Source organism: Clostridium sp. 29_15, assembly GCF_001916075.1.
Lineage (GTDB): Bacteria > Bacillota > Clostridia > Clostridiales > Clostridiaceae > Clostridium > Clostridium lentum.
The window spans coordinates 1-57,671 of the sequence record NZ_MNRT01000040.1; the positions used below are offsets into that span (position 1 = coordinate 1).

General features: G+C 28.5%; 43 protein-coding genes and 1 pseudogene (1 of these 44 running past the window's edge). 4 read left to right on the plus strand and 40 right to left on the minus strand.

Annotated elements, in window-relative coordinates:
• Positions 1-217: 217 nt before the first annotated feature.
• Positions 218-2,119 carry a glutamine synthetase gene (locus tag BHW04_RS09655; RefSeq protein ID WP_302699453.1) on the minus strand — a complete coding sequence of 634 codons (1,902 nt, stop codon included), beginning with the start codon at positions 2,117-2,119 and terminating at the stop codon, positions 218-220.
• A 306-nt stretch (positions 2,120-2,425) separates the two neighbouring features.
• Here BHW04_RS09655 and alr point away from each other — a divergent pair, with 306 nt between their 5' ends.
• The gene (gene alr, locus BHW04_RS09660; protein ID WP_186835430.1) at positions 2,426-3,586 is read left to right on the plus strand and encodes an alanine racemase; all 1,161 of its coding nucleotides are present in this window, start codon (positions 2,426-2,428) and stop codon (positions 3,584-3,586) included.
• Positions 3,587-3,676: 90 nt separating this feature from the next.
• Here alr and BHW04_RS09665 read toward each other — a convergent pair whose 3' ends face one another.
• The 11 genes from BHW04_RS09665 to BHW04_RS09715 form a co-directional block, all read right to left on the minus strand.
• On the minus strand, positions 3,677-4,240 hold the full coding sequence (locus BHW04_RS09665) for an AAA family ATPase (RefSeq protein WP_022212654.1): 564 nt from the start codon (positions 4,238-4,240) through the stop codon (positions 3,677-3,679).
• A 197-nt stretch (positions 4,241-4,437) separates the two neighbouring features.
• Positions 4,438-5,673 carry a peptidase U32 family protein gene (locus BHW04_RS09670; protein ID WP_302630990.1) on the minus strand — a complete coding sequence of 412 codons (1,236 nt, stop codon included), beginning with the start codon at positions 5,671-5,673 and terminating at the stop codon, positions 4,438-4,440.
• A gap of 181 nt (positions 5,674-5,854) precedes the next feature.
• Positions 5,855-6,292 (minus strand): globin domain-containing protein, encoded by a 438-nt coding sequence (locus BHW04_RS09675; protein WP_022212656.1) that lies wholly within the window; start codon positions 6,290-6,292, stop codon positions 5,855-5,857.
• Positions 6,293-6,446: 154 nt separating this feature from the next.
• Positions 6,447-7,634 (minus strand): ABC transporter permease, encoded by a 1,188-nt coding sequence (locus tag BHW04_RS09680; protein WP_022212657.1) that lies wholly within the window; start codon positions 7,632-7,634, stop codon positions 6,447-6,449.
• Positions 7,635-8,930, minus strand: coding sequence for an efflux RND transporter periplasmic adaptor subunit (locus BHW04_RS09685; protein WP_022212658.1), 1,296 nt, complete (start codon positions 8,928-8,930; stop codon positions 7,635-7,637).
• Between the two features lie 4 nt (positions 8,931-8,934).
• Entirely contained in the window at positions 8,935-9,774 is an 840-nt protein-coding gene (locus BHW04_RS09690) for a carbohydrate ABC transporter permease (RefSeq protein ID WP_022212659.1), read from the minus strand.
• A 15-nt stretch (positions 9,775-9,789) separates the two neighbouring features.
• Positions 9,790-10,653 carry a carbohydrate ABC transporter permease gene (locus BHW04_RS09695; protein ID WP_022212660.1) on the minus strand — a complete coding sequence of 288 codons (864 nt, stop codon included), beginning with the start codon at positions 10,651-10,653 and terminating at the stop codon, positions 9,790-9,792.
• A gap of 1 nt (position 10,654) precedes the next feature.
• Positions 10,655-13,084 (minus strand): ABC transporter substrate-binding protein, encoded by a 2,430-nt coding sequence (locus BHW04_RS09700; RefSeq protein WP_302699454.1) that lies wholly within the window; start codon positions 13,082-13,084, stop codon positions 10,655-10,657.
• A gap of 192 nt (positions 13,085-13,276) precedes the next feature.
• Positions 13,277-14,440: a class I SAM-dependent methyltransferase gene (locus tag BHW04_RS09705; protein WP_302699455.1), complete on the minus strand. Its 1,164-nt coding sequence runs from the start codon at positions 14,438-14,440 to the stop codon at positions 13,277-13,279.
• A 261-nt stretch (positions 14,441-14,701) separates the two neighbouring features.
• Positions 14,702-15,754, minus strand: a complete 1,053-nt coding sequence (locus BHW04_RS09710; RefSeq protein ID WP_022212663.1) for a glycosyltransferase — start codon at positions 15,752-15,754, stop codon at positions 14,702-14,704.
• Between the two features lie 19 nt (positions 15,755-15,773).
• Positions 15,774-16,859, minus strand: coding sequence for a glycosyltransferase (locus BHW04_RS09715; protein WP_022212664.1), 1,086 nt, complete (start codon positions 16,857-16,859; stop codon positions 15,774-15,776).
• Between the two features lie 246 nt (positions 16,860-17,105).
• Between BHW04_RS09715 and BHW04_RS09720 the strand changes: the two genes are divergently transcribed.
• Positions 17,106-19,148: a J domain-containing protein gene (locus tag BHW04_RS09720; RefSeq protein ID WP_186835437.1), complete on the plus strand. Its 2,043-nt coding sequence runs from the start codon at positions 17,106-17,108 to the stop codon at positions 19,146-19,148.
• Positions 19,149-19,169: 21 nt separating this feature from the next.
• Here the strand turns inward: BHW04_RS09720 and BHW04_RS09725 are convergent, their stop codons facing one another.
• The 5 genes from BHW04_RS09725 to nrdG form a co-directional block, all read right to left on the minus strand.
• Positions 19,170-19,634, minus strand: coding sequence for a hypothetical protein (locus BHW04_RS09725; protein ID WP_302699456.1), 465 nt, complete (start codon positions 19,632-19,634; stop codon positions 19,170-19,172).
• 199 nt (positions 19,635-19,833) lie between these two features.
• Entirely contained in the window at positions 19,834-21,606 is a 1,773-nt protein-coding gene (locus tag BHW04_RS09730) for an ABC transporter ATP-binding protein (RefSeq protein ID WP_022212667.1), read from the minus strand.
• Positions 21,606-23,333 carry an ABC transporter ATP-binding protein gene (locus BHW04_RS09735; protein ID WP_022212668.1) on the minus strand — a complete coding sequence of 576 codons (1,728 nt, stop codon included), beginning with the start codon at positions 23,331-23,333 and terminating at the stop codon, positions 21,606-21,608. The genes BHW04_RS09730 and BHW04_RS09735 overlap by 1 nt, the downstream gene beginning before the upstream one ends.
• Positions 23,334-23,547: 214 nt before the next feature.
• Positions 23,548-24,357, minus strand: coding sequence for a hypothetical protein (locus BHW04_RS09740; RefSeq protein ID WP_186835440.1), 810 nt, complete (start codon positions 24,355-24,357; stop codon positions 23,548-23,550).
• Between the two features lie 247 nt (positions 24,358-24,604).
• A complete protein-coding gene (gene nrdG, locus BHW04_RS09745) occupies positions 24,605-25,108 on the minus strand; it encodes an anaerobic ribonucleoside-triphosphate reductase activating protein (protein WP_186835441.1) in 504 nt (167 codons plus the stop codon).
• Positions 25,109-25,286: 178 nt separating this feature from the next.
• On the opposite strand from nrdG, the gene BHW04_RS09750 reads away from it, so the two are divergent.
• Entirely contained in the window at positions 25,287-26,801 is a 1,515-nt protein-coding gene (locus BHW04_RS09750) for a bifunctional metallophosphatase/5'-nucleotidase (RefSeq protein WP_302699457.1), read from the plus strand.
• Between the two features lie 409 nt (positions 26,802-27,210).
• Here the strand turns inward: BHW04_RS09750 and phnE (BHW04_RS09755) are convergent, their stop codons facing one another.
• From phnE (BHW04_RS09755) to BHW04_RS09790, 8 genes and pseudogenes are all read right to left on the minus strand, one after another.
• Positions 27,211-28,008, minus strand: coding sequence for a phosphonate ABC transporter, permease protein PhnE (phnE, locus tag BHW04_RS09755; RefSeq protein ID WP_186835481.1), 798 nt, complete (start codon positions 28,006-28,008; stop codon positions 27,211-27,213).
• A gap of 1 nt (position 28,009) precedes the next feature.
• Positions 28,010-28,834 (minus strand): phosphonate ABC transporter, permease protein PhnE, encoded by an 825-nt coding sequence (gene phnE / locus BHW04_RS09760; RefSeq protein ID WP_022212673.1) that lies wholly within the window; start codon positions 28,832-28,834, stop codon positions 28,010-28,012.
• A 2-nt stretch (positions 28,835-28,836) separates the two neighbouring features.
• On the minus strand, positions 28,837-29,601 hold the full coding sequence (phnC, locus tag BHW04_RS09765; RefSeq protein ID WP_022212674.1) for a phosphonate ABC transporter ATP-binding protein: 765 nt from the start codon (positions 29,599-29,601) through the stop codon (positions 28,837-28,839).
• 133 nt (positions 29,602-29,734) lie between these two features.
• Positions 29,735-30,745 carry a phosphate/phosphite/phosphonate ABC transporter substrate-binding protein gene (locus tag BHW04_RS09770; RefSeq protein ID WP_022212675.1) on the minus strand — a complete coding sequence of 337 codons (1,011 nt, stop codon included), beginning with the start codon at positions 30,743-30,745 and terminating at the stop codon, positions 29,735-29,737.
• A gap of 268 nt (positions 30,746-31,013) precedes the next feature.
• Positions 31,014-31,229 (minus strand): annotated as a pseudogene (locus tag BHW04_RS09775) (Fic family protein); the annotation flags it as partial.
• 98 nt (positions 31,230-31,327) lie between these two features.
• Positions 31,328-33,451 carry an anaerobic ribonucleoside-triphosphate reductase gene (gene nrdD / locus BHW04_RS09780; protein ID WP_302631253.1) on the minus strand — a complete coding sequence of 708 codons (2,124 nt, stop codon included), beginning with the start codon at positions 33,449-33,451 and terminating at the stop codon, positions 31,328-31,330.
• Between the two features lie 337 nt (positions 33,452-33,788).
• Positions 33,789-34,217 carry an Hsp20/alpha crystallin family protein gene (locus BHW04_RS09785; RefSeq protein ID WP_022169167.1) on the minus strand — a complete coding sequence of 143 codons (429 nt, stop codon included), beginning with the start codon at positions 34,215-34,217 and terminating at the stop codon, positions 33,789-33,791.
• 74 nt (positions 34,218-34,291) lie between these two features.
• Positions 34,292-34,732, minus strand: a complete 441-nt coding sequence (locus BHW04_RS09790) for an Hsp20/alpha crystallin family protein (protein WP_302699458.1) — start codon at positions 34,730-34,732, stop codon at positions 34,292-34,294.
• Positions 34,733-35,038: 306 nt separating this feature from the next.
• Here BHW04_RS09790 and BHW04_RS09795 point away from each other — a divergent pair, with 306 nt between their 5' ends.
• Entirely contained in the window at positions 35,039-35,671 is a 633-nt protein-coding gene (locus BHW04_RS09795) for a flavodoxin family protein (protein WP_302699459.1), read from the plus strand.
• Positions 35,672-35,721: 50 nt separating this feature from the next.
• Here the strand turns inward: BHW04_RS09795 and BHW04_RS09800 are convergent, their stop codons facing one another.
• The 15 genes from BHW04_RS09800 to BHW04_RS09870 all read right to left on the minus strand — a co-directional run.
• Positions 35,722-36,486, minus strand: coding sequence for an ABC transporter ATP-binding protein (locus BHW04_RS09800; protein WP_302699460.1), 765 nt, complete (start codon positions 36,484-36,486; stop codon positions 35,722-35,724).
• Entirely contained in the window at positions 36,479-37,444 is a 966-nt protein-coding gene (locus tag BHW04_RS09805) for an ABC transporter ATP-binding protein (protein ID WP_302699461.1), read from the minus strand. The genes BHW04_RS09800 and BHW04_RS09805 overlap by 8 nt, the downstream gene beginning before the upstream one ends.
• An 8-nt stretch (positions 37,445-37,452) precedes the next feature.
• The gene (locus BHW04_RS09810; RefSeq protein ID WP_302699462.1) at positions 37,453-38,994 is read right to left on the minus strand and encodes an ABC transporter substrate-binding protein; all 1,542 of its coding nucleotides are present in this window, start codon (positions 38,992-38,994) and stop codon (positions 37,453-37,455) included.
• 14 nt (positions 38,995-39,008) lie between these two features.
• Positions 39,009-39,833, minus strand: coding sequence for a nickel transporter permease (gene nikC / locus BHW04_RS09815; RefSeq protein WP_302699463.1), 825 nt, complete (start codon positions 39,831-39,833; stop codon positions 39,009-39,011).
• Between the two features lie 13 nt (positions 39,834-39,846).
• On the minus strand, positions 39,847-40,779 hold the full coding sequence (nikB, locus tag BHW04_RS09820; protein WP_302699464.1) for a nickel ABC transporter permease: 933 nt from the start codon (positions 40,777-40,779) through the stop codon (positions 39,847-39,849).
• Between the two features lie 133 nt (positions 40,780-40,912).
• Positions 40,913-41,869, minus strand: a complete 957-nt coding sequence (locus BHW04_RS09825; protein WP_302699465.1) for a M14 family metallopeptidase — start codon at positions 41,867-41,869, stop codon at positions 40,913-40,915.
• A 294-nt stretch (positions 41,870-42,163) separates the two neighbouring features.
• Complete coding sequence (locus tag BHW04_RS09830) at positions 42,164-43,828, minus strand: immunoglobulin-like domain-containing protein (protein ID WP_302699466.1); 1,665 nt, start codon at positions 43,826-43,828, stop codon at positions 42,164-42,166.
• Between the two features lie 17 nt (positions 43,829-43,845).
• Positions 43,846-49,725 (minus strand): fibronectin type III domain-containing protein, encoded by a 5,880-nt coding sequence (locus BHW04_RS09835; RefSeq protein WP_302699467.1) that lies wholly within the window; start codon positions 49,723-49,725, stop codon positions 43,846-43,848.
• A 186-nt stretch (positions 49,726-49,911) separates the two neighbouring features.
• Positions 49,912-51,066 carry a tRNA uracil 4-sulfurtransferase ThiI gene (thiI, locus tag BHW04_RS09840; protein ID WP_302699468.1) on the minus strand — a complete coding sequence of 385 codons (1,155 nt, stop codon included), beginning with the start codon at positions 51,064-51,066 and terminating at the stop codon, positions 49,912-49,914.
• The gene (locus tag BHW04_RS09845; RefSeq protein WP_302699469.1) at positions 51,066-52,211 is read right to left on the minus strand and encodes a cysteine desulfurase family protein; all 1,146 of its coding nucleotides are present in this window, start codon (positions 52,209-52,211) and stop codon (positions 51,066-51,068) included. Before BHW04_RS09845 ends, thiI begins: the two co-directional genes overlap by 1 nt.
• A gap of 140 nt (positions 52,212-52,351) precedes the next feature.
• Positions 52,352-52,789 (minus strand): ACT domain-containing protein, encoded by a 438-nt coding sequence (locus BHW04_RS09850; RefSeq protein WP_186835470.1) that lies wholly within the window; start codon positions 52,787-52,789, stop codon positions 52,352-52,354.
• On the minus strand, positions 52,764-53,696 hold the full coding sequence (thrB, locus tag BHW04_RS09855) for a homoserine kinase (RefSeq protein WP_302699470.1): 933 nt from the start codon (positions 53,694-53,696) through the stop codon (positions 52,764-52,766). Before thrB ends, BHW04_RS09850 begins: the two co-directional genes overlap by 26 nt.
• Positions 53,689-55,146: a threonine synthase gene (gene thrC / locus BHW04_RS09860; protein WP_302699471.1), complete on the minus strand. Its 1,458-nt coding sequence runs from the start codon at positions 55,144-55,146 to the stop codon at positions 53,689-53,691. Before thrC ends, thrB begins: the two co-directional genes overlap by 8 nt.
• 382 nt (positions 55,147-55,528) lie before the next feature.
• The gene (locus tag BHW04_RS09865; RefSeq protein ID WP_302699472.1) at positions 55,529-56,761 is read right to left on the minus strand and encodes a CapA family protein; all 1,233 of its coding nucleotides are present in this window, start codon (positions 56,759-56,761) and stop codon (positions 55,529-55,531) included.
• 229 nt (positions 56,762-56,990) lie between these two features.
• Positions 56,991-57,671, minus strand: the end of a protein-coding gene (locus tag BHW04_RS09870; protein ID WP_302699473.1) for a calcium-translocating P-type ATPase, PMCA-type. It continues 1,884 nt past the right edge of the window; 681 of the gene's 2,565 nt are visible here — the last part of the coding sequence; the start codon falls outside the window, past its right edge — the gene reads right to left on this strand; it ends in the stop codon at positions 56,991-56,993.

Here is a 57,671-nt window from a genome sequence, read left to right on the forward strand (position 1 = left end):
CAATGGTAGTAAATAAGTAGTAAATTGATGTATTTGTTCCCTTGAAAATGCTGATAGATACTGTGTTTTAGCGGATAATCAGATTTTTATTGTGTTTTTAGGATAATAAATATTTATAGGAAATTATTGTATATTTTTAAGGAGTGATTCTATGAGTATCTCCAATAATAATGATGAATTATGAATGATGAATTTAAGTTCATCATTCATAATTATATTAAATATCTAATAGGTTTCTCTTATATGAAGAGTATAACTTTCTTAGCTCTTCCATTTTTTCTTCTAACTCTATATACAGATTAGAAGCAAGTTCTAAATCTTTCTTATCAAAAGCTTCTTTTATCCTAGTGAATAAACTCTTATTTGTATATGTGTCTTTCATTATATAAACTCTTAAATTATTTATATTAGTCCAATTAGTTATATCTAAATCTAAGGCCTTGTCAACTGAATGTAGAGCCTTATATCCTCTTATCTTATCTCCATAGCTATTTATTACTCTATGGCTTATTTCTAAAATCCATCTATTAGTTACTGCCATTTTTACACTATCTATCAGTTGTTCAGTTAATACATCATTTCTCTTTAATACTTGCACCTTTTCTGGATATTTAGCAAGGGCACTGATATTTTCATAAATTGTTGCTGGTGCTTTACCAAAGTATTTATCTCTTTCTTCATCACTAAATGCTTCGAAGACATCCTCTTCACTTCTATACTCTCTATCTTTTTCTAAATAATCTGCAGCTTCCCCTGATTTTTTAGATATTTCAGCTAATAAATCATCTTGAGATTTATTATTATTTACTGCATATAGTATACCATCAAGCATTGCCATATACGATGTGGCCATTGTTAAATAAACATTGGAATGAGGATTTGGTGATCTAAGTTCAAACCTTGTAGCTAATGGACTTGCTAAATCTCTTATCAAGCCAACTAATATACTTCTATTTCTTGAAGGATTGCTTGGTGAAATTCCTAGTGATGTTACAATACATACTGGTGCTTCAAATCCTGGTTTTAATCTCTTTAATGAATTATTAGTTGAAGAAATAAATGAATTCATAACTTCATAGTTCTTTAATATTCCCATTAAGGCACCATAGCCAATAATTGATAAAAAGTGTTCTTTATCAGTATGGAATAAATTGATTCTCTTGCCATCCTTAAGCTTTAAGCTCACTCCTAAATGCACGTGCATTCCTGAACCTGCTACTCCATCAATTGGTTTGGCCATGAACGTAACTTCCAATCCTCTTCTTCTAAATGTTTCCTGTACAAGTATCTTTACAAATAATTCATTATCTGCTGCTTGAACAGCATCTGCATATTTCCAATCAACTTCTATTTGTTCCATTACATGATTAAAATCACCACTTGAGCTTAGCTTAGCCTTAACTCCACCTACTTCCTTATGGCCCATTTCCGGCTCAAATCCATAAAGTTCCATCAGTATAAGTGTTTCTTCTAAAGCTGTACGAACACTTCCTTTTGTTCTAGTCCAATAATGTTCATGTAATTCTTGCGATGTTGATAACTGTTCTATTTCAGCTACATCATTAGGAGTTTTAACCCAAAATTCTAATTCAGTGGCTGAAGTAACTATAATTTCTTCTACATCATCCCTAGATATATTATATCCTGCTAGAACTTCAGGATGATTATCAAATATATTCCATAGATTGCCCTTAAATGTTTCTATGGAAGAGCTAAGTATATTTCTTGAATCTACTGCCTTATTATCGTGGTATAAGAAACAAGGAATTCTTAATGTACCAATTGGTTTTTGGGTTTCTGGATCCATAAAATCATAATTATAATCAACAAACCATTTTGCATTTAAATCCGCTATCATATCAACTTTAGCATTATTAAGAGTTGCTATTCCTGGAAGCACAACAGAAGATCCATCTGTCTGTACAGCAACTCCATTGATAAATGATTCTAAATCATCTAAAAAAAGACTTACTGGTATTTTTTCATCTGTATCATTTCCTGATAAGTCAACACCTACAAATGAAACAAATTTAATTTCTGAATGACTTTTTAATATGGCTTTGATATTTTCCTTAGTATGTTTTTCTTTAGGTATAGTATAAATTAAATCCTTCATCATAAAACAATTTCCTCTTTCTTGTCAAATATTTTTTGATTTTTTAGAATATTAAATTCTACTCTATATTGCTTTACATCTTCCTCATTGTTTAATATCTGGAAAACTTTTGTTGAGCGTTGAAAAATATTATAAATCATTATCAATTTTAGTATAATACATAAATTATACCATATACTTCTTATAATTTATATCTTATATATAAAGGAACCACTATAAGCTTAATTAATATCCCTAGTGGTTCTTATCTTTATTATATATTTGTAATATAATACTTTTAGAGTTAAAAATTTATACGAGGTGTTATTAATGAAAAAGATTTTAAGACCTGCATGGGCTGAAATAGATTTAGATGCAATAGCTTATAATACAAGAAATATAAAAAAATTAATTGGCGATAAAGACTTAATTGCAGTGGTAAAAGCAAACTGTTATGGTCATGGAGTCATAGATATAATTCCAACCTTGCTGGAAAATGGGGTTTCTCGCTTTGCTGTTGCCATGATTTCAGAAGCTCTTGAAATAAGAGATAATAAGATAACTGCACCTGTAATGATTTTAGGTTTTACACCTTTATACTTAGGTGAAGAGCTTATTAATAATAATATTGAACAAACTGTTTATGATTTAGATTATGCAAAAGAGTTATCAAAAATAGCCTTAACCCTTAATAAAAAGGCTAAAATTCACATTGCCATTGATACTGGAATGGGGAGAATTGGCTTCTTGCCTAATGAAAAATCAATTGATAACATAACTGAAATTTGTTCCTTAGAAGGAATTGAGGTAATAGGAATTTTCACTCATTTCTCTACTTCAGATGAAAAAGATAAAGAATATAGTCATGAGCAATTTACTAAAATGCTATCAGTGATGGATACACTAAAAAAAAGAGGTATAGATATTCCTCTTAAGCATGTAGCTAATAGTGGTGCTATTATTGATTTACCTGATACTTATTTAGATGCTGTCAGGGCCGGAATAATCCTTTACGGTTATTATCCTTCCGATGAAATAGATAAAAATAACCTTGCTTTAAAGCCTGCTTTAACCTTAAAAGCAACAATAACTAATGTAAAAACTCTAGAAAAAGATATGTATGTAAGTTATGGCAGAACATTCAAAACTAGTAATGAAACAATTGTGGCTACTATACCTGTTGGCTATGCCGATGGTTATTTAAGAAAACTTGCTGAAAATGGTAAAGTAATAATTAAAGGTGAATTTGCTCCTATCATAGGCCGCATATGCATGGATCAATTTATGATCGATGTAACAAATATTCCAGATGTAAAAATTGGTGATGAAGTAATTCTTCTTGGCGAAAAAAATGGTCTTAAATATAATGCAGATGATATGGCCAAAAAACTTGACACTATCAATTACGAAGTTACATGTATGCTTAAATCTAGACTTCCTAGAGTATATATCAAAGATACGCATATTATAAATGTTAAAAATCATATATAAATTATAGCTAATAAAAAATAGTAGATAAGTTTAATTTTATCTACTTTTTTTATTAGATTGATGATTATTTTCTAACACAAAAGAATAAAATTATCCTCTAAAATGTTTTACCATTGATTCTATTGATTCATTGAATTCTTCTGTTGATGAATTTTTAAATACCATTAGTCCTGGAATATCTGGTTTTTCAAAATTACACCTGCTTATATACTTGTCCCAATTTTCTAGTTTCCAAGTATCACGATCAGAATTACGTTCAATCATTCTTTGGTGACATACTTCTGGATCTGTTTCTACCCATATTACTACTAACTCAACATCTCTTTCTGCAAGTTTTTCACGTAAGTTATCCATATATTCTTTATCTCTTACTTCTCTAGTAAATGGAGCATTTACTAGTGCTGTATCACAGTAGTTTAAAGCTTCTAAAGCTAAATCTAACGCTACATCATACTCATAATTTCTTATATGCTCTTCAAAGAAATCGGAACTTCTGTTATACTCTTCTCCAGCAACAACAAAGATTTGCTTAGATAATCCAATTAAAGTATCTTTATCTAAGTATACTATTGGATTTAACGCTTTCGCTAATTCTTTTGAAACAAATGTCTTTCCACAAGCTGGTGGCGACGTAACTAAAAGTAAACTTTTCATATGTATTCCCCCTATTGTTTATTATTTAGAATAATAAACTAAATTCTTAAATTTATTTTTTTCACAGTAATATTATAATTTCATATATACAATTAGTAAAGGATATGAACCGTTAAAGAAAGCTATATTTTTAATAATAAAACAATTTTTTAACAAAATTCGCCTTTTTTATCAATAAAATTGTTCCTTAATGTATATTAAACAAGCTCTTTTCTAATAAAGCTGTTTTTTTCTACTTTGTATGGAATCTTAACTTTGCACATCATTCCAGGGTGTGGGCATGATTCTAATTTATTTCCTTCTAAATCATAAATTTCTTCTACTACAAATTCTCCACCATCAGAGTTTGAAGAAAGTATTTCTACCTTTTCTCCCATTGAGAACTTATTTCTTTGCTTACATGTAGCTATTTGAGTTTCTTCATCATATTCATGAACAATTGCCACTACATCATATTCTCTTACATGGTTATTTGTTTTATAAATTATTCCTTCATGCTTTGGCTCATTAAAGAAGAAACCAGTATGGTATTCTCTATGGCTTACTTTATACATTTCATCTAATAATACTTTAGGTAACTTATAGTTTTCTGGATCTTCACAGTATAAATCTATTGCCTGTCTATACGCCTTAACAACTAGTGCTAAATAATATTCACTTTTATTTCTTCCTTCTATTTTTAATGATTGTGCTCCTGCTTGCATAAGCTCTGGTATATGCTCAATCATACATAAATCCTTTGAATTCATTATATAAGTTCCATGCTGATCTTCTTCTATTGGAAAGTATTCATTAGGTCTTTTTTCTTCTACTAAATAATATTTCCATCTACAACTTTGTGCACATGCACCTCTATTGGAATCTCTTCCTGTCATATAGCTTGATAAAAGACATCTTCCTGAATAAGAAATACACATTGCTCCATGAACAAATATTTCAAGTTCTAACTCTGGAGAAATATTTTTACGTATATCTTTAATATCTTGCAGTGTGCTTTCTCTTGCTAGTACTACCCTTTCAGCGCCTAGCTCTTCCCACATATTACAAGCTGCATAATTAGTTGTGTTTGCTTGTGTACTTATATGTATTGCTAAATTAGTATACTTCTTAACCAACGCTAGTACACCTAAATCTGAAACTAAAACAGCATCTACTCCAACTTCATCTAGCTTTTTTAAGTGCTCAATTAAAGCATCTATTTCGCTATTCTTAGGCATTATATTAACTGTACAGTAGATTTTTTTTCCTAAACTATGTGCATATTCTACTCCTTCCTTCATTTCTTCATATGTAAACTTTTGTGCCGTAGCTCTTAGTGAAAAGGCTCCTCCTCCAAAATATACTGCATCTGCTCCATATTGAAATGCTATTTTTAATTTCTCCAAACTACCTGCTGGAGCTAATAATTCAGGTTTCTTTATCATTTCTGTCATATAGTATCTTCCTTTACAATTATTTTTTAATAATATCTATTATATATCAAATAAATAAATCTTAAAATTATATAAATGGAATATTTCATAATAATATTACATTAAAAAAAGGGATTTTTAATGCAAATCCCCTTTTTTATCTACGAAATATCAAATATTATTTTAATACAATCTCTTTAGATTATTTTCTTGTTTCATAAATTTCTTTTTCAACTGAAATGAATATATCAGCAATTACTTGGTAAGCTTTTTCCCATGCTTCCATAACTTCATCAGTAGCTGCATCTCCTAATACTTCTTTTATAGTTAATAAAAGATTTTTTCCTACTATTGGATAATGTTCAGCTTGAATTTCTTTATTACAGTGAACTTCTCCAATTTTCTTAACTACTGGTAAAATAGCTGGAAGATTATCTATGTTTTGAGCTGCAGCTAATATTGTCATTGCTAAAGCTTTTGGTTGTTCACCAGAATCTTGCTTGTCCATATTAAATAAAGGTTTTACTTCTGGGTTATTAGCAAACATATTCTTGTAGAAAGTAGTTGTTATTTCTAATCCGTGAGTTTTTAATGCTGGTACAGTACTTTTTATTATATCTCTTGTCTTTTGATCTAACATAATTATTTCTCCTCTATATTGATTATTAATTAATAATTATTATTTATCTATAAATTTAATATATCATAAAGATTTTAAATGTGCAAATAAAATATACATTTATTTATTATTTTCTATAAACTTTTCAATAGATTAAAACTTTCTAATACATAATTCATCTTAGTATTCTTTTTAAAAACTGCTCTTTAATCAAATATACATATCTATATAATAAATAATATGGATATATAAGCCATATTACCGCTGAAGATTTGTTAATAAATATACTTTCTTTTAATATATAAATAGCCATAAAAGTAATAATAAATAACGCAATAATACTTATAAATAATTCTTTCATAGAGTTAATCTCAATATTTCTCTTATTTACGAAAAATAGTATTATGGCTATTATAGTGCATAAAAATATTTTATTTAAATATGAAATTACATAAATATCAAGCATATATTTCTTCATATAAATAACATATTTTATCTTATCCATACATTCTTGAAAAAATTTACTCCAATAATCAAAATCAGACCATTTGTTTGGAAGAATATCCACTGGAATAGATATTTTGTATCTTGTTATACAAAAGAATGCAGTTATCCATACTATTATCATCATAATACTAAATATGAACAATACTGGTCTATCTTTAATTTCAATAGCTTTTTTTAAAGCACTCCATACTATAATCAACAATATTATCAATGGAAACATACTTGTACACATTTTTCCTAAGTTATAATAAACTGTAGAATTAACGCCATATTCTTTTACACCATATCTCTCACTTATAAGCTTTATATTTTTTATACCATCATTGCTTATATCCATAAGTAATCCTTGAATTTTATCTTTTGAATCACTTTCTGCCTTCATTATTATAGTATCTTCCATTGCTCTATGGATGCCTCTAATAATAAATTCTCCACTATCATAAATAATTGTATTACCTATGACGTCATTGCTACCAAAAAGCTTGTATGCTGTTTCTTCATCAATTAAGCACCCTTTTATATCATCTTCAAATAATATAGGTCCTTCTGCCACAAGAGAAGACTGCCCACAAATAAATATTATGTTACTTTCTACCCTTCTATTAAAATTACTATTTAATACTGTTTGCTTTTCTTTTTCATGCCATCCTGTAAATACTAGAGAGTTTCCCTTATCTTTTTCTTCTTTCTGCATTTTATAAATATCAGCAGGAAGATATTCTTCTTCATCAAAATATATGTTAAAAGTATTTTTTACTGAAGCTAATCTATTGGTGTATCCTATAGATAAAACCCAGCATATAATCATAGCCAAAACTAAAGCTATCTTAATTACATGGCTAAATACCCTTTTCATTTATTCTTCCTCCAAACGAACTCTATCGCCTTCTTTTATAGTCTTATTGCTACTAATTATTATTTTCTGACTATTGCTTATAGTACCTTCTTCTAAAGCTGCATAAGTATCATTTTTATCTGCAATAGATACATCAACTCTTATAGCAACTTTTTCTGTTCCTAGTATAGTTTCTTCTTCTCCTACCACTAAGATATAATATTTATCTTGCCCTTCTTGATGCAATGCTTCTAACGGTACACATACTTGATATTTCTTACTCTTACTAGATAAAGTAAGCTTACCTAAGTCACCTATTTCTCCTATACCAACTGGTAGTATCACTGAAATATTATAATTATCACTTTCACTTTTACTTATACTATCTATGGTTATATCTCCTATTTCATTATTGGAACTACCTATTTTCAATACAACTGATTGCCCTTGCTTAGCATATTTTTTTAAATCCTTAGATAATTCCGCTACAAACTTATATCCTGATTCTTTATCTGCTAAATATACTGTACTTCCTCCACTAGTGATATCTCCTACCGTTACTACTACATTAGTTATAATACCTTCCTTCTCTGATACAATCTTTCCTTCTGCTCCTTCAATTTTTTTAAGGCTTTCAAGCTTCTTTTTAAGCTCATCAGTATTAGATGCTTCCTTAATATCTTCTAAAGTTCTCTTTTCTGCTAAAAGATTGTTACTTTTATCATTCGTAGCTTGATCATAAGCCGATTTCTTTAAGTTATAATCATATTCAATACTTTCCTTATCTAATGATTGCTTTTCCTGTTCACTGGCATTATTATATTTGTTAACTAAAGCCTCAGCTTCCTTATATGCCGCTAATGCATCTGAAATTATTTTATCTTGCCTAGATACTGCTAAATTATAATCCTCCGTAGCTCTAGATAAATTCTTTTCCTTTTCAGATATTTGACTTTCAATTTGCTGAATCTGTGATTTTAAATCTGTTAAATCTATTTCAAACAATGTATCCCCTGCTTTAATTTCACTACCTGGATATACATTTACATATGAAACCTTTAAATTTTCCACTACAGCAATACCCTCTTCTCTATTTTGAATTATACTTCCATCTACCTCAACTTCATGAGTAATAGTCATTCCTTTTGATGTTTCAACCTTTACAATTGGTATCAATAAAGAATCTGCAAATCTTGATAATATAGTAAGGATAACCATTAGTACTAAAAAGTAGGCTAAAAGCTTCAAGGCTTTTTGCTGTAAGGTTTTATTTGTCTTGCTTTTCCACTGATATTTTATTATTTCTTTTATCTTCATACTATCATTCCTTTACTGCCGTTGCTGCTATTCCCTGCTCTAGATGACTTTGACCAGCAAAAAATACTATTATTGCTGTTATTAATGTTACAGCAGATGCTGCAAATGCTACATCTGCACTTTCCAGACCAATACTAGGTAGATATAATGATAAAGGCCAAAGGCTCTTATCCTTTAAAAATGTTAATGGCTGTTCAATTAAGTTCCAATACTCTAAAAATCCAAGTATCATTGCTGACATAATTCCAGGCTTTCCAAGAGGTATTCCAATCTTGATAAAAATTTTAAACTCGCTAGCCCCATCTAGTCTTGCACATTCTATAATGCTTTCTGGAATACTTATAAAAAATCTATACATTATGAATACAGGAAATGTAGAAAAAACTGCTGGTAACACTATACTCATTGCTGTATTTATAAGTTTAATCTTATCAAGCACTAAATATGTGGAAAGCATTGTTACTTGGAAAGGCATAAGCATCAGCACTATATATAAAGTAAATAGCAGTTTTTTATATGGAAATTCATATCGTGCAAATCCCCAGGCTGCTGTTACTGATACTACTAACTGTCCAATTAAAATACTTACTGTCATACCTACAGAATTCCAAAACATCACAAAAAACTTTGGTGTATCTAGTAAAAGCTCTACATATGATCTTAAAGTAGCATACTTTGGTAGTACACTCCAAGTAACATATCCGCTCCCATCATTTAATACTGGTCCCAAATACTCTTTGATTTCTGCAGCTCCCATAATAGATCCTGAAAGTAGAAATACTATAGGAAAACACATTATCATTGCTAAAATAAATAAAAGTAAAGTTATTATTTTCTTTTTCATATTATCTACCTTTCTTTAATTTTCTCTTTCCCATACTTTTTGTAATAATGCTATTAGAATATATATCACTATAGCCATAATCACTGAACCTGCTGACATTTTGCCAAAGGATAAATCTCTAAACCAATTATTAAATAAATGCTGCAATACATACATACTTTTATCAGGATAATCTCCACCAATAAGATAAGCTTCTCTAAATACCTTAAAGGAATTTAAAAGAGATAGCACTGCTACTGTATATAATGTAGTCTTCAAATTAGGAAGAGTTATTTGTGTAAAACATTTCCATTCACTGGCCCCATCAACTCTAGCAGCTTCATATACACTTTCAGGTATACAGCTTAAACCAGCTAGCCATAAAACAATATTATAACCAAGATTTTTCCATATATAACTAAAAACTAATATCCAAAAGGCAAATTTAGTGTTCATCCAGTCAAATCCATGACCCCCTACTTTAACTAACCATGAACTTAATGCCCCATTTTCATGAAAAATTATTTTCCATATCAATACTATGGAAGCTATAGGCACAGCCATTGGTATTAAAAAAGCTGTCTTTATTATATAAGCATTTCTTACAAACCTCTGCATTAATACTGCTATAATAAGAGAAATTATCAGTAATAATGGAATGCATATAAAAACAAACTTTATGGTGTTTGTTGCTGCTAACTTAAAAGCTGCATTTTTAAATACCTCCATATAATTTTTAAAAAATACAAATTCTCTAGTTATTGGACTTTGAAAAGATCTTATGACCACATCTGCAAATGGAATTAAAATAAATATACTTACCCCAATTAAGCTTGGAAGGATAAAAAAACACCCTTCCATTTCATATTTTTTTCTTTTCCTTTTCTTTAACTTTTCCATACTATTCCGCCAATATTAAATCAATATTATCGCCTATATTCTTAACAACTTCATCTAATGTCGCATTTCCATTTGCATATTTATCAAAGGCTTTTGCCACTTCCTCTAAAACAATAGTATTAACTGTAACTGGCGACTTTAAACTTTCTATTTCAGCTTTAAAGTTGTTAAAATATTCTTTCGTTGGCCAATACACTTTTAATTCCACTGTTGTTCCATTTTCATTTGAAAATCCCCATGTACCAATAGATTGATCTTCACTATAACCTTCTCCATTTTCTCCAACAAATTCATCGGCATATGGATATTCTGAAATTTTATCAAAAGCTGCTTTATTAATAGGTAAACCATCATAAGATTCTTTACTTTGACTTTCTTCACTTAATAAATAAGAAATAAACTTCTTAGCCATTTTCTTATTATCACTTTTAGCATTAATACCCATTAAGTTTTTTGGAACAAATACTCCTGATGTTTGTCCATTAATTAAAGCATAAGATATATCTTGATTCCCTTTACTTAAAGAATACATATACTCTATAAAATCTCTTCCACTAATAACCCCTACTGCAAGCTTTTTAGACGATTCATTCATAATACTCATCGGATTTAAATAATTATCTAAATAATAAATCCCTATATCTTCACCATATTCATCTATATAAGACTGCATACTTTCCTTATATTCTTCATATTGAGCTTCATCATAAGTAGCTAAATATGCATCATATATATTTTTTGTTTCCTCTAAAAATTCTTTTATATTATCTTCATTTATTGTATTATCCTCATTTAACCAAGTACTACCATTAGCATAGTAAAGCATACTGACTAACATTGATGGAGTATACATTTCAACATATTTATCATCATTGGCTTTACCAGAGTTTTCTGCTGATTTAACTAATGCTGCACTTAATGTCTGTAAATCAGTAACTGAACTTACATATTCAGTTTTTCCTACCACTACTGGAATTGTAATCTTTGTTGGAATTGAATATACTTTTCCATTTTTATCTGTATATGCATCTATTATATTTTCAAATAATAAGTCATTCTTTGTATAATCTGCTATAACATCACTTATATCTTCTAATAATCCTTGTTCAAAATATGCTTCTGACATACCATCAAGTAATATTATATCTGGACCCTTACCTGCCATTATCTCAGTATTTAAAGTTCTTAAAGCATCTGATTCTGTAACAGCATCCTCACCTGAAGTACCAATTTCAAGCTTAATATATATATCTGGATTAGCTTTTTGATATAGCACTATATTTTGTCTTATCTGATAATTTTCATATAATGAATAAACTGTTATTTGATTCTCTGGAACCTTTGGTGTATCAGCTGAATAAGTAAACCTTATGATACTTGTACCAACTTCATAGCTGTTATAATCTTGTCCACAAGCCAAGAAAGTATTATCTTTGCCTACTACAAACGTACTAATATGCATATTGTCATCACCTATAGAGCTTAATGACCCTTCTATGATTTGCTCTACTTCCTTTTCACCTAATTTATACTTATAAAGCCCTGTGGTACTAGTATAATATATAGTTTTATCATCATCAGAAAATATATTTGAAATACCATAGAAATTTGAGTTATTTTCATATAATACTTCACTTTCTAAAGGTTTAATATTTCCTAGTTCTTTACCACTTTCTAAACTATATTCCTTTACAGAATTACCTCCAACAATAACTAAAGAATCTCCTACAGTAGTAAAATCACTAATATATGAATCATCTAAAACAAATTCATTTTTTATCTCACCACTAGCTGGATCTAATTGATATATCATTCCATTATCATTGGAGAATACAATGTCTCCATTCTTAGCAAACTTAAATGTATAATAATATCTACTATAAGACATCTCCTCATCTTCTGCTGTATTTTGAGAAATTTCATCTAAAGAAATATCATGTATACTCCCTTCATCATCTATAAATGCATATTTGTATTCTGGTTCAAAATACTTATCATCTGTAGCATCTTCTGCATTGTCATCCACTGATTCCTCTTTTAAATTTTCATCTTCTTCAGATTTCATGTAATCATAAAAATAATATGAAATAAAAATGTTTCCATCTTTTGACAAAATAGCATTATTTACTGATAGCATGCTATTTTCCGAATCACCCTGTGGTAAATTTATCTCTTTTCTATTCCAGTTTTGACATTCATCGTCTGATATATAAAGTTCAATTTCTTTTTCCCCATACGCTAACATTCCTATAGTACCATCTGAAAGAACTCTTAAGTCTCTTACATCATAAATTCCTTCTGGTGCATCATAGAATTCTTCTATGTATCTTCCCATTTCTGCTGCTGATCCTACTTTAGTACAGCCAAACATGCTTAAGGCAAATACACTGCTTAAAGCTACTAAACCATATTTATTATTTACTTTTCCCATAAACTACCTCCAAATGTTAATAATACTCTGATTTTATCATAATATTTTATAAAAATATACATTAATGTATTTTTTTTGATTTTATTCATATTTTTATAATATTAGTTTGAATATTGATTATTTATATATCATTATAGCTTTGTTACAATTTAATAAAAAAACTTCCAGTAGCTAAAACTACTGGAAGTTTTTTTATATTATTTTATCTTCTTTTAATAATTTATATAACGTAGGACTCACATTAAATTCATTAATTAATGATTTTACTTCCTCTAAAGATTTCTCTTGTTTTTCTTGTGATATATTGGCTTTTGATGCTCTTATTAAAATATTTTTAGGAGAATGTGCAATATTAATAAACTCTAATAATTGAGTTTTATACCCAGCACATTCCAAAAGATTTGCTCTTACACTATCAGTCATTAATGCAGCAATTCTTTCTTTTACTATGCCGTACTTAGTTAATATTGAAAAATTATCACTTTTCATTTGAGCATTAAATTCATGCTGACAACAAGGAACTGAGAAAATCATTTTTGCATTCCACTTTATTGCATTATATAAAGCATAATCTGTGGCTGTATCACAGGCATGAAGTGTAATAACCATATCTACATTATTATTATACTTATATCCATTAATATCACCTAGTTCAAAACTTAAATTTTTATATCCATAATTTTTAGCAATATCGTTACATTTTTTTATTACATCTTCTTTTAAGTCTAAACCAATCATTTTTACATCAATCTTCTTAATTTCTACGAAATAGTAATATAAAACAAATGTTAAATATGATTTTCCACAACCAAAATCTAATATTGTAAGTTCCTTATAATCATTCTTCTTTATCTCATCGTCAATTATCTCTATAAATCTATTTATTTGCTTATACTTGTCATATTTAGAATTTATCACTTTTCCTTCTTTAGTAAATACACCTAAGTCTATTAACGGTTCTATTATCATTCCTTCTTTAAGTATATAATTCTTTTCTTTATTATGTCCCTTTTTAGCAAATTTTTCGTTATTTCCATCTTTCTTGCTACAATGTACCTTTCCTTTTTTAGAAATCTTCACATCATATGTAGTTACATTTGACCAAGCTGTGAATTGTTTGTAATTTCCTGATGTATATTCTAATACCACAGATTTAATTTCCTCCAATGATATATTTTTGTGAAATACCTGTTTATCTGTAAACTTTTCTATTTGATAATATTTTTTAGTTTTAATTTCCTTTAAAAGAATATTTATCTTATTATATTTTACATCTTTATTAACCTTGTTACTTATAACTAATTTTATTATTTCTTCACTAAATATATCATTAATTGTTCTTTTTAACTCTTCCATAAATTTTAATTCACCTTTTTCTTTTTATAATTATGTTAAAAAAGTTATTGCTAATCACAACAACTATATTACTGCTAATACCAAAAACTTTATATTGTCTTCATTATCATTTGTTAATTTAAAATTTTGTTCATATTATTACTTTCGTAACTTATTCCATAAATGTTTATAAAATATATGCAAATTATGTAAAAGAAAAATACTTTAATTAATATAATTAGAGTTTTTTCTTTTACACTTAATCATAAACTAATTAAATTATTATTTTAATTCTTTAATAATTGCATTTTCTATATTTGAAACAACTTTATTTTCATCAAATTTTTCTACTGATGATATACACACTTCTTGTGAAGGCAATTCTATTTTGTTGTTTATTATATTATTTATTATTTCTGCAACCTTAAAATAATCATTTTTATCAACAAGCCACCCATTAACTCCATCTTGAACTATATCTTTAGGTCCCCCAGATTTAGTTGATATAACTGGTATACCTCTTGATAAAGCTTCTGCTAGAACCATAGAAAATCCCTCTGTATTTGAAGTTGAAATACATATACTAGCTTCATCTATATCTTTCCACGGTTCTTCTTTCCACCCACTCCAACTTATATTTTCATTTATTCTTAATATTTTAGCAACATTTTCTAATACCTTTCTTTTACTACCATCACCAATTATATTAGCTTTCCATTTTCCTCTTATCTTATTTAAAGCATGCATAAGCATAAATAAATTTTTTTCTTCTTCAAGCCTTCCAACACTTAAAATTTTAAAAATACCATCCTGCGGTCTTTTTATAATGTTTTCCTTATTTATACTAATTGGATTATTAACTAAATATATATTTTTTTCCTTATCATAGCTTCTTATTCCATCACCAACTGCCGAACTTATCGCCAAATGCGCCTTAGCATAGCTTATTAAAAATGGATCTTTATAAATATTTATATCTCCATGGATCCAAGATAAAATTGGTATGACTTTATCTGTTTTTTCCCAATTAATACCTAAACTACATATATAGCTTTGAAATGGTATATGAGCTGCAATACATATATCTGGTAATCCTATTTTCTCCATAAGTTGTTTATAGCTTTCTCCTAAATATTCATACGAATCATTTTTCATTTCATTTCCATAATAATAAACTTCACCTAAGGAATCTATCCATTTTAAGTAAGGAGGAACATATGCTATAATCACCCTTACCCTATGACCTTTTTTCTTAAGATTTTCATATACTTTTGTAGTAACAGTTTCTACTCCACCTCGTCCTCCAACATAGTATAATGCTATATCTATTAACATCTTTTTTCACCTAACTTCTTTATCTTACACGTGTAAAACCATAAAATTTATAATAAGTTTTTATTATCACTTCTTCAATTTTATTTATAACTACTTGTTCATCAAACTTCTGTATTGAATCAATACAAACTTCTGCCTTTGGCAAAATATATTTACCATCTTGAATTTTAGATAATATTTCTGCTAATCTAATATAATCACCTACTTGGTATAACCATCCATTAACGCCTTCAACCACCATATCTTCTGGACCACCACATTTAGTAGTAACCACTGGAATCCCTCTAGCTAATGATTCAGCTGTAGTCATTGAAAAACCTTCATATAATGATGAAATTACTGTAACAGATGCTTCCTTAACAGTATCCCAAGGATTTTCATGCCATCCAGTCCACTGAATATTTTCATTGATATTCTTTTCTTCTGCCAAAGTTCTTAAAGTAGAATAATGTCCCCCATCACCAACTACTATAAGCCTCCATGGCTTTTTTAAAATTGCTAAAGCATTAATTAAAGTCTCAATATCCTTTTCTGGACTCAACCTTCCTAATGATAATATGGTCAGTATTTCTTTAGGTCTATTTATAACATCTAAATTCTTAATCTGTACTGGATTTCCCACAACATATATATTTTCTCTATCTAAAGCTAATGCTAAATCATCACCTAACTTATTACATAATGCCATATGTGAATTACTAAAGCTTAAAAGTTCTCTACCTCCATAGGCACTTACAGGTCCATGCAACCAAGAAATTTGCGGAATTACATTATAATTTTTCCCGTTTAAGGCAACATTACAAATATAACTCAAACTGGTGGATTGAGTTGCAATAACTATATCTGGCCTTCCCTTTTCTTCAATAGCCTGTCTATATTTCATTGCATATTGATGTAATCCTGAATTTATCATAGAAAAAGGAATATCTTCACCATAATAATATATTTCGTCAAAATTTCTTTCCCACTCAATATATTCCGGCCTATATGCTTGAAATACTCTAACTCTATGCCCTTTCTTAACTAATCCATTATATACTTTTGATATAACATTTTCTAATCCGCCTCTGCCTACGGCATAAACAAGAACTATATCAATTAGCATATATGCTCTCTCCTTATTAATTTTATAATTATTATCTGACAATTTAATATATGATTTGCAACTAAATTTTGTCCTCAATTTTACATACTTTATGTCATTTTATTTTTTTATATTATTTTTTCACTTATTATTTTAAAATATCTACTTTATACTTATATAAATATAAATTTTTCATATCCATTTCCATTTTTATACAATTTATGTTATGATAATTATATTACTTTTCATAAATGAAAGGAGTATTATATGAGTTGTTGGACCGTACTAGAAATTAATCCTACAAAAGATTTAAGGGAAATAAAAAAAGCATATTCAAGATTAATAAAATGCTATAACCTTGAAAAAGATACTAATGAATATACAATACTGACAAATGCTTATGTAAAAGCAATGTCACTGGTAAATACTTCAGTAAAAGATATGTCTAAATGCTTATCTAACAATTCAATTGATTATACTTATGAAAATATCAAAAGCTATTGTGATGACTCATTAGATAATAAAAATTACATATCTGATTTTAATTATAATCTTAACTATATATACACCAATCCAGTCTTAAGATTCAATATTGATAGCTGGATAGAATTATTAAAATCTTATATGTTTATCAATAAAGAAATACTAAATGTTTTAGAAAATGATTTAATAAATTATATTTTTATTCATAGATATATACCTCATGAAATATTTTTGCTTTTTGATAAATATTTAAAATTTAATGAAAGAGAAGCTGAGCTATATAAAAAATATCCTAAAAATACCATTGATTATCTACTACAAGAAATAAATCATCCTCTTAATTTAAGCTATAACTATCTTTCAACCATCAGCAAAGATAAAATAGAAGAATATCTTGAACTCCGAGAAAAAGCATTTATTTATATTAGTGATAAGAATGTTATTGAATATCTTAGTAAGGCCTATACTATCTACTCTTATGATTTGGATTTATTAAGACTTCTTGGTGCCTATTACCTTAATAAAAATGACACCATAAGCGCCTTAAGATATTTTAGAGAGGCTTTAGAAATAAATAGCTCTGATATGTACTGCTTAGCGAGTTTTGGGCATCTTTTAGTAAAAACAAAACAATATACTAAAGCAATTCTTTGCCTTGAAAAATACACTTCAAAATTAAAAAATAATCTTGATATTGATGCATTAACTGATTTAGCTTTAAGCTATTATTATTCTTATGAATATATTAAAGCTTTAGATTTATTCCAATTATTAAATAAGTTAACCCCCCTAAATGCATCTATTAAAAAATATATTAATGCTATCAAAGAAAAAATAAAAAATCCACCTAATGATAAAATCACTTCAGCACCAATGTATAAAAGATTTATTACTACAAAAGAAACTCTACTTATTAATAAATTAAATGAAATTTATACTAACTTCCAACTAAGAATAGATATTAATAACTGGAAAGACTTATTAAGTTATCAGATATTCTCTTTAGAAAACCTTTCTTTTTATATTGAACAAATAATCATTGAATATCTAACAACTCATAAGTTCATTCCTAACGAAGTATTTATCTTATTCTCTAATCACTTTAAATGGCTAGATAGAAAAAAAGAGCTTTTTCACTTATATACTAACCTAAATATAGACATTCTTTTCAAAAACTTATATGAACTACATCCATTATCATATAGCCATTTAAAAAATATTAATGCTGAAAATTTAGATAAGTACCTTAAATTAAGAAGTCTTGCATTCTACTCGTTAGATAATAATATAAATGAAACTCTTAATTATTTATCTGAAGCATATAAAATTTATGATAATGATTATGAGCTTTTTAGAATATATGGTGATTATTTTTTATCCTTAAAAAAATATGATAAAGCAGCAAAATACTTTACTAAGTCTCTTTCCTTAAATGATTTAAATTATTACTGTATGTATAGACTTGGTCTTATTTTTTCTCAAAGGCATGAATATGATAAAGCTCTTATCTATCTAGAAAAGCTTTCTTTAATAAAAAAGGATGTGTATTTTATTCACTCAGAAAAATTCTTAATGGAAATTGCTTTATGCTATTACTATACTAATAATCTACTTCTTGCCAAGAAGTATTTTAAAAAACTAAGTCTTATTAATAATAGCCTTCATTTTATAGATATTTATTTAAAAAATATAAACTATAGATTAAACGGAGTTAATAAAAAAGAAATTCATATCTCTGTTATTTCTAATCCTAATTATAATGATGAGAATATCATCTTAAAATTATTTAAAAACTCCAAGCGAAAAATCTCTCTATTATTTACTTAATAAAAATAAGATATAGCATTACTATATCTTATTTTTATCCTCTTCAATTTTGCAATGCTCACAACATATTGCTTTTTCACATTCTAAAGTATTTCCACTAAGGATTACCTTACTTCTTGCTAAAGTCCTGCAAGTGTTTTTCATATGGTAGTTTTTACCATTAGGTGTCCAATAGACTATAATTTCTTTTTCTTCTGGAAATTCAATACTTTCATTGCTTTCAACTATCTCTTCTACCTTTTCATCAGCTTCTATTTTTGCTAATGGTGCTTCATTTATTACTTGTTCAGTTTTAATATTATTTTCATCTTTTTTAATATGAATTTGCTCTTTTTCATTAACCATTTTCTTTTTATTTTCATCTTTGAAAATTCCTAATGGCAAATTAGTCACTATAGTTATAACTGTATCTCTATGAAAAATATCTTTATTATATAAAAATAAAATTAATATTAAACCTACTATTAACGAAAGCATCATAATCATTTTCTAAGTACCTTTCCTCTCCTTATATTTGCTATTAACTCTTAACATAATAAATATTGCCATTATTCATTATATTGCATTTATTAAAAATTTAAATAGGTTTATAAAAAAAACTTATGTAATTAAACCCATCTCTTATTTTAATAGCTTCTAAAAAAAGATTAAAGGAACTCCCTTAGAGTTCCTTATCATCAATATCCTATTGTTCAGCAAATTGACTGTTATATAGTTCTTCATAGAAACCACCTTTAGCCATAAGTTCCTGATGATTTCCTTGTTCAATTATATTACCATCTTTTATTACAAGGATTAAATCAGCACTTTTTATAGTTGAAAGCCTATGAGCTATAACAAAGCTTGTTCTTCCCTTCATTACATTTTGCATAGCTTGCTGTAACATAAGCTCAAGTCTTGTATCTACAGAACTAGTTGCTTCATCTAATATTAAAATAGCTGGATCTGATAGTATTGCTCTTGCAATGGTAAGAAGCTGCTTTTCTCCCTGTGATATATTAGATGCCTCCTCATTTAATACCATATCATAGCCTTCTGGCAATGTCTTAATAAAATGATGTACATTAGCAATCTTTGCTGCTAATATAACATCTTCCTTACTGGCATTAAAGTTCCCATACTTTATATTTTCTTCAATAGTACCATTAAATAACCAAGTATCCTGTAGTACCATTCCAAAAAGACTACGTAAATCTTCACGCTTCATATCTCGAGTATCTACTCCATCAATCTTTATTGAGCCACCTTTTAGCTCATAAAATCTCATTAATAAGTTGATTAACGTAGTTTTTCCAGCACCAGTTGGTCCAACTATAGCCACCATTTGTCCTGCTTTAATTTCTGCATTTAAATCATGAATTAATATTTTATCATCATTATAACCAAATTTTACATGTTCAAAACTTACATCTCCTCTTGGATTATCTAGTTTGACACTTTGCTCTTTATCTGGAATTTGCTCTTCTTCATTTAAGATTTCAAACACTCTATCTACCGCTGCAAAAGCTGACTGTATTGCTGATGATAATTGAGTTACTTGTGATAATGGCTGATTTATTTGCCAAATATATCTTATAAAAGCCTGTAAATTCCCTACAGTAATTCTACCAGCTACTGCTGTAATTGCTCCTATAATTCCAATGGCAGCAATTCCAAGATAACTTACTAGTGATACTAAAGGCCCCATTGTACTGGAAATAAATTGAGCTTTAAAACCTGAAGCTTGTAATTTACTATTTATTTCAACAAATTCATTTATGGCACTTTCTTCTTTACCATATAGCTTTATCTCATTGAAACCTGTGAACATCTCCTGTACAGTTCCATTTAGCTTTCCTAAAGCATCTTGCTGTGCTTTAAAATAGCCTTGTGATTTACTTACCACAATTTTTGATACAAGAAAGCTTAATGGTATTATTAGTGTTGCCACAAAAGCCATTTTTACATTTATTCTAAACATCATAATCAAAGCTAATAAAACTGCTAAAATAGAATTAATTATCTGACTTAAACTTTGCTGCAAAGCATTTGATATAGTATCAATATCATTAGTAATCCTGCTTAATACATCACCATAGCTGTTTCCATCAAAATAACTTACTGGCAATCTTTTAATCTTATCCTGTATGGCTCCTCTTAAGTCTCTCATACTATTTTGTATAGAGTTAGTTAATAAAAAACTTGCCCCATAAGTTGATAATACATTACCTAAATATATACATACAAGAATCACCAATACCTTTAGTATATATTTAAAATTTACACTAGCGCCTTCAACACCTCTGATTATATCAAGAGAATCATTGGTAAGTTGAGTTATTATAAAACCTTCCACCATAGGAGCAAGAGCTGTAAATACAGCTGCTGAAATAATAAGTATTATGGCAAAAATAAACCCTTTCTTATAATTTTTTACAAAGGGGGCTATTTTTCTAATTGTATCTTTTATCTTATTCATTATGCAAGTTCCTCCTCTGTAAGTTGTGATAATGCTATTTCATGATATACGTTGCAAGTACTTAACAATTCTTTATGCTTACCAACGCCTACAACTTTTCCTTCATCTAATACAATTATCTTATCTGCATCCATGATTGATCCTATTCTTTGCGCTACTATTAAAACAATTGCATCTTTAGTTTCTTTTTTCAAAGCCTTTCTAAGAATAGCATCTGTCTTAAAGTCTAGGGCTGAAAAACTATCATCAAATATATATATTTCTGATTTTCTTACTAAAGCTCTAGCTATTGATAATCTTTGCTTTTGCCCTCCTGATACATTAGAGCCTCCTTCACTTATAGGTTCATCAAAGCCCTTTTCTTTAGTAGTAATAAAATCATAAGCTTGTGCAATTTTTGCACTATTTTCAACTTCATCATGAGTAGCATGAGGTTTGCCAAATTTTATGTTACTTTTTATAGTACCGGTAAATAATAAATTCTTTTGTCTTATAAAGCCTATTTTCTTTCTTAGTGCTTTTAAATTAAACTTTCTCACATCTATACCATCAATTCTTATACTTCCTTCTGTTACATCATAAAATCTTGGTATAAGATTAATAAGTGTTGACTTTCCACTACCTGTACTACCAATAAAAGCAATGGTTTCTCCTTTTTTAGCACTAAATGAAACATTTTTAATTACTGGTTCTTCTCCATCTGGATAAACAAATGTAACATTTTCAAATTCTAATGTTCCTTCATTATTTGTTTCAGTAATTCCTTGTTCTGGATTTTTAATCATAGGCTCTGCATCTAATATTTCCTGTATTCTTTCTGCTGAAACTTGTGCTTTAGGATACATAACAAAAACATTAGAAAATAACATTAAAGAGAACATTGCATGAAATAAATATTCTATAAATGCAACTAATTGCCCAACTTGCAATGAGCCAATATTTATCATCTTGCTAGCCATCCAGAATATAGCTATTATAGCTAAGTTTAATAATAAAAAGAAAGTAGGTTGAGCCACTGACATAAGTTTAAATAGCTTTTTTGAAATGAAAGCATATGCATTATTAACTTTTTTAAATCTCTTTCTTTCATAATCATCATTACCAAAAGCTCTAATAACCCTAATTCCTGTTAAATTCTCTCTAGATATTCTATTAAGCTTATCTAAATTATTTTGTTGTGTTTGAGACCATGGATGGGATGTTTTAGCAATTAAATATACGCCTAAAACAATAAGTGGTAAGGTAACTGATAAGATAGCAGATAATCTCACACTTGTTGATAAAATTAAAAATACGCTTATGATAAACATAATAGGACATATCATTGCCATTCTCAAAATAGTATTAGTAAATTGCATAACTTGAAAGGCATCATTGGTAGTTCTAGTTATCATTGATGATATACCAAATCTATCGTATTCACTATGAGAAAATTCTTGAGACTTTTTAAAGATATCATTTCTTATATCTCTAACAACGCTGGTGGAAATCTTCGCTGAAGTAAATCCTAAAAGTATTGACCCCATAACACCTAGCACAGATATAATAACAATAACAGTTCCCATTTTCTTTATATAGCTTATATCATTATAAGCTATACCTTTATCTATGACTGTAGCCATTATTGTAGGTATACCTAACTCAACTAAAGCAAATCCCAATACACCAATTATATTTAATAAAACTAAACCTTTATATCTGTTTAAATACTTTAATATTAATTTCATTTATTCATCTCCTCTTCATTATTATTCCATTAGTCTTTAGTATCATATCTACTTATTTATTTTGTGTCAATAATTAAATTTTATCTATATCCATCAAAAGAGAAATATATAAAACCATGCTATATACAAAATTACTATAAAAATCTATATTGGCACTTACACCTTTACATATATATTTAAAAGGGTCTGTTCATAGTGCGACAGCCCCTTCTACTTACCTTTTCCTATGTCTTACTAATAATACTATTATTAATATAATAATTATCACAGCACATAATATAATTAAACCCATATTAATTACATTAGGTGCAAAAAATGATAACCTCACTTCTGTATTTGTATTTAAATCCTGCAGAGTATAACTCCACTTGTTTGTATAATCATCAATTTTTGTTGTTGCATTACTTTCTGTAATCTTAAAAGGTATGGAAAGTGTTAAATCATATGGTATTTGTGCCACATAATTTTTGATGGTATTTGTTACATTTCCAATTAAAAAACTAGTTACATTACCATACAAATATTTTTGTATTTCTGGTGTAATATAGTTATTTATATTATTACTTACTTCATTTTCAATATTAGCATCTATCTCTGATAATAAATCTTTAGTAAGACCTATATTAATTGTATATTTATCCTTTAAAACTCCTTTTTTTCTTTTCACATCGTACTTAATAATATTGCCATAATCATATGACAAATTGCTTATATTTAAAGCATTAGATTTTAATAAATCCTTTATATTTATTTTGGAAGTTGTAATTGTAACCTCTTCAATAGTATTATTATCTTGTGAATACACATTAACTTCTGTCTCTGTACCTAATACCTGCTGTAGCAATCCATCTCCTACCACATTTTTTATACTTTCATCATAAACTAATCTAAATACTGTATTGCTGCTTCCATCTTTATTTACTTTTACATTTGTACTTACTTCCATTGTTCCACAACTTACTAAAAATATCATTAATAAACTTATAATAATACTCATAACCACTTTTTTTAATTTGTAATACATTGTACTTCCCCCTACGCATATTACTATAATAAAAAAACTTCATAATTTATATTTTAAACTAGCTATAATAAAAATATGATATAATCAATATTATTTATATAAAATTAAACTTGGTCTTATGTCAATAAAACCTATATGGTGTTAATATAAAGTAATGGACATATTAAAATAAATCTTTTAATAAAATTAAATCTACAAGAAAGCTAAAAAATACTTTTAAAAAAGATGTAAGTGTCTTCTTACATCCTTATATTACATTTATTAAAACAACTTTTTTTTCTTTCAATGATTTTTTTACATCAATAATTCTTTGATTTTCTGAACCTCTATATTTTAAGCTTAAATTTTTCATTTCAGCCTTAAATGGACCATCTATTAAAACATCAACTTGTTCTAATATTTCCTTTCTTTTTGGATTACTTATTATCTCTTCATAAGTATATCCTGACCAAAGCCATATTTCCTTATTAGTTTCTTCTTTTATTCTAGTTAAAAGTTTTAATAAAGAATCATCCATTAACTGCTGCATAGGCTCTCCACCTAAAATACTTACCCCATGAACATTGGGACTTTTTACATAAGAAAGGAATTGTTCTTCCACTTCTTCAGTCCAAAATTCTCCATACTCAAAGCTTTGCTGATCTTTATTAAAGCACTGAGGACAATTATGTGTACATCCACTTACAAATAAAGTAGTACGCACCTTGGGCCCATTTGTGACGTCGAACTTCCTAATTTGTGCATATTTCATTTTAGAATTCCCCTTAATTTTTACTTTCATATGTTAATTTTATTGTTAATCATATTATACTACTAATTATATAAATATGCTAAATTCATAATTTATACTTATTATAAGTAAAAATATGATATACTTAATACTATTAATATTATTTATATAAATTTAACAAAAGAGGCGGTATTATTTAATGAAGAATTTAAAAATCTATTTTACATCTGACCTTCATGGATATGTTTATCCAACTGATTATGTAGAAAGAAATGAAAAAAATATTGGTTTGCTTAATATAATTAATCATTTCAATAAAGATGGAAATACATTAATAATTGATGGTGGAGACACTATTCAAGGTTCACCTTTTACAAATTACTTAAGTAATTCAGAATTTGATGTGCATCCATTAGCAACTATTATGAATGCTGGAGGATATGATTTTATAACTCTTGGTAATCATGACTTTAACTATGGAAAGGAATATTTAAAGAAGTACTTAAATAATTTAAATGCCACTTGTCTTTGTGCTAATGTTGTAGATAAAACTAATGAATTACCTATTTTCCCTTACAAGATAAAAACAATGGAAAATGGATTAAAAGTAGGTATAATTGGATTTACTACTGACTTTATAAACAGATGGGAGCGTCCTGAAAATATAAAAGATATAGATATCACTGATACTTTTGACTCAGTAAAGAAATATTATGAAACTGTAAAAGAACAATGTGATATCCTTGTAGGTGTTTACCATGGTGGATTTGAATATGATTTAGAATCTCACAAACAATTAAGCACTACAAAAGAAAATATTGCTTATAAAATATGTAAGGAATTTGATTTTGATATACTTCTTACAGGTCATCAGCACCTTCCTATAGCTAATAAAAATCTTCATAGAACTCACATAGTTCAAACTCCACATAATGGAAGTAAATTCTTAGAATTAAATCTTACTATAAATGATGATTGCAAAGTTGAAATAAATTCATCATTAAAAGATTTAGAATTAAATCCTAATAAGGAAATGTATGATAAATTCTTACCATTAGAAGATAAGGTTCAAGAATGGTTAGATACTCCTGTTGGTGTTTTAGATACTAAACTTCAGCCTACAACTCATTTAGATATGGCTTTAAATGGTTCAAATTTAGCTAACTTTATAAATCAAATTCAACTTGAAAGTAGCAATGCAGATATATCTTGTACTACCTTTGCAAATGTAATAAAAGGATTTAGTAAAAATGTTACTGTAAGAGATATTTTATCTACTTATCCATATCCAAATACATTAGCTGTTCTTGAAGTTAATAAAAATATATTAAAATTAGCATTAGAAAGAGCTGCTAGCTACTTTGAAAATAATAATGGAAATGTAACAGTATCTGAAAGATTCTTAAAACCTAAAGTTGAACATTATAATTATGATTACTTCTCAAATATAAACTATACTTTTGACTTAACTAAAGAAGTTGGAAATAGAGTTACTTCTATTAAATTTAATGGTGAAGAATTATCTGAAGATAAAAACTTAACTTTAGTTATGAATAACTATAGAGCTAGTGGTGCTGGTGGTTATGAATGCTATGAAAATTGTAAGGTTGTTAAGGAAATATTAATTGAAATACCTGAAATAATTATTAATTATTTTAAAAACAATCCTAAAGTTGTTGTAGATACAGCTAGATACTACAAAACTATATCTTAACCAAAATACTGTATTAACTCTTAGTATTTTAAAAATTTAACTTTGGACGTGTGTTTGTATAGATAATTCTACTATATACATTAGCTGGAACACTTGGTTTAAAGTTATTTAAAATATTTTCAAAATCACTTACAAATTTATTTAGTTCAGTTTTGGTAGTATTAATATTCTTTAAAAGATATACTATAAGAATTATATAATCAACAATTTTATAACTGCTTTTTAGATATCATATAATTCTACATAAGCACTCTAATAACTTTATTTGATAGCATTTTTAAATTATTATTGTTTTTTACATTTATACTCCTAAAAATATAATTTAAAAAAAGGAGGATTTAAGTTCTAATCCCCCTTTTATTATATATTAGTATTAAAAATGATTTTCATACTATATATTTTATTTATCCTAACCTCTAGCAAGTTTAGTTCTTATTTTAGTTGAAATTATTTCTACAACTAATACTAAAATTATTAATCCACAAAGAATAGCACCAACTTCATCCCAATTAAATGCATTCATTGCAAATATTAATGGTGCTCCTATTCCCCCTGCACCAACTAGTCCTAATATAGAAGCATCCTTTATATTTATTTCAAATCTATATATAACTGTAGAAACGAAATTTGTAAATAACTGTGGTAATATTCCATATCTTATTTTTTCAAAAGTACTACATCCTGCAGCATCTAGAGATTCTAATATTTTAGTATCTAAATCTTCTATTGATTCAATAAATAATTTAGCTATCATACCTATAGATATTACTGATACTGTAAGAACCCCTGCAAAAGCACCAGGTCCAGTTACACGAATAAACATTAATCCATAAACAAATGCTGGGAATGTTCTAAGTGCTGCTATAATAAATAATCCTATAACACTTATCCACTTAGGCATTATGTTAGTAGAAGATAAAAATGCTAACGGAACTGCTAATACTGCTCCAATTAAAGTACCTATTAAAGCTATACAAATAGTTTCTAATAATAATGCTGGAACTTCAGTTAATAACATTTCTAAATCAGGATGTAGAATTCCTGATAATACATTTTTAGCAATATCAACTCCATTTGATTTAATTCCACTAAAATTAATTCCCTTTGAAGCCCATACTATTACAATTACTATAAATAATACAGTTAGGGCTTTACTTATCCATGTATTTGGCTGTTTTTCTAATTGTTTTTTTAATGATAATTCCATACTACCCTAACCTTTCTCTTATATATTTACTTCCATTTTCTATAATTAAGACTGTTATAAATAACATAACAAGGATCATACCAACCCTATCATATTCTCTCCAACCAATTTTTTCATTTAATATAAGACCTATACCACCAGCTCCTACATATCCAAGTATCGCAGCAGCTCTTACATTTATCTCCAAACTGTAAAGACAAATGGATAAATATGAAGGCATTATTTGAGGCATTATTGCTCCAACAAAGGCTTTTACTCTTGTCGCACCAACAGCTTCCATAGCTTCGAAAGGTCCCATATCAACAGTTTCAACCTTTTCATATAACATTTTAGTTACTATACCAAAAGTAAATATTGATATTGCAACAGTACCTGCAAAAGTTCCTAATCCAAATATATAAGTTGATATTAAAGCAATAATTAATGTTGGTAATGTTCTTGTAATACTCATTACAACTCTAACTAAATTTAAAATAATTTTAGATTTATTTATATTAACAGAACATAACATAGCAAAAGGAATTGCTATAAAACTTCCTATTAAAGAGCCTAAAACAGATATTTTTATAGTTTCTATAAGTGGTGGAATAACTGTCTTCATATAATCAAAATTAGGTGGAAACATATCTTTTAATATTACAAAAAACTCATTTCCTCTCTTAATTATTGTTTCAAAATTAAACCCAGTTACATCTCCTGCAACTATTAAAGATAAAAATAGTCCAATTATTACAAAAGGTGCAACTGAAGCTTTAGGCTGAACTTCTTTGCCATTGTTCAGAATAATCTTTTCAGGCTTAAATATATTTTTTATTTTTCCTAACATAATTAAGCCCCCATTACTTCATCAGCAGATAATTCACGGCCATATATTTGCTTTAATACTTCACTATCTACTTCTGCAGATGGTCCATCATATACTATTTCTCCTGCCTTTATTCCAATAACTCTATCAGCATATTTTAATGCTAAATCTACATGGTGAATATTAATTAATACTGACATATTTAATTCTTTATTAATCTTTTTGAAGTCATCCATAACTTGTTTTGCAGTTATTGGGTCAAGTGCTGCAACTGGTTCATCAGCAAGAATTATTTCTGGCTTTTGTGCTAATGTTCTAGCTAAAGCAACTCTTTGTTGTTGTCCACCAGAAAGTTGATCAGCTCTAACATAAGCCTTATCTAATATACCAACTTTGTCTAATGCTTCTAAAGCTATAACTTTATCTTCTTTAGAATATAAACCTATTATAGACTTCCATAATGGCATATCTGGCACTCTTGAAGTTAATACATTGTTTACTACTGTAGTTCTAGTTACTAAATTAAAAGATTGGAATACCATTCCTATTTTACGTCTAAATTTTCTTAAATCTTTTCCTGCTAAATCATTTATTTCTTGTCCATTTACAGTTAATGATCCTTCGCTAATGTCATGCATTCTATTAATTGTTCTTAATAATGTAGACTTACCAGCTCCTGATAAACCTATTATTGCTACAAACTCGCCTTGATTTATTTCAAGTGATATATTTTTTAGCGCATGTAATCCATTTGGATAAACCTTATTTACCTTATCAAACTTAATCACAAGTTTCCCTCACATTCTAAATTTATCTTTTTGTAAACTTTTTGTATATTATACTTTTATATACCAAATGAGTTCATGTTAAACATGAACTCATTTTTACAGCTAATAAAATAAAAGATATTTTCTTTTAAAATTATTGCATAGACTTAATTAATTTTTGTGCTTCTCTTTCTGCATCGTAGTCAGAACTATTTCCAATTTCATAACCTTTGTGGCTGTATATTGAAATAATTTTTTGACCTTCTTCTGTATTACCTATGTTAATGAAAGCTTGTTGTATAGCTTCCTTTAATTCTGAAGTCATTGATGCATCCTTAGTAACAGATATTGTATCATTGTAAATACCATCTGTTACACCAATAACATTTGTTTCATCCCATATAGAAGCTGTTCTTCCAAAATTAGAATTCCATTGATCAACATAGTCTAAACGTGCATCAGCATAAGTTACCATTACATCAATTTGACCACTTGCTAATTGAGATAATGATGTTGCATAGTTATCTAAAGCCACTTTACTTTTTAAATCTGTTATTGATATTCCAAAGTTCTCTTGTAACCAAAGGCTTGGATAAATATATCCTGCTGGTGAAGTTGTATTTGATGAAACTCCCCATGTAGCGCCTTGAATATCATCTAGAGTTAACTTTTCTCCGTTGTTAATCTTTGCAGCTAATTTTTGTCCTTTTTCACTTGGACCAGCAATTACTAATGATCTGTAGTATTTAACTTTATTGTTTGTATTTTCTGTTGGAGCTGTATTCCAATCTGCTGGATTTTCTGAATCATGGTTTAATCCAAATCTAGTTGCTGTTAATGCAACATCTACACCATCATCATATAATACGTAAGTTCCCCCTGGAATAAATCCTACTTGAGCTGTTCCTGAAGATAATGCTTCACCAACTGCTTCAAAGCTTGTACCAACTTCAATTCTTACTTTTTCAAAATCGTAACCTAATTTTGATAATTCAGCCTTTAACATTTCTGCTAATGGTTTAGTTGCTTTTTGAATCTCTGCTGGATCTCTTGATGGTACAAAGTATACAACTAACTCATCATTATCTGCTGTTTTTGAACCGCATCCAACTAACATTGACATACTTAGTACTAAAACTGAAAGTAATGCTAAAAATCTTTTCATTTATCTTCCCATCCTTAAATATTTTTTCCTTTTTATCATAACATATTTTTCGACACATTTATATATCTTATTTAAAATTTTCTTTATTTTATATACACTTTTTATTAATTAGTATACATTATATTTGCACTTTTATTTCTTAAAATTAAGTACATAACTAAGTAAATAATATTATAAAAACAAAACCTATAGAAATTAAATTTAATACTATAAGTTTTATGTAAAATATTATTTTTTTGTATTACTATAAATCTTCTATTCTATAAACATTTCCTTCTCTAAATGGATAAGCAATATTCATCTCAACATACTTCTCAATTATTTCATCAAAACTTGATTGTGGCATTGATTCAATATGTTCTAATGATGCCTTTAAATACATAACAGGTGCAAATCTAAAATTTCCTTTTGCAATATTAACATCACGTACTTTTCCTGCAAATTCATATATATCTTCAAATAAATATCTATGAATATCAATTAATAACCTTTTTGATTTTATTTTTATCTTAATTATAGCATTAATTTAAAAGATAAGTGTTATATTAAAACTTAATTTTATATAACACTTATCTTTTTTACTTATAGATGTAAGACTCTATCTCCAATTTCTGCTGTTCTTCCTTTATTCCAGAAATTAGTTCCAATATATCCACAAGTTCTTCTCATAACTTGCATTTCATTTTCATCACTATTTCCACATGATGGACAATGCCAAGTTAAATCCCCTTTATTTAATTGTATTTCACCTGTATATCCACATTTGTAGCATATATCTGGTTTTGTATTTATTTCAGCATATTGAATATTATGATATATAAAGTTTATTATATCTTCAACTGCTTCAATATTTTTACTCATATCAGGTACTTCTATATATGAAATGCATCCACCTAAAGATATATCATGGAATTGAGATTCAAATTTAAGCTTGCTAAATGCATCTATTTCTTCACATACGTGCACATGATAAGAATTAGTATAATATAACCTATCAGTTACATTTTTAATTTCCCCAAATCTAGCTTTATCTAATCTACAGAATCTATAAATTAAGTTTTCTGCTGGTGTTCCATAAAGACCAAATCCTAAACCAGTTTCCTTCTTCCATTCCATACATTTATCTTCCATATGATTCATTACTTCTAAAGCAAACTTTTCTCCTTCTGGAGTAGTATGGCTTACCCCTAGCATTGCATAAACCATTTCGCATACCCCTACATATCCTAATGATAATGTTGAGTATCCATCTTTTAAGTATTTATCTATTTTTTCACCTTTTCCAAGTCTTGCTATAGCACCATGTTGCCAGTGGATTGGTGATACATCTGAAGAAGTACCAAGTAACATGTTATGTCTAATCATTAAAGCATCCTTACAAAGTTCTAATCTTTGATCTAACATATCCCAAAATAACTCCATATCTTTATCTGCCGTAATAGCAATTTGTGGTAAATTTAGACTTACTACACCCTGGTTAAATCTACCATACCACTTGTAGTTACCATTTTCATCTTTACATGGTGATAAGTGCGATCTACAACCCATTGGTGGGAATGTATTCCCTTCATAATTCTTTCTCATAATTTTTGCTGATTGATAATCAGGTACCAATCTTTTGGCTGTACATTTAGCTGCTAATTTAGTGATATAATCATATTTTCCACCTTCTAAGCAATTATGTTCATCTAATAAATAAACAAGTTTAGGGAATGCTTCTCCTATTTCTTGCCCTCTATAATTTTTCATTCCTTCCAATCTTTGCTTAATCATTTCTTCACAAATTAAAGCCATTTCCTCTTCATAAGGATGACCTTCTTCTATTTCTAAATAAATTGTTGAAAATGGAGCTTGTCCATTTGTTGTTTGTAATGTACTTAATTGGTATCTTATAGTTTGTACACCATCTTTAAGCTCTTTCATTTTCATATCTAAAGCAAGCTTCTTAGCTAACTCTTCATCATTTAAAAGCTCCATATAGTGATTATAAGCTTTATCTTCTGTTACCTTTAAATATTTAGCTAAATGCTTAACTGTTATACTTTGACCACCATATTGGTTACTAGATACTTGTGCTATTATTTGCGTTGTTACAGTACAAGCTGTACCAAATGATTTTGGTGATTCAACTAATTTATCATTAATAACAGTACCATTTTCCAGCATGTCTTCTAGATTTATTAAACAACAGTTAAATATTGGTGATAAAGTGTAATCCATATCATGCCAATGAATGGTTCCTTCATCATGAGCTTGAACCATATGTGATGGTATTAATCTTCTCCTTGAAATATCCTTCGATACTTCTCCTGCTATTAAATCTCTTTGTGTAGCAGCTATAGAAGCATTCTTATTAGAATTTTCCTTCATAACATCATCATTAGTCTTATTGATTAAGCTTAAGATACTTTCATCAGTTGTATTAGTATTTCTCTTAAACTCTTGTACTGCTCTATATCCTTCATAAGCTTTAGCTGTTACTGATTGTTCATAATGAACTAATCTATCATAGACATAGCTTTCTATCTTATATATAGTTGGGGTTTCATCTTCCTTACTAAAATATTTCTCTGCATCATCAGCTATTATCCCTGCAATATCCGGTAAGTATATACCACTACCATTTTTCATAGATTTACATATAGCTTCTCTTATTTTCGACTTATCAAAATCAACTGTACTACCATCGCGCTTAATTACTTGCATTCAAATCTCCCCCTATTTAGTTCTAATATATATTAATGTTATTATTAATTAATATGACGATTTATTATAACTCAAAAAATTTTTTTTATCTTTTTTTCCTTTCTTTTTATTTGCTAATTTCCCATTAAAAACTTCATTTTGCTATAAAAATCTTTAATTTTAAATAATATAATCAATTTGACAGTATTATTTTTCCTTTTTTAAAACACTATATATGCGTTCTATAAACCTCCTCATACACTATATATAGTTATTATCTGATTTTTGTATAAAAAATAAATTAATATCTAAAATTTAAAGCCCTGCTACAATTTACTGTAACAGGGCTAATTTTAAATTATTCAATCTTAATTTTATTATCTTCATTTATTGATTTCTCCTGTTTTGGTAAGGTAACTTCCAAAACACCATTTTCAAATTTTGCACTTATAGCAGATTTATCAATATTACCTACATAAAAGCTTCTTGAAACTTCTCCATAATGTCTTTCTTTCCTTATATAATTTTCCTTCTTATCTTCCTTAGTTTCATTTTTATGAGCGTGTATAGTCAAGTAATTTTGATTATATTCCAAGTTTATATCTTCCTTCCTCATTCCAGGAAGATCAGCTTCTAATATATAGGCTTCTTTAGTTTCTCTGATATCTGCTTTAATTGCAGTATTCATATTAAGATTATCATTAAAGAAATCTCCAAATAAATCATTAAACATTGTGTTACTATTATTAAGATCCTTATTCATTTTAAAAGGTACTAAACCAAACATATAAAAGCCTCCTTTATGCTTTCACACATATAAATAATTTTAAATTGCTATTTTTTAATTAAAATATTCAAACACTATTGAATAGGTATTCCATTATAGCTTGATCTTCCAATAGTCCTCTTAGGTAAGATAATATCTAAAACTCCATTTTGGAATCTAGCTTGTATTTGATTTTTATCAACATTATCAAAATAAAAGCTTCTTGCTATTTGACCATAATGTCTTTCTTGCCTCAAATAATTATCTTGCCTATCCTCAAATGTCTCATTCTTCATTGCTGAAATTGTTAAATAATTATTATCATAATCTAAACGTAAATCCTCCTTATTCACTCCTGGAAGCTCTGCCTCCACTAAATAAGCCTCATTTGTTTCTCTCACATCAGCCCTTATATCATTTCTCTCATCAAAAGTTGATATAAAATCATCACTAAAGAAATTATCAAAAAGATTAGTTAATGATGATATTGTATTACCACTTCCTCTTGTCATTCTAAAAGGTATTAAACCAAACATACAAAAACCTCCTTTTTTCTTTACCTTAATATCCCTTAGCTCTTGTTCCTCATATCCCTCATCTCTTTTTACAAGTAAATTATAAATCCAAAGTCAAGGAAAGTCAAAGTTTAATTTTTTATGATTTAAAGAGATATTCAAAGCTTTTTCAAGCTTCCATTATCCATTTATTTTTTTCAAAACAAAACTAAAGATCATCGCCCATTTTGTCAATTTTTAATCATTTTTAAATAGTTTATTAATTATTACATAATTTGTATAATAATAATGATATAGATATAAAAATTTAAGGGGAATGAGAATATTATGAAAGTTTTACTTATTAACGGAAGTCCTAAAGAAAAAGGATGTAGTTATACTGCATTATGTGAAGTGGCTAAGACTCTTAATGAAGAAAATATAGAGACAGAAATTTTTCATATTGGCAATAAACCTATACGAGGATGTATTGGATGTGGTAATTGTGCTAAAACACAATCTGGACGCTGTGTATTTAATGATGATACCGTAAATGTTGCCTTAAAAAAAGCACAAGAAGCTGATGGTTTTATCTTTGGCTCTCCTGTACATTACGCCGCTGCTTCTGGTGCTATAACAAGTTTTTTAGATCGAGCTTTTTATGCTGGTAAAAAATACTTTGAGTATAAACCTGGTGCTGCTATAGTTAGTTGCCGTAGAGCTGGTTCCACTGCCACTCTAGAACAATTAAATAAATACTTTACTATTTCAAATATGCCACTTGTTTCTTCGCAATATTGGTGCATGGTTCATGGTAATACTCCTGAAGAAGTAGTACAAGATCTTGAAGGTATGCAAATAATGAGAACCTTAGGTAAGAATATGGCTTGGCTTTTAAAATGTATTAAAGTTGGCCAAGCAAATCACATTAATATTCCTAAAAAAGAAACAAAAATTCAAACAAACTTTATTAGAAAATAGTAAAAAAGATAGCTCTGGCTATCTTTTTTACAGACTGATGACTTTACTTATTAAAGATAAGCTGATTGAATTAATAACTTGGTATATTCATGTTGAGGATTATTAATAACCTCCTTTGCTTCTCCAACTTCTACTACTTTTCCATTTTTCATAACTGCTACTCTATCACAAAAACTACTTACTAATGCTAAATCATGAGTAATAAATAAGTATGAAATATTCATTTTTTCTTGCATTTCTTTTAGTAATTCAACTACCTGTGCTTGAACTGATACATCTAAAGCACTGGTAGCTTCATCACAAACTAAAATCTTAGGATGAGCTGATAATGCTCTTGCAATAGCTGCCCTCTGACATTGCCCTCCACTTAATTCATGAGGATATCTATCTTTATACTCCTTTGGCAAACCTACCATCTGCAAAAGATTATCTACCTTATGCTTTTTTTCTTCTTCCATTGTAGAACATAAATTACAAACATACTCCATAATAGATTCTTCAATGGTTAGCCTTGGATTAAATGAGCCAATGGCATCTTGAAATACCATTTGAATTTCCTTATAAACTTCTTTTAATTCATTTCTTTTTACGTTAGTAATATCTTTATCATTTAATACTACTGTTCCACTATCTGCTTTTTCCAGTTTCATAATGATATTAGCTAAGGTGCTTTTTCCACTACCACTTTCTCCAACTACCCCTAAACACTCACCTTGCTTTATATACAGATTTATATCATCACAAGCAACATGTAAATGATCTTTCTTTTTATATGTCTTTCTTAAATTATTGCATTGTAAAATTATTTTATCCATATTTTTTCTCCAAATCTTCTACATAATCACAAGCTATGTATCTTCCATCATGCATCTTCTTCAAATATTGCTGATTTTTTATACATACTTCATTACATTTTTCGCACCTTGGTGCAAAACTGCAACCAGTTATATTTTCCGTAAATAATGGTGGATTTCCCTTTATACCTTTTGGCATAGTTCCATCCATCTTAGGAACTGAATCTATTAAAGCCTTAGTGTAAGGATGTTTAGGATTTCTGAGTATATCTTCTTTATCTCCATACTCCACGATATTTCCACTATACATAACTGCTACTTTATCTACCATTTGTGATATAACACTCATACTATGAGTAACTATTATTATGCTTGTCTGAAAATTATCTCTAAGTGACATCATTTCCTTTACTACCTGTGCCTGTACCGTAACGTCTAATGCACTGGTGGGCTCATCAGCTATTAATATTTCTGGCTCTAAAATTATAGCTAAAGCTATGGTAACTCTTTGCTTCATACCTCCACTTAGTTCAAAAGGATAGCTGTTTAATATACATTTGCTATCCTTTAAATTAACCTTCTCAAGCATATTTGCAGCTTTTTCTAAAGCTTCATTTTTATTTATATTCATATGACTTTGCATAGTTTGTACAAATTGCTTACCTATTTTTCTAATAGGATTTAATGTTGCTCCTGGATTTTGAAAAATTACTGCCAGATTATTTCCTCTTAATTTTCTTATCTGCTTACTATCTAATGATAAAAGATTCCTTTCATTAAATAATATTTCACCACTAATTATTTCCTCTGATTTATTCATCATTTGAATCAAAGCTCTAATGAGCGTACTTTTTCCACAACCACTTTCTCCAACTATGCCTAATATCTCACCTTTTTTTATATTAAAAGATATATTCTTTAATATTTTTACGCTATTATTATTAACAGATAAATCTTTAACTTTTAATATCTCTTTCATCGCTTCACCTACTGAATATATGTATCTTTATTAAATTGATAATAATCTGTAGGATGTGCCTTAAATCCCACTACATTATTTTTCATCAAGAAACTAACCTTAAGATGTGCTATAAAATTATAACCATCATCATCTAAAACCTTTTGAACTATTTCTTCTGCTAAATTATTTCTTTCTTCTATATCAAATTCTAACTGCATTTTATCTAAAAGCATATCTACTTCCATATTACTATAATTACCATAATTTAATTCTCCATTACTTCTCATGGCATTATTTAAATAAGATAAAGGCTCTCCAGTAGATGATGTTACATTGGAATATAAACATAAATCAAAGCTTCCCTTAGATAATATATCTGAAATATTTTCAGATATTTCAATGGATACTTCTATACCAACCTCTTTTAAATCTGCTTGAAGTGCCTGGGCTATTGTTGGCAACTCAGCTCTTGCTGAATATGTAATTAATTTTAAAGTTAAATTTTCTCCATCCTTATCTAAAATTCCATCACCATTGGTATCGCTATACCCTTCTTTTGTAAATATTCTTATTGCTTCTTCTTTATTATAACTTGAATTATCAGTTACATTAGCACCATATATAGTGTTCTTTGGAAATGGTCCTACTGCTGCTGTTGCATTACCATTTAAAAGTACCTTTGCATACTCTTCTTTATTTATAAGCATATTAATTGCTTTTCTCACATTTTTATTATTTAAATTGCTATTATTTTCATTAAAATACATTAATATTGATCTTGAGGTATCTATACTACTTAACTTATAATCGTCATTTTCCTTTAACAAAGCCATAAGTGATGTAGATATTCCCTGAGCAATATCAATTTCTCCAGATTGTAGTGCCATGGCTAATGTGTCACTATCACTAATAGGAATAATCTTTAAACTGCTTAACTTTACATCACCATCCCAATAATTATTATTTCTAGCTAAATAACTTGAACTTATAGTACTAAAATTTTCTACTATGAAAGGACCTGTACCTACTGGATTATTATCAGGAGTCTCTGTACCATTCACATCAATAATTGCTGCAAAAGGATCACACAAATCATTTATTAAAGTAGGATTTTCCTCTTCCATATTAAAAATTAAATATTTTCCATCTACTTCAATATTTTTTATTTTTAAAGTAGATTTAGCTCTACTATTTAATTCAATTACTCTGTCTAATGACTCTTTCACTTTTTTTGCTGTCATCTCTACTCCATTTTGAAAATAGATATTTTCTTTAATCTCTATACGCCATGTTTTAGTATTTAATGCTTCATATCCTTGTGCTAACCATGGAATTGGTTCCATAGCATCATCTAATTTAAAAAGCGTTTCTGCCACTCCATACCTTACAGTAAACCATCCACTATATCCTTGTGCTGGATCTAAACTTTTAGTACTGATTGTTGTTCCAAATACTAATTCTTCCTTGCTTTTCCAAACAGTATCATCATTACTTTTGCCACAGCCCGTTAATATAACAAAACATGTTAAAATTCCTAAAGCCATTATGTTTATTTTTCTTTTCTTCACCAGTTAACTCCTTATTAATATTCTTTTTGCTTAGAATCTAGCATATCATGTACTACATCACCTAGAAGATTAAATAATATGACAATAATAAAAATTGCTATACCTGGTGCTATGGTTATCCATGGTGCAAATTGAATCATACTTTTTCCTTCATTCATCATTGCTCCCCATTCCGGTATAGGTAGTGGTGAACTTAATCCTAGGAAAGAAAGCGCTGCCATTTCCATGATAGTAGTTCCAATATCTAAAGATGCTGTAACTATAAGAGTACTTAAAACCCTTGGCATAATATGCTTAAAAACAATATACATAGAACTATTACCACTTAACCTAGCGGCTTTTATAAATGTTTCTTCCTTTATCTCTAATACTTCACCTCTAGCTAACCTAGCATACTTAGTCCAACCGATAACCCCTATGGCTATCATAGCATTAATCATACCACCACCTAAAACTCCTGCAACGGCAATGGCCAACACCAAACTAGGAAATGCTAAAAATACATCAACAATTCTCATTACTATATTGTCAAATAATCCACCTATATATCCACTAATAATTCCTATAAAGCTTCCAAATACAAACATTAGTGAAACTAAAATAAGTGATGAAAAAATAGTTCTAGATGCACCATATATCATTCTAGAAAATACACATCTACCTAAAGCATCAGTGCCTAAAAAGAATTCTCTACTTGGTGCCTTTAATGTATTTTGTAAATCTATTTTATACGGATCATTAGGTGCTATATATGGTGCTAACAAGCTTATGCCCAAGATTATTACTATCAATATTAAAATCATTAAAAATTTATTCTTTCTTCTATCTTTTGTACTCATATTTATCCCCTCACTATGCTTCAATTCTTGGGTCAATAAACTTATATAGCAAATCTGTTATTAAATTTATCAGCACAAAAATTATTGCCATCCAAAGAACATATCCTTGAATAACAGGATAATCTCTATTGAATATAGCATTTAATGCTAAGCTTCCAATTCCAGGCCAAACAAATATAGCCTCAATTACAGCACTTCCTCCCATTAATGACCCTATAGATAATCCTACTAACGTTATTATTGTTATCATTATATTTTTAAGTACATTAAAATAGAGTATTCCTGCTTCACTTATTCCTCTAGACCTAGCTCCCCTTACATAATCCTTTTCTAATTCCTCAATAACAACTACTCTTATCTGACGTATATACTTACTTATCATAGGTATTGCTAAAGTTATAGAAGGTAAAATTATACTCTTAATACCACTTTCACTTAATATAGGAAACCATCTTAATTTTAAAGAAAAGACTAATAATAATATCAATGCTAAAAAGAATCCTGGAATAGAATTGCCTATAAAGCTGATTGTCCTTATTATATAATCTATAAATTTATCTTTATTAATTGCTGCTATTATTCCAATAGGAATCGAAACAAGTATAGTTATAGCCATAGCTGTGGCTGTAAGTGCTATGGTATATGGTAAATGCTTAAATAACTCTTCCTTTACCGATACCCCTGTAGAATAGGAAATGCCAAAATCTCCTTTTAAGCAATTTTTCATCCAATTTAGATATTGTACTAAAAAAGGTTTGTCTAATCCCATCTCTACCCTAGTGCTTTCTAAAACTTCTGATGTTACAACAGCTCCCTGAGAAGTCAGTATTGCTTCTGCCGGATCTCCTGGTGCTAAATTCATAAGCCCAAATGATACAAATGATATTATTATCAAAATGGGTATTACTCCTACAACTCTCTTAAAGATATATTTTAATAATTTCATAAATTAATCTCCATTTCATAATGCAAATGATTTGCATTTACCTTTATAAATTTTATATCTTATCTCCTATCGTGTCAACATTATTATTAATTATTAAAAAAAATCATACATGCCATAACATGTATGATTTCTTTTACTCAAGCTTACCATAAGCCACTAAAGGGCTATCCTTTGCAACTGCTAACGCTACTGTATGATACATTACAACCCCATTAAACTCTGCGTAATATCTATCTACTAAATTACCAAAAAAGTCTGTAACTTCTCCTAATACTTGTCCTTTAGAAATTAACTCTCCAGCCTCCACAAAGCTAGTCCAACATCCTTCATTTAAAGCTTCTAGATAATTTGCTTCTGTAATATCTATAGGAATTTCCTCTTTAATAGTTTCTTCTGTTACCAATATCTCCATTTTATTTAAAACACTATATAAATCTTTCTTATATGCTTTAACATCTTCTGTAAGACATAACCCCATTCCTCCACGCTCTAAAATCATACTTGGAGTTCCACTAATAGAACCATAGCTATGAACTCCTGTGGTAGAGTTAGACTTAACCATATATTTAACATCTAGCACAGCAGCCACCTCTTTAATTTTATTAATAATTTTCAATTCTGCCTTTCCTGCATAATATAAATGTGGAGTTAATGCTTCATTTAAATCTCCTCCATGAATATCTAAATGGAAATCTGCTTTACTTTGCATTTCATTAACTATAATATAAGCTATTTTTTCTGCTATTGTTCCATCTTTTTTTCCTGGGAATATACTATTTAAATTCTTATTATCTTCTGGAACAACTGCTGGAGTTCTTTTAAAAAATGCCTCAACATTTACTGGATGTACAATTATTATATTTCCACAAACATCTGCTGGATTTATTTCTTTAGCTATTTCTATGGCCGCCTTTATACATGGATATTCTCCTCCATGAACTCCAGCTGTAATAAGAAGGCTCTTTCCTTCCTTTGCTCCATTAATAAGAGTTACTGGTATTTTTCTATCCGTATCTAAAATATTTATAAATCCTTGTACTTTAGTAGCTACTTCTGCCTTTAACCCATTTATTTCTAAAATATTTTTCATATTTACCTCATATATATTATTTATAATTATATTTTAATTGATAATAATTATCATTATAAACACTAAATGTTTTTATGTCAATAAATACAAAGTTTTAGAATTAAATTAAGTTGTTAGCAAATTCTTAACAGTTTCAACTCCACTTTTAGTTTGTGAAAGCATTGCTTGAACAGCTTGTTCTAATATTGAATTTTTAGAATATTAGAATTTATTCTATCTACCACAGTTCCATCATTTTTTATAATTTAATAATAAAAAGTGCCTAAGCAATGAAACACTTAAGCACTTTTTTTATTATCTATTTTTCTTAAATAAGTATGCACCTATTAAAGCTATAACAGATCCAATAGAAACTATTATTCCACTACCAACTGCTGCTCCTGTAGTAGGTATCTTAGAACTATTTGTTGTAGAGTTATTATTTTCACTAATAACATTTTCATTCTTAGAATCACCACTATTTACATTACCAGTATTTTGTCCTGTGTTTGTCCCATTGCTAGAACTATTTATATTGTTTCCTGGATTACTTCCTCCATTATCTGGTTTATTTACACTATCTCCTGGATTGCTTCCTCCATTGTTTGGTTTATTTACACCATCTCCTGGATTGCTTCCTCCATTGTCTGGTTTATTTCCACTATCATCAGGTTTTTGGTTATTATTTGATTTTTCAACTACTTTTAATATAGTTTTCATTTCAGCTGATTCAGTTCCATACTTATCTACAGCTTTATATGTTATAGTATATTCACCTGGTACATTTACGTCATAAGTTCCTGTAACCTTAACTTCTACTGCATTTCCTGCAAAATCTGTAGCAGTAACATTTTCTAGCGGATCAAAAGCTTGCCCAACCTCTATTGTAACCTCTGATTTAACTCCATTTATTACAGGTGCATTTTGTTTAACTACTTCTAATGTAGCAGTATCTGTAATTGTGTTACCATATGTATCAGTAACTGTATATGTTAATACATAACTTCCTACTACTTCTACATCATAACTTCCTGTAACATTAACAGTTAACTTTCTTCCTTGATAATCTGTTGCAGTAACACCAGCTAAAGGATTAAACTTATCACCTTGTCTTATTTGAATATTTTTATTTGTTATATTCATAACTGGATTACTAACAGACTGCTGAACTTCTTCTACTATTACATTTACATCTAAATTAGTAGATTCTCCTTCTTTATCCGTTGCAGTATAAGTAACTTTATAACTTCCAGGTTTTTTATTATTAACATTTAAACTATTTGCAGTTATATTAACCTCTTCACCATCTTCATCATCTGTTGCTTTAACATACTCTAAAGGCTTAAAAACATCACCTGTTTTTATAATTATATTTCCTTCAACAATTTTAGGTGATTCTACTAATGAAATTACTGGTGCTGTATTTACTGTTAATTTATCTTTACTACTATTTACTATATCTGAACCCTTAACCTGTTTGTTAGTTCCATCAATAATATAGTTATATGCAATACCTTCCGAATTTACATTTGGTACAACAGTATATCCTTCTGTACTATTTTTATTTTCTTTAGCAACATTAATTTCACAAATTTCTAATAATCCACCATCAATTTCTATATTAGAATTTGATAATATAAATATATCCATTTGCTTTTTATCAGCACTTATTTTAACATCTGTTTTTAAATCATCATTTTGTGACTTAACTAACCACTTTATAGAATCATCAGTAAAAATAGCATTTCCTTCAATCTTAACACTTAATTGTAAAGATTTTGCTAAATCTGAAAAATTACTTAATGATAATTTAATTGTATCTTTATTTTGTTTATCTACATTAAGTTCTATAGCATTATCTGATACCTGTGCATATTGTTCAGCATTAGTTACATTATCACTTTTTAAATAAATAGCCGTCGTCATTACTGCAGCTGTTGATAAAGCTATAACTTTTGTTTTAGTATTAACCTTTTTCATGCATTTACTCCTTTGTACTATCTATTTTCTTTAATAGCATTTAATATATCAGTTTTTATATCAATAGCCTTAACTTCATTTACACTTCTACTTGAAGCAGATAATGTTATTTCAGGAAGTTCTTTTGGTACATCAATTTTAAATGTATCACTTACTAATCTTTGTCCACCTTCTAAAGCATCAGCCGCATCTGTTCTATATAACTCTGCAAAAATTTTCTTATTATCTTCATTAAATGTTTTTGCATCTTCTGGATTTACCCAATAAATCCAAGTTCCTTCTGCTACTTCTTCCAAATTACCATTGTCAGGTACTTGAGCTAAAAGAATACCTTGATACTTATTTGCTATATGTTGTTCTTTTTCATTAAGAACTAATGGAACATTAAATGCAGGATTTCCCCTATATTCCCCAGTTATTATAACTGAACCAGCTGGAATAAATTTTCTTTCATTTTCATTAGTATCTGGATTATCTGCTTGATATTCATAATCATTTTTTAATACACCAATTCCATTAGTATACGTAATATTATCATCAGAAAGTCCAATTTCAATATTATCTCCAGGAGGTGTTATTAAATCTAATTCTGACGCAGCAAAATTCTTAGTATCTAATGCTGTTATCTTCACATATCTAGCATTATATGAACTTAATTGGTTACCACCTGTAACACCTTCTGCATCAAAATAAATTGTTTCTGTTGGATTTTGTGGATCTAAGTTTAAAGTACCTTCTTTAACAGTTGTCCAACTTGCTCCATCCTTACTTACTTCTATCTTATATTTCTTCAGTGCATTATCAGCTATAGATGTACTCTTAAATATAAATCCTGATTTTGTTGTAGGTGCTGTATATTTTATACCTACTAAAGTTTTCATTTCAGTAGTATCTAAAATTACATATGGATTATTATTTGGATTCATTTCAGCAGTATGAATACTTGAGTTATATTCATCCTTTGTAAGCATTCTACCTTCATAAACAGTAGATTTATCATTATCTAAAGCATGTTTTAAATCTTCATTACCATCACATGAATGAATATCATTACTTTCTTCATGAAGACTTATAGTATTAGAAGATATTATTAAACTTTTCTTATCTACTCCACCTTCATGACGTATTTTAACAGTTCCTAATTGAACTTCATTTGTTGGATTTAAGTTATAATCATAAGCTACTGCTTTATACTCTACAACTCTATTATTTATATTTTCAACAGTATCAGTATATACAGTTTGTGAATTTGCTTTATCTCTTTCTATAAATCCACAAGGCTCACCATTTCTATAAATTTCATATCCTAAAATTCTATCATTACTTTTATCTACTGATAAATTAATTTTAACTTCTTTAGAATCTACATAAGAACCTGTAGTAATTCCATCTGCAAATGATGCACTTAATGTAGTACCCTCTTCCATATCAGCAGTTCCTGCTATTCTTTGTCTTCTGGCTTCATCATTTATATATTGAATCTTTTTAGTTTCCTTAGGGAACTTAGAAACATACGCTAATGTTGTTTCATTTGCAATTATTCCATGAGCCTCATAGAAATCAGTTAAATCTTTACCAACAACTTTAGAAGTTAATCTTATTAGCCATTGATCTCTATCACCATTAAATCTTTCTTCTGCTGACATTTCTCTATATGCTCTATTTAATTTAGCAAAATATGAATCATTAGTTAAGTCAGCATCAACATCTGTAAATAACATTTCATAAGTAATATTATCTTCATATGCTAAATAAGGTTGCCATAACATATTTAAAACTACAGTTCTATCAGTAGATAAACCTATTGTATTAGAAGTAACCTTTTCATATACCTTTTTAAATGAATCAAAGTAAGGACTATTTTCATTTAACATAGTTCCTGTAATAGCAGTCATTAAGTTATTACTTGTTTCTGGATATAATCTATCACCAATATCCATAACATGTCCCATTTCATGACCTATTAATCCACCATATAAATGAGCAGAATCTGCATTAGTAACCTTTCCATTTTCATCAAATTTATAAGGAACACCTTGAATATATTGAGATGAGCTAAATCCTACACCTATATGATGATTAGATGCATAAGCTGCTGCTCCCATCATCATTCTTTGATATTTAATATTTAATCTTGTAAGTGGTGCTCTGTGCTTTCTAAAGTAAGCTCTATCTTCATCATCAATTTCACCATTACCATTAAAATCTTGAACTTCTTCAAATACACCTTTTTTAGCAAAACCAACTTTTACTTCTTGTTCCCATGCTAAAAGTGCATCATATACTCTATTAACTTGAGCTTCAGTATTACCTTCTAATCCACTTTCTATACCTTTAAGAATTTCTGATGCTGGTAAAGTTAATGTAAATCTATCTCCTTCAATATCAGTTGTATTTAAAGGTGATGTTTGTTCATCATAAAGATATACATTATTAATCTTATCTTTATCAGAAACTTCTGATGGATATAAAGTATTTATATCATTCATATATGTTTTTAATTCTGATATATAATTTCTTATTTTATCTTTTACTTCTTTTTCCTTAGTAGTATCATTTATCATATTGTTAACATTTAAGTTAGGAATTTCAGTAACTCCACTTAAACGTATCTGAACATTGGCAGTTGTTGAACCTTGAGTAACTCTTGCCATAACTTGTCCACCTTTTTCCACATCAGCAGAAATGATTGATGGTATAGTTATTTCTGTTCTTCCTGGTGATACTGTTTGCACTTTACTCATATACGAACCTGGAAGCCCATAATTTTGTAAAAATACTATATCAACTCTAGTATTTGGATCACTTGACCCCATGTATACTACAATTTGCTTACTTGTACCCTTGTCATCAACTGAAGGTCTTGCAACACTTCCTAAAGATTGATAACTATTTCCCATTCCTAAAGATGGACCTTCATTATTAGTTCTAATACTAGCATCAAGAGTTGTAATTTTTTCTGAAACTTCCTTATCATCAAATAACTTTTGAGCTGTATCTAACTCTTTCTTTAAAACGTCCTTATCTGGATGATATTCTCCACTAATAGGATCTGGTGTATCTAATCTCTTAGCCAATTCATTTAATACATCTTGAGTAACAGATTTCTTAAGAACTAATCTTAAATCATCTTCATATAAATTCTTTATATCATCACTTAAAGTATCATATTCATAGAACTTAAGCTCTGATATTATTTGTGTACTTCCACCATATCCTGATGTGTCAACTTTTATTTTCTTTGCTCTTATAGGTTCATTTAATTTAACCATATAATAACTGTTTCCATTTGACCATTTTTCATTTATTGATTCTGTATAAACTACATTTTTATTATCATTTTCATCCCAATATGTAACCTTTACTTTATAAAGTCCCATATAATGACCACTTTGAAGAGTTCTACCAATACCTATACTTCCAATTGTATATGTATCATCAAATGTAATTTCTGAACCTCTATCTGCACCATAACTAGCCCCTGTATCCCAGTTATCAACCTTCCATTCAGTAGTAAAATCTCCATCTACTAATGCATATTTAGAATCATAATGTAAGTAATCATCTTGAGATGCCCATCCATTTTCATCCTTCTTATTACGTACATCAACAATATGAGTAGTTCCTATTTCATTTTCACTTGTTGGTCTATTAATTAACTTGTATTCTTGCATTGATGGTGGAGTAACTGATGTTGTACTTGCTATATATGACTTAGACATTTCACTTGTACCTAAGTGGTTAGTAGCAGTAACTCTTACTTCATAAGTAGCATTATCATCAAGATTATTAACTGTATAACTATGACTTCTTACCAATTTACTCTTATCTGGATTTGTAATATCAGAGCTACCTTCAATAACTTCTTTGTGATTATCATTAGCCTTTATCCAATTTTTATTGCTATCTCCAACTTTTCTATAATATATATCAAAATCTCTTGCTTGAGAATGTTGTTCCCAACTTACTGTAAAAGATTTATATCCTTGATTTGTAGTTAAATTTCTTGGTGGTTCAGGTGAGTTTAAAGGAATAACTTGTATTTCTGATACACTTCCCTTATCACCATTATAATAGCTATCTATTGGATTAAAATCAGCATCTACATTATCTGCTTTTCCATCAAATGCTGTAGGTACATCTTTTTCAGTTAAATATCCACTGCTCCATTCCCCACTTAAAGATTGAATACTTACTCTATATAAATCATAAGGTTTTATATCTTTATCTAATATATTTAAATTTGTTTTATTTGTTTGTAACTTTTTAGTGCTTATAACTTGACCACTTTCATTAAGCTTTTGATACATTACTTCATATGAAGTTACATTTGCTTGTGGTTCCCATGATATTGTTATTCTTTCATCATGAAGATTAGTAGAAGTTTCTAAAGATTTTATTGTTGGAATATTCATATCTGGCTTTGGAACTTCTTTATATACATTATTTAAAAACTCTATTTTTGCAATTTGAGAAATCTTCTTGTTTCCTCTATTTCCTGTTACATTTATAGATATTTGCTTTACAGCAACTTGACTTCCTAAATCAATAACAACATCATTTGATGCACCACTTCTTTTAAGATTTTCTTCATTGAATGGTACAGTTTCTGTGTTACCATCAACATCAGTGTAAGTTATGTATCCTTGTGATGGAATAGATGCATCTTCACCTTCAACTGCAGAACCTTTTATTACAACTGATTCCATTTCAACGCCTTCGCTATTAGCTGTTCTAAGAGTTCCATTTTTTGTAGTATCTAATCCCATAGATATAGTTAAAGGTTTGTCTGCACTTGGTGCTTCTCCATCTGCTCTCCCTAAATTAACAACAGTGTCTGCACTTGTTAATATATCCTTGATATTTTCTGCACCTTTTAAATCTTTAGTGTCTATATCAATATTTTCAGGGTCTAATATCTTTTCTAAATCTACTATTTCCACTTGTCCTTTAGTTTTTCCAATGTTTGAATTAACATAAGATAAATCTGCTATATCAACACTTCCATCTCTATTTAAATCATATTTACTGTCTTTGCTTCCAATAGCATCAAAAACTAATTTATAATCCTTCATGTCTATAACAAAATCATTATTAACATCTCCTGCTAAAAATACTGGATTATAATTTTCATTTGAAATCATCTCATTTATAGATGTTCCTAGTTTTATTCTCTTAGAATAATCAACTATATCTATATTATCTACTGTTGTATTTATGTATCCTTCTCCATCTATATCAACAGAATAATTTCCTCTTTCTAAACCTTCAAATACAACTCTTATATAATATATTGAATCTCCTTGCTCTAATGGTTGCTTTTTAGAATTTAATTTTTCAACAGTATAAGTAACACCTGAGTTTAAATTTCCATTTAAAATATCATTTATATCAACTTTTCCTATTAATTCTTTATTAGAATTTTTCAGATTTAAAGATATTCCTAAATTTGAAGTATCAGCTAGTGGTAATGGGAAATTCATATCAACTTCTAATTTTCCTACAACTTTACCTTCTGCTTTTTTAACTTCTATTTTTTCCTCTTTTTCTTTTGCTTTAGAAATTTCTTCCGATTTAACAACCTCTTCATCATCTTCTAAAGACTTTTCTTCTATAGTATTATCTTTTATTTCAGTATTATCTCTTATTTCATCTTCAACTACATCTGATTCATTTTTTACTTCATCTGTGCTTTCATCAGATTTATCTGCATCTTGATCTTGAATTTTTTCTGTATTTTCAATTTCTACTTCTACATTTTCCTTTAAATTTTCATCAGCATTATTTTCAACTGAATTATTTTCAGTTGCACTAACTACTTCACTATCAGCATTAGGTACTATTGATGTTGCCAATGTTGCTGCCAATGTATACGAAACTATCTTCTTATTTTTCACTAAGATATCCCCCTCATTGTTAATAATAAAATTAAAAATAATTTTATTATTATTATCGTCAATTATTAACGCTACTTTATACTGCATACCTACTAATTTAAACATAAAGTTTAATATTATTTAATTATTTAAAAAACCACAGAAAAAATACTTTTTTCTGTGGAAAATTTTGAAATTTATTCAAATTTAAAATACAACTAACTCAGTTTCTCCTATTGCCTTATTTACTAAAGCTTCAACATCTAATACTGATTCTGACTTTCTCATAGCTCCTAATTGCGGTTTAGTTTTCGGATGTTTTGGTACAAATATCGTACAGCAATCTTCATATGGTAATATAGACGTTTCATATGTACCTATTTCTCTTGCTATGTCCATTATATCCCCCTTATCCATTGTTATTAATGGTCTAAATACTGGTCTATCAGCACAATCAGTACTTACTATCAATCCTTCCATTGTTTGACTGGCAACTTGCCCAATACTTTCCCCTGATGATATTGATTGTACTCCATTCTTTTCAGCTAAAGCACATGCACATCTCATCATAAATCTTCTCATTAAAATTGTTAATTCATCTTCTCTGCAACCTTCAATTATTGCCATTTGAATTTCTGTAAATGGTACTATATATAAATTAACTCTTTCTGTATACTGAGCTAATATCTTAGCTAAATCTTTAACTTTATCCTTAGCTCTTTCAGAAGTATATGGATGGCTATGATAGTATACACAATTTAATTCAACACCTCTTTTAGCCATTAAGTATCCTGCCACTGGTGAATCTATTCCACCTGACAACATAAGCATAGTACTACCATTTATTCCATAAGGAAGTCCTCCAACTGCTTTTATCTTATCTGCGCTAGTAAATATGTACGCATGCTCCCTTATTTCTATATTTAATACACACTCAGGATTCTTAACTTGCACATCCAAATCACCTTCATAGTGATGTAATATATATCCACCTACATCTCTTGAAACCTCTAAAGAATTCATAGTAAACTTCTTATTTGCTCTATTAGTTTCAACTTTAAAAGTCTTTGGCTTAACTTCATTAATCTTCTTTAAAGCTTGTTCTTTTATTATATTTAAATCTCTTTCTACTTGAGTTACTGTGCATACTTCTGCAACACCAAATACTTTTCTTACTCTTTCTACTGCTTCATCAATATTATCAGCCTTAATAAACCATCTGTTTTGGTCATTTATTATCTCATAATCTAATCCTTCAAGCTTTTGCTTAATATTATTTAAAAGTTTTCTTTCAAATTTCCCTCTATTTAATCCCTTTAAAAATATTTCTGCTGCATATTTTACTAAAATTAATTGATTCATTACTTACGCACTCTCCTTAAAAACATTAACGAAGTTTTTAACACTTCAATTACTTTGTCTACTTCTTTCTTTGTATTATTGTGGTCAAATGAAAATCTTATGGCACTTTCCACTTCTTTATTGTCTAATCCTAAAGCTTTTATTACATAACTTCCTGATGCAGCACTACTTTTTGATGTACATGCTGATCCTGTGGCAACATATATTTTAGCATCCTCCAACAAATGTAATAATACTTCAGCTCTTGCTCCTATAAAGGAAACATTTAAAATATATGGAGAAAAATCATCTTCTAGAGGACTGTTAATTCTTATATCTTTTATTTCCTGCAACCTTTCAATCATATATTTCTTTATGGCTAAAACACTGTTATAATTTTCATCAATCTTATCAAAAGTCATTTTAGCTGCTTTTTCAAAACCTATTATAGATGGCAAATTCTGAGTACCTGCTCTAAACCCTCTTTCTTGACTTCCACCAGAAATTAAAGAGTTTATACCAGCACCTTTTTTTACATAAACAAATCCTGTTCCCTTTGGTCCATGAATTTTATGTGCTGCTGCTGTAAAATAATCTATATTCATTTTTTTTACATCTACAGGAAATTTCCCATAACTTTGTACTCCATCCACATGGAATTTTGCTCTTGAGCTTCTTGATTTAATTATCTTACCAATAGCTTCTAAATCTTGTATTGTACCAACTTCATTATTAATATGCATTATTGATACTAATACTGTATCTTTTGTTATTGCTTCATCTAAATCTTCTAATGAAATCCTCCCAGCTTTATCCACCGGTAAATATGTTACCTTAACACCATTATTTTCGAGTATTTTACACGTATCTAATACCGATTGATGTTCATAAGCTGTCGTTATTAAATGATGACCTGGTTTAAGTAATCCCTTTAATACAAAATTATTCCCTTCACTTCCTCCAGAAGTAAAGTATATATCATCTTTATCAGCTTTTATAGTTGAAGCAAAATACTCTCTTGCCTCATTTAATCTCTTTTCACATTTAAGACCTATATTATGTAATGAAGATGGATTTCCATAATATTCTCTCATAGCCTGACAAGTTTCTTCTATAACTTCATCATAAGGCTTTGTAGTTGCACTATTATCAAAATAAATCTCCATGTTACTCACTCCTTTCTTACTAGTATTTACATACTACCTATATTCAATTCTTCAATCATTCTGCTATAAAAATGCACTTTTGTCAAATAAAAATAAAAATGATGAATTATTAATAAAAACTAACAATTCATCATTATTTTTTATTCTATTGCAATAAGCTCAACATTATCAACACCATTAATATTATTTATTTCATTTAAAAATATCTTAAAGTTTTTTTCCATACTACTTATATCCATAGTTATACTTAAATTAGCCACATCATTTATAGGAATTCCTTGATTAATAGTTAATATATTTCCACCTTCCTTAGATATTTCATTTAAAATAGTTGATAATAACCCTTTTTCATGTTTTACCATCATGCTAAAAGTAACTTTTCTGCCAGCAGACATCTTAGAAAACTCAAAAACATAATCCTTATATTTATAAAATACGCTTCTACTTATACCTGTTACCTTAGTTGCTTCTGTTATTCCTTTTACATCACCATTTTCTATAATCTTTTTAGTATCAATTACCTTCTGAAAAATTTCTGATAGTACTTTCTTATCAATTACTAAATAATCGTCCTTCATTTTTATTCACCTCTAAAACCGTCGCCCCAATTTTGTCTATTTTTAGTTCAACAACAGTATATTTTAAGTTATTCTCTTCAATAAATTTCTTAATATTGCTTTTAAATGCTTTATCCTCACTGCCTACAACTGTCATTATAGTTGGACCTGCTCCACTTAAAAAGCATCCCAAAGCTCCAAGCTCCATACTTTCCTTAATTAACATATCATATCCTTCTATTAATCTGCTTCTATATGCTTGATGAAATTTATCTTTCATTGCATATTTTAACAAATTATAATTACCATTTGCAAATGCAGAAACAAGTAAAGCAGTTCTTCCAACGTTATAAACTCCATCTTTCAATGAAATTTCCTTAGGTAAAATACTTCTTGCTTTTTCTGTAGAAAATTTAAATTCTGGAATAAGGGCCACAAACCTAACCCCTTCCTTAATATCTATTTTATTAAATATAGGAGCATTATCTTCCATTACAACTGTGACCATACCTCCATAAATAGCTGGACATACATTATCAGGATGACCTTCTATTTCTACGGCATATTTTAGTACTTCACTTTTATTAATATCCTTGCCCATTATTGAAAATGCACCTATAATTCCTGCAATTATACAACTGGAACTTGAACCTAAACCTCTTGAAACTGGTATATTGCAATTGATAATTTCAATCCTTAAACCACTATAATCATAATTATAATCTTTAAATACCTTTTCCATAGCTTTAAATATTATATTATTCTTATTGGCAAACTCACTTTGAAAACCTATAAATTTTACTCCACTTTCAATTTCAGCAAAAATATATTCATTGAACAACTTAAATGCTATCCCTAATGAATCAAAACCAGGCCCCATATTAGCACTGGTTGCTGGAACCCTTACTTTAAAATATCTATCATTCATATAAAAAACTTAAAAGCTCCTTTTTAATATCTTCTTTCTTACAAACAGCTTTGTGTAGTATTGGCTTACTATCAAGGTTTCTTAAATTTTCTGGAATAGGTATCTTAGTATAGCTATTTAATATATTTAATACTTGAAAATCACTAGAATTTTTCACATCAATACCTAAAGCACTACAAATGCTTCTTGGAAACTTATAAGGACTTGCTGTTGCTATTATAAGAGATTGCTTATAATCCTTACTTTCATTTTTATATTTTCTTAGTACAGTATGAGCAACAGCAGTATGAGTATCCATTAAATATTTTTCTTCATGATAAAGCCTATTTATATCTTTAAAAATTTCATCTTTAGTTGCATAATTTCCATAGAAGTCAACTAAAAACTTCTTTGAAATTTCATCTAAAACATATATTCCATTATGATTTAATTGTTGCATCAAATTAGAAACCTTTTCTCCATCTCTGCACACTGCTTCAAAAATCAATCTTTCCAAATTAGATGATACTAATATGTCCATAGATGGTGAATCTGTTATAAATAATTCCCTTTTTCTATCATAAGTTCCTGTCTTAAAGAAATCTGACAAAACATTATTTTCATTAGATGCACAAATAAATCTATCAATTGGTAACCCCATTCTCTTACTGTAGTAAGCTGCTAATATATTACCAAAATTACCTGTTGGCACTGCAACATTAATCTTTTCTCCAAGTTTTATCTTCTGCTTATTAACAAGTTTAAAATATCCATAAAAATAATAAACTATTTGTGGCACTAACCTGCCTATATTTATAGAATTTGCTGACGACAATAAGATTCCATGATTTTTAAATTTATCCCTTAACTCTTCATCAGCAAATATATTTTTCACACCTCTTTGAGCATCATCAAAATTACCTTCTATAGCTATAACCTTAACATTATTCCCCACCTGTGTATTCATTTGCCTTTCTTGAATTGCACTTACTCCATTCTTAGGATAGTAAACCACACACTTAAATCCTTCTACATCATGAAATCCTTCCAATGCCGCTTTGCCAGTATCACCAGATGTAGCTGTCAATATAGTTATTTCATCATTAATGGCAAGTACTTTCTTTGCCTTTTTCATAATTTGTGGAAGAAATAAAAGTGCTACATCTTTAAATGCTGATGTAGGCCCATGATATAATTCTAAAAATGCCCCTTTTTCCAGTATCTCAAATCTACCTTTATATGCTTCATCAATAGCTTCCTTTAAATCTTCCTCTGGAATATCATCAAAAAACTCTTTTATTATTTCAAAAGATAACTCTTCATATGAAATACTTGCTTTCTCTTTTAACTTTTGAAAAACCTTTGGAAAATACTCTGGTACAAATAATCCTCCATCATCAGCTAACCCTTTAATTATAGCTTCTGCTGCTGAAACTTTTCCACTTTTTCCTCTTGTACTTATAAACCTCATTCCCTCTCCCCCAGCTTTAATTAATTGCTTATATATGTTAACATTAACATTTTTTAACTTAAAAAAATTTTATCATTTGCTTTTTACAAATACAAGTGTTTTCTTTGTTAACAATGGAGTAGGAGGAAAATAATTATTTTATTTTCAATTATTATGGAATTTCTTTTGTAATACAAACTCGTCCAACCTTAGTAAGCCTTGTATGTAGTTTGTGTTCCTTAGACCAAGATTTTACCTTAGACTTCCTTTAGATTCTACCTCATGATAGACATCCTTGTCCTTTGCTAGTGGTTACCAATACCAAGCCCACAACTGACTTTCATCGTCAAGTTGTTGCCAATTCTCTGATCACATATTAAAAAATAGACAGTAAAGTTACTGCCTATTTAATGCCTAATATACCTTTAGTTCTATTTAATGAAGTTTCCACCCTTTCATATACATCACTACTTATGCCATATTTCTTTGGATCTGCCAGTGCTTCTTCTACAGGAATTATTTTATGATAATATGTCCCATTCACTTTTTCTTCCTTATAAACCCATGTTGGGATTATCTTATATTCTTTTAAAGATACATTTCCATCTTTCTTTTCTAAAGTAAACTTTATCATTATTCCATCTTCACTTTCAGCTACACCAATTTCTTGCTCTGATTGATTGGACAGAGAATTTCCCTGTGAATATATTACAAAAGTAGAATGTCCACTTTCATTTCTCATTATTTCATATGGCTGAATAACATGGGGATGTCCACCTAAAATAATGTCTACACCTAATTTATTAAGTCTTTTAGCTATTTCATTTTGAGATGCTTCTATATATGTATTATATTCTTCTCCCCAATGCATTGATGTTATAATAAACTCAACACCTTCTGATTTCATTGCTGATATTTCATTTTCAATTTTCTTATAAAAGCTTTCTAAATCATTATAATTAAAAGTATTTATAAGATTTTCACTATATGTGGATAATATATTACTATTTATTGTTTTATGACCATTAATCATTGATGTTTCAAAAACATACGCTAGAAATCCTATCTTTATTCCATTTACTTCCTTCACTAAATAATTCTTTTCTTCTTCTGTAGATTTTACTCCTAAAACATCTAATCCCTTTTCCTTTGTAACATCAATAGTTCTTTTTAAACCTACATCTTCATAATCATAAATATGATTATTAGCATAATTAATTATATCAATTCCTGTATCTTTTAAAGCATCAACTACTTCATCTGGCGAATTAAAAAATGGATAGCCACTTGGTTCACAACCTGCTAAAGTACCCTCTAATATTCCCATTGATATGTCTGAATCTAAAATCATTTTCTTAATATATTGAAAACTCGGCGAAAAATCATAAGAATTTTCTTGTTTTGCTCCATCTATTTGTGATTGATGTATTATTAAATTTCCTAGAGATATAATATCAACATATTGCACTTCTTCATTTACTGAATCACTATTTTCTACAGTTTCATCTATACCATTATTTAAATAAATATTTTCTTCATTTTCCTTTTCCTTATAATATGTATTAGCTAAAACTACTATTGCTACTAGAAACATCATACTCATTAATATTTTTATCATATTACTATTTTTTTTCATGCATATCTCCCATGAAAATAAAAGCTTGTCTAAAATTAGCACTTTATTTTCTTAATTTGCTATAATAAAATTCTTCTTAATTATATACTCCTAATTTCATATTTTCAACTATATTATAGTATATACTAAATATTTCATAATAATGTTCTATTAACCTTTTATTATAAACAAAGAAAGCTAGATAATATTTAATAGTATATTACATACAAAATATTATCTAGCAACCTTTTTAATTATACTCCTTCTTTCCCTTACTTTTAATATATAAATACACGCTATTTATTAAAAATATTATTCCTGAAAAAAATAATACTAATGCCCATTGATCTAAATTTAATGAAACCGTGTTAAACACTGATTTCAAGAAAGGTATATATAAAATACTACATATCATAATTACAGAAACACATACTGCTCCCAATAAATATGGGTTAGAAAAAATCTTAATTTCAAATATGGAATGTCTTTCAGACCTACATTCAAAAACATGTAATAATTGAGACATTACAAGTGTACATAATGAAATAGTCCTACAAGTAGCCAAATCCATAGCAAAAAGCCTTGCAAGCTCAAAAGAAAATAATGTACATACACCAATAAGACATCCTCTAACTATTATCTTTTCCCATAGACCTCTAGCAAATATCCCTTCACTCTTTGTACGTGGTTGTTGCATCATAATATCCTTATCTGGTGGGTCTACCCCTAAAGCAATGGCTGGAAGACCATCAGTTGCCAAGTTAACAAATAAAATTTGTATTGGTGTCAATGGATTAGGTAAGTAAAATACAGACGCTAAAAACATTGTAAGAACTTCTCCTAAGTTACATGATAATAAATATCTAATAAATTTTCTTATATTATCATAAATAATTCTACCTTCCTCTACAGCAGATACTATAGTTGCAAA

Excerpts from the sequence above, each read along its gene's own strand:
- BHW04_RS09655 (WP_302699453.1), bottom strand. The coding sequence starts at position 2,119 with ATGATGAAGGATTTAATTTATACTATACCTAAAGAAAAACATACTAAG.
- alr (WP_186835430.1), top strand. The coding sequence starts at position 2,426 with ATGAAAAAGATTTTAAGACCTGCATGGGCTGAAATAGATTTAGATGCA.
- BHW04_RS09665 (WP_022212654.1), bottom strand. The coding sequence starts at position 4,240 with ATGAAAAGTTTACTTTTAGTTACGTCGCCACCAGCTTGTGGAAAGACA.
- BHW04_RS09670 (WP_302630990.1), bottom strand. The coding sequence starts at position 5,673 with ATGACAGAAATGATAAAGAAACCTGAATTATTAGCTCCAGCAGGTAGT.
- BHW04_RS09675 (WP_022212656.1), bottom strand. The coding sequence starts at position 6,292 with ATGTTAGATCAAAAGACAAGAGATATAATAAAAAGTACTGTACCAGCA.
- BHW04_RS09680 (WP_022212657.1), bottom strand. The coding sequence starts at position 7,634 with ATGAAAAGGGTATTTAGCCATGTAATTAAGATAGCTTTAGTTTTGGCT.
- BHW04_RS09685 (WP_022212658.1), bottom strand. The coding sequence starts at position 8,930 with ATGAAGATAAAAGAAATAATAAAATATCAGTGGAAAAGCAAGACAAAT.
- BHW04_RS09690 (WP_022212659.1), bottom strand. The coding sequence starts at position 9,774 with ATGAAAAAGAAAATAATAACTTTACTTTTATTTATTTTAGCAATGATA.
- BHW04_RS09695 (WP_022212660.1), bottom strand. The coding sequence starts at position 10,653 with ATGGAAAAGTTAAAGAAAAGGAAAAGAAAAAAATATGAAATGGAAGGG.
- BHW04_RS09700 (WP_302699454.1), bottom strand. The coding sequence starts at position 13,084 with ATGGGAAAAGTAAATAATAAATATGGTTTAGTAGCTTTAAGCAGTGTA.
- BHW04_RS09705 (WP_302699455.1), bottom strand. The coding sequence starts at position 14,440 with ATGGAAGAGTTAAAAAGAACAATTAATGATATATTTAGTGAAGAAATA.
- BHW04_RS09710 (WP_022212663.1), bottom strand. The coding sequence starts at position 15,754 with ATGTTAATAGATATAGCATTATACTATGTTGGAGGACGAGGTGGAGTA.
- BHW04_RS09715 (WP_022212664.1), bottom strand. The coding sequence starts at position 16,859 with ATGCTAATTGATATAGTTCTTGTTTATGCCGTAGGCAGAGGCGGATTA.
- BHW04_RS09720 (WP_186835437.1), top strand. The coding sequence starts at position 17,106 with ATGAGTTGTTGGACCGTACTAGAAATTAATCCTACAAAAGATTTAAGG.
- BHW04_RS09725 (WP_302699456.1), bottom strand. The coding sequence starts at position 19,634 with ATGATTATGATGCTTTCGTTAATAGTAGGTTTAATATTAATTTTATTT.
- BHW04_RS09730 (WP_022212667.1), bottom strand. The coding sequence starts at position 21,606 with ATGAATAAGATAAAAGATACAATTAGAAAAATAGCCCCCTTTGTAAAA.
- BHW04_RS09735 (WP_022212668.1), bottom strand. The coding sequence starts at position 23,333 with ATGAAATTAATATTAAAGTATTTAAACAGATATAAAGGTTTAGTTTTA.
- BHW04_RS09740 (WP_186835440.1), bottom strand. The coding sequence starts at position 24,357 with ATGTATTACAAATTAAAAAAAGTGGTTATGAGTATTATTATAAGTTTA.
- nrdG (WP_186835441.1), bottom strand. The coding sequence starts at position 25,108 with ATGAAATATGCACAAATTAGGAAGTTCGACGTCACAAATGGGCCCAAG.
- BHW04_RS09750 (WP_302699457.1), top strand. The coding sequence starts at position 25,287 with ATGAAGAATTTAAAAATCTATTTTACATCTGACCTTCATGGATATGTT.
- phnE (WP_186835481.1), bottom strand. The coding sequence starts at position 28,008 with ATGGAATTATCATTAAAAAAACAATTAGAAAAACAGCCAAATACATGG.
- phnE (WP_022212673.1), bottom strand. The coding sequence starts at position 28,834 with ATGTTAGGAAAAATAAAAAATATATTTAAGCCTGAAAAGATTATTCTG.
- BHW04_RS09770 (WP_022212675.1), bottom strand. The coding sequence starts at position 30,745 with ATGAAAAGATTTTTAGCATTACTTTCAGTTTTAGTACTAAGTATGTCA.
- nrdD (WP_302631253.1), bottom strand. The coding sequence starts at position 33,451 with ATGCAAGTAATTAAGCGCGATGGTAGTACAGTTGATTTTGATAAGTCG.
- BHW04_RS09785 (WP_022169167.1), bottom strand. The coding sequence starts at position 34,217 with ATGTTTGGTTTAGTACCTTTTAAAATGAATAAGGATCTTAATAATAGT.
- BHW04_RS09790 (WP_302699458.1), bottom strand. The coding sequence starts at position 34,732 with ATGTTTGGTTTAATACCTTTTAGAATGACAAGAGGAAGTGGTAATACA.
- BHW04_RS09795 (WP_302699459.1), top strand. The coding sequence starts at position 35,039 with ATGAAAGTTTTACTTATTAACGGAAGTCCTAAAGAAAAAGGATGTAGT.
- BHW04_RS09800 (WP_302699460.1), bottom strand. The coding sequence starts at position 36,486 with ATGGATAAAATAATTTTACAATGCAATAATTTAAGAAAGACATATAAA.
- BHW04_RS09805 (WP_302699461.1), bottom strand. The coding sequence starts at position 37,444 with ATGAAAGAGATATTAAAAGTTAAAGATTTATCTGTTAATAATAATAGC.
- nikC (WP_302699463.1), bottom strand. The coding sequence starts at position 39,833 with ATGAGTACAAAAGATAGAAGAAAGAATAAATTTTTAATGATTTTAATA.
- nikB (WP_302699464.1), bottom strand. The coding sequence starts at position 40,779 with ATGAAATTATTAAAATATATCTTTAAGAGAGTTGTAGGAGTAATACCC.
- BHW04_RS09825 (WP_302699465.1), bottom strand. The coding sequence starts at position 41,869 with ATGAAAAATATTTTAGAAATAAATGGGTTAAAGGCAGAAGTAGCTACT.
- BHW04_RS09830 (WP_302699466.1), bottom strand. The coding sequence starts at position 43,828 with ATGAAAAAGGTTAATACTAAAACAAAAGTTATAGCTTTATCAACAGCT.
- thiI (WP_302699468.1), bottom strand. The coding sequence starts at position 51,066 with ATGAATCAATTAATTTTAGTAAAATATGCAGCAGAAATATTTTTAAAG.
- BHW04_RS09845 (WP_302699469.1), bottom strand. The coding sequence starts at position 52,211 with ATGGAGATTTATTTTGATAATAGTGCAACTACAAAGCCTTATGATGAA.
- BHW04_RS09850 (WP_186835470.1), bottom strand. The coding sequence starts at position 52,789 with ATGAAGGACGATTATTTAGTAATTGATAAGAAAGTACTATCAGAAATT.
- thrB (WP_302699470.1), bottom strand. The coding sequence starts at position 53,696 with ATGAATGATAGATATTTTAAAGTAAGGGTTCCAGCAACCAGTGCTAAT.
- thrC (WP_302699471.1), bottom strand. The coding sequence starts at position 55,146 with ATGAGGTTTATAAGTACAAGAGGAAAAAGTGGAAAAGTTTCAGCAGCA.
- BHW04_RS09865 (WP_302699472.1), bottom strand. The coding sequence starts at position 56,761 with ATGAAAAAAAATAGTAATATGATAAAAATATTAATGAGTATGATGTTT.